Source organism: Blastococcus jejuensis, from assembly GCF_039534705.1.
In the GTDB taxonomy this organism is placed as follows: Bacteria; Actinomycetota; Actinomycetes; order Mycobacteriales; family Geodermatophilaceae; genus Blastococcus_B; species Blastococcus_B jejuensis.
In genome coordinates this window covers 54,685-96,226 of sequence record NZ_BAAAVV010000012.1, presented here as the reverse complement: position 1 = coordinate 96,226, position 41,542 = coordinate 54,685, and the positions used below count along the sequence as shown (strand labels likewise).

Below are 41,542 nucleotides of genomic sequence, written 5' to 3'. Positions count from 1 at the left end.
CCATCGCGCCGGTGCAAGACGACGACTTGGTCGCGGAACTCCTGGGGATAGATCCGACCCACGACGACACCCTCCCGCGGCGATCACGCCGCTGTGAACGATGTCCGCCCGATCGGGGCAAGTCCACCTCGCACCAGTGGGTGGGGGCTCCGCAGCCGGTGAAGATGCAGTGCCGGTCGCTGAGCTCGACGGCCCGGCGCAGGTGCGGCGGGGTGATCCGCACGTCGCGGCCCAGGTCGAGCACCCGCCCGTCGGGGCCCATGATCACCCGGCTGATGGTGCCGTCGCAGGCCAGCCAGCGGGCCCGGGCGGCGGAGATCAGCGCCCCGAAGCCCATCTGGGCGGCCGCCGGGCCGGTGCCGGGGGCGACCAGATCGTCGATGCCGATGAGCACCGACACGTGCGGCTTGACCGTGCGCAGCACCGGCGCCTGCCCGGCGGCCAGCGTGACGTCGGCCCACTGCACCAGCGCGTCACCCAACTGCTGGGCGCGGGTGCGCAGGTCACCGGCGGGCCGGTCCTTCTGCACGAAGGATTCCAGCACGGCCTGCACCTTCTCCCCGCCGACCGCGTCGAGGGCGAACCGGCCGGTGATCGACCCGTCGGCGTGTTTGGCGATGCTCAGCGAGCGGCCCTCGGTCGGGTCGGGCTCGGGCCCGTCGGGGTCCAGCCGGGCCAGGTAGTGCTGCACCACCTGGCGTAGCCGGTCGTGCCGGTGTGCCGTCGCGGTCTGGGCGAGCACGGTGTCGACCGCGCCGAGGTCGATGCCCTGGTCGGCGGCCTTGGCCAGATTCTCCGGCTGCGCGACCGGGGCGATCACAGCTACCTGATCGGCGTTCACCAAACCCTGGGCGAACGCCGCCGCCACCGACGGGAGCTGCTCACCCACGCGCCCGGCGCGCACGATCTGCGCGGCAGTGGTGCGGGCCAGCCGGCAGTGCCCGGCCAGCCACGAGGCCATCGACTTCAGGCCGTCGTGCTCGGGCGCCAGGGTGGTCTCGGCGACCCGGACGCTGCGCGCGATCTCGGCGTCGACCCGGTTGCGCAGCTGCACCAGGTCGGCGACCCGGTCCAGCTGCGCGCCGGCCGGCAGCGCGTGCAGGTCGTCGGCGGCCAGCGCGTCCAGCGCCGATGCCAGCTCGCCCACGAGACCTCCCACACCGTTCGATCAGGTGTTCGAAGTCTACCCCGCGGGGCGGCTCGCCGCAGCACGAATCCCCAGGTCAGAGCCCTGCCCACAGATCCGCGGCAGCCCTTGACAGGGGCCGTCTGCCCCCCTCGAGTCAGAGGTCGAAGGCCGTCGGATGGCGCGCCTCGTAGATGCCCAGGCGCCCGCCGCCGGGTAGCCGGATCGTCGCCAGCCGGCCCCACCCCTGGTCGGTCACCTCGCCCTCGAACTGCACCCCGCGGGCCCCGAGGTCCGCGACCGTGGCGTCGATGTCGTCGCAGACGAGATAGAGCTCGACGGCGCCGGATCGCTCCGCCGGGTGCACGGCCACCTCGGCGGGCGGCAGCTGGAAGATCAGCCAGCCGCCCCCGGAGTCGACGTGCGCCAGGCCCAGAACGTCACGCAGGAATGCGCGGTCGGCCTCGGCGTCGGCGGTGTAGAGGATGACGTGGGCACCGCGGATCATCGGCACACCGTACGACCGGAAGTCGACGACAGCGGCCCGTCAGCCGCCGCTGCCCAGCAGCGTGCGGGTCATCGCGTTGCGGGTGTCGAGCAGCTCCTCCAGCGCGGCGTCGAGGTCGTCGGCGCTCACCGCGATCGAGTCCGCCTCGGGCGTCCGGCCCGCGGCCACCAGCGCCGCCCGCCGGAGCAGCTCCTTGAGGAACGAGGCGGTCACCCCGTCGGTCCGGGCCAGGACGTCGTCCAGCCGCGAGGTGTCGACGTCGAGGGTCCCGCGGTAGAGCTCGAACAGGGCGCGTCGCGCGACGTGGTCGGGCAGCTCGAGGGCCACCGCCTGGTCGACCCGGCCCGGACGGGCCGCGAGCGCCGGCTCGAGCAGGTCGGCCCGGTTGGTGGTGAGCACGAAGACGACGTCGGCGTCCTCGGCGAGCCCGTCCATCTCGTTGAGCAGCTGGAACAGCAGCGGGTGCTGGCCGGGGTGCATGCCCCGGTCCTCGGCGATCAGGTCGACGTCCTCGACGATCAGCATGGCCGGCTGCAGCGCACGGGCGACGGAGCAGGCCTCGGCGATCAGGTGCAATGCGTGGCCGGTCAGCTGGAGCACCGTCGTGCCGGACAGGCTGCTGGTGAGGTAGCGGACGGTGTGCGTCTTGCCGACCCCGGGCGGCCCGTAGAGCAGCAGCCCGCGCTTGAGGTGCTGCCCCGCGGCGAGCAGCCGCTCCTTGTGCCGGGCGACGTCGACCACCTGCCGCTGCACCTCGGCCAGCGTGTGCGGCGCCAGGATCAGCTGGTCGGCGGTCATCGTGGGCCGGCGGTGGAACTGCAGCAGGGTGCGACCGTGGCCGAACACCTCCTGGCCGAACGAGAGCACCTGACCGCGGAACACGTTCTCCGCCAACGTCGCGGCGCGGATGTCGCGGGCCGCGGACCGCGCGGCCGCGGGATCGGTGCTCATGGCCTGCACGGAGACGTGGTCCTGACCGAACTCGGGGGCGGCGCCACGCAGGAGGACGGCGGTGCGCACGTCGCCCTCGGTCACCAGGTAGATGCCGCAGCGGATGCACGGGCGGACGGCGCCGTCGGGGCCGCACGCGAGGTTGACGCTGGCCGGGTTGCCCGGCCGCAGCCCGTGCATCTCCTCGTGCCGCCCGCCTGCGAGCAGGTCGGCCAGGCCGAACATCACGCCCTGGTGGTGCGTGACGCCCACCAGCTCGGCGGACCGGCCGGGCACGGCCAGCCAGGCGTCCAGCCCGGCCTGCACGTTCACGTGGTCGTAGCCGGGCCAGGTCTCCTCGACCACGTCGAGCGCGCCGACCTCGCCACCGAGGTGCCCGGCCAGGATGCGCGAGAGGCGCGGTTGCTCCTCGGCGCGCGCGGCCCCGACGACGGCGCGCACCCCGCGGCGCACGAGCCGGCCGACGTCGGCGAGCTCCGGGCGCATCTCGCCGTCGGGGAGAACGACCGTCTCGGGCAGCGGCGAGTACGAGGCGAAGCCGGCGGAACGGGGCACAGCGACCTCCGGAGTAGGCAGGTGCCGGACAGTAGCCAGCACCGGCCGGTTCCGATATGCCCTAGCCAGTCGGCGACCAGCTCACCCGTCGCCGCCGCGCGCGGTCCAGGCGCCGATCGCCCGCCCGGTCGGCGCGAACACCTCCGCCGCGCGGTCGGGTCGCAGCGCCACGAACAACCCGTCGGCCTCGGCGAGCACCCGGCCCGGATCGGCCTCGGCGGCCAGCCGGGCGCCGGCCGTCGTCCGTCGTCCGTCGGTGCCTGCCACCGCCGCCGTCACGACGAGGGGGACGCCGAGGGGCACCGGGCGCCGGTAGGTGACCGTCAGCGTGGCCGTGAGCCCGCCGCGGCCGGCGGCCCGGACCGCGCGCGCCAGCACGTGGTCGAGCAGCGTGGCGACGACGCCGCCGTGCACCAGACCGGGCGGCCCCTCGTGGGCCTTGCCGAGCGTGACCCGCCCGCGAGCGGTGCCGTCGGGCGAGTCCGTCGCCACCAGCGGCGGGGCCACCGGGTTGCCGGGGCCGTAGACGGGGCTGTACCAGCGCTCCCCGATCTCCGGGTCGTCGACCGAGGCCACGTCGTGCAGGTCGCGGGCGTCGGCGCGCAGCCGGGCGGCGAGCTCGCGCGCGGCGACCGCCACCCCGGCGAGGTCATCGAGCGGCACCTCGGTGCGCACGGCGGCGTCGACCAGCTCGCGCAGCGCCGTCCCCAACTGGCCGACGGCCTCGCGCCGGGCCTCCCGACCCGGCTCAGCCACGTCGCATGCCGGCCTCGCGCAGCAGCGCGCCACCAATGATCAGCCGCTGCACCTCGCTGGTGCCCTCGTAGAGCCGGAACAGCCGGGCGTCGCGGTAGAAGCGCTCGACCGGCGTCGTGCGCAGGTAGCCCAGCCCGCCGTGCACCTGCACCGCCCGGTCGACGGCGCGGCCGACCATCTCGGTGCAGAACAGCTTGGCCGACGAGGGCCCGACCGAGGTGTCCTCGCCGCTGTCGTAGCGGGCGGCGACGTCCCGGACCATGCTGCGGGCAGCCAGCAGCTCGGCGTGCATGTCGGCGAGCATCGCCTGGACGAGCTGGAACCGGCCGATCGGTGCGCCGCCCTGCTTGGCACTCGCGGCGTAGGCGACCGACTCGTCCAGCACCCGCTGGGCCATGCCGACGCAGAGCGCCGCGATGTGCAGCCGGCCGCGGGAGAGAACGGTCAGCGCCTTGGCGTAGCCCCGGCCCTCCTCGCCGATCAGCGCGGACGCCGGAACCCGCACGTCGTCGAAGTACACCTCCGCGGTCCAGGCCCCGGCCTGACCCATCTTCTTGTCCTTGGGACCCACGGTCACGCCCGGCGTCGTCGTCTCGACGACGAAGCTCGAGATGCCGCGCCCGCCCTTCTCGGCAGGGTCGGTGCGGGCGAACACCACGAAGAGGTCGGCGATCGGCGCGTTCGTGATGTAGCGCTTGCCGCCGTTGACGACCCACTCGTCGCCGTCGCGGCGGGCGGTGGTGCGCAGGCCCGCGGGATCGGACCCGGCCTCGGCCTCGGTGAGGGCGAAGGAGCCGATCAGCGACCCGTCGGCCAGGCGCGGCAGGTAGGTCCGCTTCTGCTCCTCGCTGCCGAACTTCGCGATGACCTGGCCGGCGATGCCGTTGTTGGTGCCGAACAGCGACCGGAACGCCGGCGTCGTGTAGCCGAACTCGAACGCCAGGTGCACGTCCTCACTCATCGTGACGCCGAGTCCGCCGTACTCCTCGGGCAGCGCATAGCCGAACAGCCCCATCTCGGCCGCCTGGGCGCGCAGCTCGTCGGGGATGCGGTCCTCGTCCTCGACCTGCTCCTCGCGCGGCACGACCGACTCGCGGACCAGCTGCCGGACGGCGTCCCTGACCTGGCGGAAGTCTTCGGCGTCCACGCTCGTCATGGTGGCCTCCCACCGCGGGGCGGGGCACCTCGGGTGGCCGAGCGGCGCACAGAAGGAAACTTAACGCATTCAAACGATTGCGCTCTGTTGTGATATAGCGCTCCGAAGCCGTACCGTCACAGGTGGTCGTTCGAGCAGCGGGCGGCCGGTACGTGCCGAGCCGCCGGAGGCGTAGTGCCCCTGCTCAACGTCGCTCTCGTGCCCGCCCCGGACCAGGTCGTCGTCCGGGTGACGGGCGAGGCCGATCTGTCCACGGCCCCGCTGCTGAGCGACGCGCTCGCGCAGGCCGGAGTGCTGGGTACCCGCCAGGTCGTGGTCGACGTGGCCGGTGTGCGCTTCTGGGATCTCTCGGGCCTCTACGCCCTCACCAGCTTCACGGCCGACCTCGCCGCGTTCCGGCGGTCCTGCCGCATCGTCGGCGCCCCCGCCGTGACGCGCCGGCTGATCGAGCTCGCCGCGCTGGGCGACGCCCTCAACCTCGACGGACCGCTGCGCGAGCTGCCGCCGTCGGCGGTCGCACGCCCCGCCGTCCCGCCCGTGCGTCGTCCGGTGCCGGAGCACTCGGCCCACCCGCGAGGAGCCGGCGAGCTCGTCCCGGTGGGCGGGCCCGCGATCCCGGAGCGCCGGATGTGGCGCCGCCGGGACCGCTGACCCGTCACGGTCAGAGCGTCAGGCCAGGGCGTCGAGCCGGGCCATGTCCTCCGCGGAGAGCGACAGCCGCGCGGCGCCCATGTTCTCGGTCAGGTGGTCGACGGACTTGGTGCCGGGGATCGGCAGCACGACCGGTGACTTCTGCAGCAGCCAGGCCAGCGCCACCTGGGCCGGCGTCGCGTCGAGCTCCCGGGCGATGTCGGTGACAGGGCTGTCCGGGGCGGCGAGGTCGCCGGTGGCGATCGGGAACCACGGGATGAAGGCGATGTTCTCGGCGGTCGCGTAGTCCAGGACGTCCTGGCTCTTGCGGGTCGTCAGGTTGTAGAGGTTCTGCACGCTGACGACGTCGACGATCTCCCGCGCGGCCTTCAGCTCCTCCACCGAAACCTCGGAAACGCCGATGTGCCGCACCTTGCCCTGCTCCTGCAGCTCCTTGAAGGCGCCGAGCTGGTCGGCCAGCGGCACCTGCGGATCGATGCGGTGCAGCTGGATCAGGTCGATCCGGTCGACCTTCAGGTTCCGCAGCGAGAGCTCGACCTGCTGGGTCAGGTACTCGGGGCGACCGCAGACCGGCCATACGCCGGGACCGGTGCGGGTGAGGCCGGCCTTCGTGGCGATGACGAGGCCGTCCGGGTAGGGGAACGCCGCCTCGGCGAGAATCTGCTCGCTCACCTGCGGGCCGTATGAGTCCGCGGTGTCGATGAAGTCGACGCCCTGCGCGATCGCCGCCTGCACGACCGCGATCGCGCCCGGCCTGTCGGCCGGCTCGCCCCAGACGCCGGGGCCGGTCAGCTGCATCGCGCCGTAGCCGAGCCGGTGGACGGGGAGGTCCCCACCGATGGTGAACGTGTCGGTCAGTTGTGCAGTCGTCATGCCAGGGGCAGCACGGGATCCCGCGCGGGTGTTCCCCGTTGCGTGTTCGATGGCCGGATGGGCGAGGTTCTCGGTGGGCGGGTCGGGGAGATCATCGTGCTCCGGCACGGGCAGACCGAGTGGAGCCGCAGCGGGCAGCACACCGGCGTCACGGACCTGCCGCTGCTGCCCGAGGGCGAGGAGCAGGCGCAGCGCCTGCGCGCCACGTTCGCGCAGCGCTCCTTCGCCGAGGTGTGGGTCAGCCCCCGGCAACGGGCGCGCCGCACCGCGCAGCTGGCCGGCCTGACGGCGACCGCCGTCGACGACGACCTGGTCGAGATCGACTACGGCGGCTACGAGGGCCGGACCACGGCCGAGATCAGCGCGGAGCTGGGCCGCGAGTGGTCGGTCTGGCGGGACGGCATCGTGCCCGGCACGACACCGGGCGAGACGCTGGCTGCCGTCGGCGCGCGGGTCGACCGCGTACTGGACCGGGCCCGCGGGCACCTGGCCGACGGCGACGTCGTCCTCGTCGCACACGGGCACGTCCTGCGGGTGCTCACCGCCCGCTGGCTCGGGCTGGAACCGCAGGCCGGCGCGCTGTTCGCGTTGCCGGCCGGGAGCTACGGGGTGCTCGGCCACGAGCACGCCCGGCCGGTGCTCACCGGCTGGGGGCTCCACTGACGGGCACCCGCTCGACCGGCTGCCAGCGCGTCTCGGGTTCCTCGACCGGCTGCTCCGGCCGCACCGGTCGGCCGAACAGCCACCCCTGCCCGAGGTCGATCCCCAGGGCGCTCACCTCGTCGGCGAGCCGCTCGGTCTCGATGCCCTCGGCGACGACGACCGCGCCCTGACGGTGCGCGAGATCGGTGACCGCGCGCAGGACCGTGCGGGCGCCGTCGTCGGGCAGTGCTTGCACGAGCGCCTTGTCGAGCTTCACGACGTCGGGCCGGACGGCGGCCAGCAGCGACCGGCTCGACCAGCCGGCGCCGACCTCGTCGAGGGCGACCCGCCAGCCGAGCGAGCGGTAGTGCTCGAGGATCGAGACCAGGTGGCCGCGGTCGGTGGCGGCGTGCGACTCGACCACCTCGACGACCAGTTGGCTCGCCGCGATGCCGGTGTCGTGCACGGCCGCCTCGGTGCTCGCGAGGCACACCTGCGGGCGGTAGATCGACGCCGGGTGGAAGTTGACGTACAGGTCGTCGTCCCCCAGCCAGGGCGCCGCGCCGGCGACCGCCGACTTGCGGGCGAGGCGGTCGAGCCGGTCGAGCCAGCCGGCCGACTCGGCCACGAAGAACAGGTCACCCCCGCCGACCTCCCGGCCGTCGACGGCGCCACGCAGCAGGGCCTCGTGGGCGACCACGGCGCGGTCGGCCAGCGAGACGATCGGCTGGTAGACCGACCAGAACTCGGCCTCGGCGAGAACGCCGACCTCGGCGGTCACGCCGCGCCGTGCCAGCTCGACGGCCAGGGACGGCGCGGTGAGCAGCCGGGCGGTGAGCGTCGTCCCGTCGTCCGGAGGGTCGGCCAGCACGCGCGTGGCCTCGAGCTCGGCGGGGGTCAGCTCCCGGGCCAGCCGCGAGAAGAGCCGGTCGAGGGCCCGACCGCCGAGGGTGTCGATGACGTCGAGCAGCTGCGGTGCGGTGTAGACGCGCAGGCCCGGGGCCGTCGCCATGCGGGTGATCGTCGGCAGCAGGTGTTCCACCGGGGTGGCGAACAACGCGCGGGTCGCCCGTCCGGGGACATCCCAGTGCCCGCCGACGGTCCCCACCGTCGCAGGATGACCGACCACGGCGTGTGAGCGAAACAGGCGCGCGGCGCACATCCGAGTGACGCGGTGACAACCGCGAGGGAAGTTGTGGGACCAACCGGACTTTAATGTCTTAAGGTCAGAGTCATGGCCGCACTGACCACCGACGTAGCCCGACCGAGCCGCGGGGGGCGGCCGCGGGACCCCAGCCGAGACGGCGTGATCCGAGCAGCGATCCTGCGGCTGCTCGCCGAGGTCGGTTACGGAGCGTTGACCATGGACGCCGTGGCCTCCGAGGCGGGCGTCGGCAAGGCGACGATCTACCGGCGCTGGCGCACCAAGCAGGACCTCGTCGTCGACACGATCGGCGACCTGGCCGCGGTCGGCGCGGTCCCGGCCGACACCGGCTCGCTCGAGGGCGACCTCCGGTCGCTCATGCACGGGTACGTGTCGGTGATCACCGGCCCCACCGGGGCGGCGATCCGCTCGCTGCTCTCCACGATCCCGCACCACCCGGCGCTGGCCGAGGCGTTCCGGACCGGGCCGGTCAGCGTCTGGCGGGACGGGGTCGACGAGGTGTGGGCGCGGGCCGAGCGGCGCGGTGAAGTGCCGGCCGGCGTGGGCCACCGGCTGATCGCGGAGTCGGTGAGCGCGCTGCTGGTGCAGCGATGGCTGATCACGGGCCGGCCGGTCGACGACGACGTCGCCGACGAGGTGCTCGAGACCGTGGTCCTGCCGGTGATCCGCAACGCCGTCGCCACGTCGCGCTGACGGGAGTCAGCAGCCCGACGTGCCGGGCTCGCCCTTGAATGGTCCGACGACGTCGTCGGTGATCCAGCCGCCGTAGAAGCTGCCCGGCTGCGGTCGCGCCTGCTCCCCGTCGACCAGCGCGCGGTCGACCCGGCCGGGATAGAACGCCACGGCGCCGCGCAGGTGCTCGTAGCCGGGGCTGGGGTCCTCGTAGGACCACGCCACGGCGGGCAGCCGACGGTTGTCGACGACGACGTCCCAGTAGGTCGCCGTCCCCTTCCACTCGCACCACGAGCCGCCACCGGCCCGCTCGAGGACGCCGGCGGCGACGTCGGCGCGCGGGACGTAGTAGACCGGCGGGTGGCTGGTCTCGCAGACGCGGACCGCCCGCCGCGTGTCGGCGAGCACCCGCCCGCCCCATTCGACGACGACGTGCCGGTCGGTCACGTCGGCCGACGGCGGGCGGGGGTAGTCCCAGACCGACTCCTGCCCCGGGCCGATCGGATCAGGGCGCACGGGATGCTCAGTCCTTGCGGTGCCGGATCTTCTGCACGATCACGAAGGTCACGAGCACGCCGACCGCGCCGACGGTCGCCTTGCCGGCGGGGGTCTGCAGCCAGCGCACGACCGCGTCCTTGCCCTGGGCCTTCAGCCGGGACGGGCTGGTGCGGTACGTCAGCTGGTCGAGGGTGGCGGCCAGCGACTCGCGGGCGGCGTCGATCTCGAGCTGGATCTGTCGTGGGTCGCGAGGCACGGCGACAGCCTGCCAGACGACGACCAGCTCAGCGCACCGACTCCGCCGCCGGGCACCCGGCCGGGGGACTCCTAGACTCCTGGTCCACGCGGGAGTGGTGTAACGGCAGCCACGCCAGACTTAGGATCTGGTGCCTTCGGGCGTGGGGGTTCGACTCCCCCCTCCCGCACGGCGGTCCGGCGCGAAGCAATTGTCCGGCCCCCTGGAGGGGCGTCGGAGCGGGTCAGCCGGCCTGCCCCGCGAGCCAGGCCGCTGCGGCGGCCGGGTCGCGGGAGATGTTCCATCCGTACTGGATGTTGGGCGCATCGGGATCGCTGTCGAAGTAGGTCACGAACTCCGGCCGAGGGTTCGAGGTGGCCAGGTAGCGCGACATCTCCGTCAGGAGGGCCTGGCGCGCGGCGGGGCTGAACTGGGAGGCGGCGACGCCGGTCTCGGCGATGGCCCAGGGCTTGCCCGCTTGCTCCGACACGCTCCGAGCGGCCCCGTACACCGCCTCCGGCGTCGCTCCGGAACCGTGCGCGTAGGCGTCCCAGGCGAGGACGTCGATCACCTCGGGGCCGGCGTAGTAGTCGGTCCAGGTGCGGTGCGAGGCGGGCTTGGCGGTCCAGGCCATCAGGATCAGGGTCGCGCGGAGCGGCTTCCCGGAGGCGTCGGCGATGGCGGCGATGTGCGCCCATGCGGCGCGGTAGTCGGCAGGGCTGAACGCGCCGCGCTCCCGGTCGTCCTCGGGCTCGTGCCAGTAGGTCCAGTACGTCGGCCGCGGCGTCGCGGCGAAGAAGGCGGCGAGCTGGGCGTCGTGCCGGCCGGCGATGACGTCGCGCGGCGGGAGCTTGAACGAGATGACCAGCGGAGCGTCTCCGGTCCTGCTCGGCCAGGACGGCCCACCGGGGTTGAAGAAGCGGATCACCTGGGGCCGTAGCTGCGCAGCGGTGCGTGCGAACGCCTGCGCGTAGGTCTCGCTGCCGTACGGCATCACCGACGAGCCCCATGCAGTGTCACCGGAGACCGGAGCCGGCGTCGCATTCGGCGCAGGCGCGGGAGCAGGGACGGCTGCGGCCGACGAGTCCGACGACGCGGGAGTCGGCGCTTCCGTCGCCGCCTCCTGGGAGACGACGGCCGTCGCCGGGGCCGCGGCAGAGGTGGCGACGCCGGGAGCGCAGAGCGGGTGTGCGGCGAAGTGTCGCGCGAGCATCATCCGCACGCGGTGGCCGAACAACGCGAGCAGGGGGCGCGGCAGGGTGACGGTGCAGGCAGGCGCGGGACGCTCCGCACGCTGGGCCCGACCGTCGTGGCCGACGACCGGCTGGAAGGCGGCTGCGTCGACGGTCTGGACCACCGAACCGCCGCCCCCCGTCGGGACGACGATCCCGGCGCCCGCCATGACGGCGAGGACCACGGCAGCGGTGAGCAGGAGTCCGCTGCGCGGCTGCAGCCGTCCCGAGAGGCGGGCGAGCAGCGTGCCCCGACGGGTGTGCAGCGGTGTGACGTCGCGATGGCGCATGCCGGGGGGCTCCTGAGACGGAAAGGTTCGTCAACTCGTTACAGGATCGTGACTGAACATGAGCAACGAGTAGTCGTCAACCGGCGCGCCACGCCCGTGAGGGGCTTCCGCAGGTCAGAGGCCTGTGTGACTTGCGCCACAGAAATACATGGATGTCATTTTCTCCCGTGAGCCTTTCGGACCGGGATGTTGTGACGTACGGTGTTCACCCCACCGCACAGGGTCCGCCCCCCACTCCCTGGCGGTCAGGCGTGGCCCCGCTCCAGGACGCCGGCCGTCAGGCCTCCGGGGGCGCGCAGCAGGCGTCGCGGCAGCCGTCCGCGCACCCGCAGGCCTCACCCCTGGCATCGGCGATCCGGCCGACCCCGGGGGCGCAGCATCCTTCTCCGCGCCAGGCTTCGATGCCTTCCCTGACCGCGACGCCGGCGATGACGAGCCCGGCCAGCGGATCCGCCCAGCCCCAGCCGAGGGTCGCATTGAGGACCAACCCGACGAGCAGGACGGCGGACAGATAGGTGCACAGGAGCGTCTGGGTGCTGTCGGCGACGACGGCGTGCGAGCCGAGCGCCCGTCCGGTCCGCCGCTGCGCCCACGAGAGGAACGGCATGACGATCAGCGACGCGATCGCCAGGCCGATGCCGACCGGCGACGGCTCCGGATCCCCACCGAAGAGCGCGCGGACGGATTCGACGGTCACGTAGGCGGCGAGCGCGAAGAACGAGAACGCCATCAGCCGCAGGGCCTGTCGCTCGCGCGACTCGGGCAGCCGATGGCGGAACTGCCACAGGATGATCAGACCGCTGGAGACCTCGACGACGGAATCCAGGCCGAATCCCACGAGCGCGACTGAGCCCGCCGCGATGCCCGCCGTCACCGCGATGACGGCCTCGAGCACGTTGTAGGTGACCGACGCACCCGCCAGGAGTTGCGCGCGCCGCCCCAGCGCGGCGCGCTCGGTCGGCGTCAGCGCCGGGTGCTCGGAAGCCCGGGTGGCGCTCATCGGGTCGCCGCTGGCCACCCGGCGATGGTAGCGACGCCGCGGACCGGGCGGCTCCTGGCGGTTGGCCTGGTCAGGTCCAGAGGACCGCGACCACCACGTTCACGATGGCCAGGGCGCCCGCGGTGTGGAACCACGGCAGCGCCGCCTTCGAGGCCGCGTCGGCCGCCCGCTTCCGCCCCGCCATCCACACCGCGACGAGCACGAGGACGGCGACGACGAGCTTGACCGCGATCTTGGTGTTGTCGACGGGCAGATCGGTCGCCTGGCGGACGCCGACCAGGGCGAGACCCGTGACGAGCTGTGTGATCGCACCGATCCACATCAGCCGCGTGTCCAGATCGACCTTCCGGCTGACCTGGAACAGGAACGGGCCGATGATCAGCGAGAGGCCGAGGACGTGCAGGACCACGAGCAGCAGGCGGACGGTCTCCATGCCCGCACGTTACCGACCGCTCACTGTCAGCTCGGCCACCCTGCCCCGCCGATCAGCGCCCCTCGAGTGACCCCGACACGCGACAGGTCAAGCAGGCTTGACACCGCACCCCTGCGTCAAGCAGGCTTTACCTGTCAAGCGAACTTGTCCTGGAGGGAGGCCCGGTGCGCAACGACGTCCGCGAGCTCCGACTGGCCGCCGGCCTGTCCCAGCGCGAGCTCGCCGGGGCGCTGGAGGTCTCCCGGCAGACGGTCAACTCGATCGAGACCGGTCGCTACGACCCGTCGCTCCCGCTCGCCATCGCCATCGCCCGTCACTTCCACCGCACCGTCGAGGAGATCTTCCATGTCGACTGATGGACGCACCCACAAGCCGACGCCCCCGATCGTGGGCGGCGCCCTCGCCGTGCTGGCCCTCGTGATCGCGACCGGGCTCCTGCTCCGCGAGCACGCCCCGGGCAACATGGGCTCGGGCTTCCTGGTGGGAGCGGCGGTCGCGATGCTCGGCGGCGCGGTCATGTGGTGGCGGGCGACCCGCAGCCCCGGCCGGGCGAGCACGTTCGAGCGCGCATGGACCCAGACCGGCGACGAGCGGGACGACGCGGTGCTCACCCGCGCGCTGGCCGTCCTCGGTCTGCTGGCGGTCCCGCTGACCGGTGTCGCGGCGATCGCGATCGGGCTCGGTGCGGCGGTGGAGATGGTGCTCGCCCTGCTGCTCGCGGCCGAGGTCGCCGTGGGTGCGATCGCGTTCGTCGTCGTCGCGCGTCGGAGCTAGGACTCCACCAACGCCTGGTGCAGGACGGCGATGAGCTCGGTGCGGGTGATGATCCCGGCCATCCGGCCGTCGGCGTCGACCACCGGGAGGTGCCGGAGGCCGAGGTCGGTCATCAGCCCGACGAGCTCGGAGACCGGGGTGTCGACGGTGACCGTGGTGACCGGGCTGGTCATGATCTTCGAGATCGGGTCGAGGTCGACGACGTCGAGGTTGAACAGGTCGTAGACGGTCACGATGCCGACCACGTGCCGATCGTCGTCGATCACCGGGACGACCTTCACGTGGTGGTTGTTCATGATCATGCGAGCCCGGTAGATCGTGTCGCCGGGCCGGGCGGTCTGGACGTCGCGGGCCATCAGCGTGCCGCAGGTGAGCTGGCCGAACCGACGGTCGAGCGCGTGCGCCTCGGCCTCCCGGACGAGGGTCATCACGTCGCCCGGCATGATGTCGAGCCCTCGGTCGAGCCGGGCCATGGCCTGCCGGATGTCCTCGGTCTGGACGCCGACCCGCTGGCTCGGCGCGGCATCGGTGCCCTGCGGCGGCGGCGGTGGTGGGGGCACGTGCGGGTAGGGCCGGCCGGTCAGGTTGTTGACCAGTGCGGCCACCACCAGCAGCACGACGGTGTTGACCCCGACCGGCCACAGCGCGAAGGCGAAGCCCTGCTCCGCCACCGCCGAGCTGCCGACCGCCGCGAACAGCGCGCACGCACCACCCGGAGGGTGGACGCAGCGCAACGCCATCATCAGCGGGATCGCCACGGCCACGGCCACCGCGGCGGCCAGGGTCACGCTGTCGAAGACCTGGGCGGCGCCGATGCCGACCGCCGTCGACACCACGTTGCCGACCAGCAGCGACCAGGGCTGGGCCAGCGGGCTCGCAGGGGCGGCGAAGAGCAGCACCGCGCTCGCGCCCATCGGCGCCACGATGAACGGGAGCATGGCCGGCCCACCGGGCACGGCCTGGGCGGCGAGGCTCGCCAGCGCGATGCCGACCAGGGCCCCGAACCCGCCACGGAGGAAGTCGGCCCGCCGGTACCCCATCGCCCCGGGTCGCAACGACGTGATCCAGGCGTTGCGGTCCGCGTACACCCAGGTCCTCCTCGCCAGACGCCGGCCGCCGACGACAGAGCCGTCGTCGGCGGGACCCTACGCGGCCGGGTCGCGCACTCGTGCGATCCCGCGGCCGGGTCGCGTCGTCTCACCCGGAGGGGTGGCGCCCCGCCCGACATCGCTGAGGTGAGCGCGCCGCACGACCGACTGAGCTTGCATGACCAGCACCGCGTCCTCGCGCCCCTGGCTGCAGGCGGCCATCGCCCGTCCCGTGCACGCCTCCGGAGCACCCGCGCCCGCCGGCGGCCGGCACCGCGCTCCCGAGGTGCCCGGAGCGGTCGAGTTCCTGACCAGCGAGCAGATCGCCGCCGGCGGCGGCAGGCACGCCGAGCCGGAGTGGAGCCGCGAGGCATTCGACCCCGCGCGCGACGAGGTCGACGCCTTCGACTGGCTCGGCTTCGAGTCCGCTCAGGACTGACGGGCGCCCAGCACGTCGGCGATCACCGGGACGAGGGCCACGAAGGCCTGCCCCCGGTGGCTGCGAGCGTCCTTCTCCTCGGGCGCGAGCTCCGCGGAGGTGACCTCGAGCCCCTCGGGCACGAACACCGGGTCGTAGCCGAAGCCGTTCGTGCCCCGCTTCTCGCGGATCACCCGACCTCGCCACTCCCGCTCCAGCACGTGCTCGCTGCCGTCGGGGGTGACCAGGGCGGCGGCGCACACGAACGCGGCGCCCCGGCGCTCGTCAGGGACGTCAGCGATCTGCCCGAGCAGCAGCGCGGTGTTCGCGTCGTCGTCACCGTGCCGCCCCGACCACCGCGCCGACAGCACGCCGGGCATGCCGTTCAGCGAGTCGACCGTCAGCCCGGAATCGTCGGCGACGGCCGGCAGCCCGGTGTACCGGGCCGCCTCGCGCGCCTTCAGCAACGCGTTCTCGGCGAACGTCGCGCCCGACTCGGGTGCCTCGGGGTAGTCCTCGACGTCGCCGAGCCCGACGACCTCCACGCCGGGGACGGCGGCCTCCAGCAGGCGTCGCAGCTCGGCGAGCTTGCCGCCGTTCCGGGTGGCCAGGAGCAGCCGCACGCTCATCGTGCGAGCGCGTCGGCCTGCAGCCGGGTCAGCTCGGCGCAGCCGGCGACCGCGAGGTCTAGCAGCTGGTCCAGGGTCTTGCGGTCGAAGACGGCGCCCTCCGCCGTCCCCTGCACCTCGACGAAGCCGCCGTCGCCGGTGCACACGACGTTCATGTCGGTGCCGGCGCTGACGTCCTCCTCGTAGGCGAGGTCGAGGCGCGGCTCCCCGTCGACGACGCCGACGCTCACCGCGGCGACCGACTGCACGATCGCGTTCGCCTTGGCGAGCTTCTTGCGCTCCCCGAGCCAGGTGACGGCGTCGGCGAGCGCGACATAGGCGCCGGTGATCGCCGCGGTACGGGTGCCTCCATCGGCCTGCAGGACGTCGCAGTCGATGGCGATGCTGTTCTCCCCCAGCGCGGCGAGGTCGATCGAGGCGCGCAGCGAGCGGCCGATCAGCCGGCTGATCTCGTGGGTGCGGCCACCGATGCGGCCCTTCACCGACTCGCGGTCGCTGCGGGTGTGAGTGGCGCGCGGCAGCATCGAGTACTCGGCCGTGACCCAGCCCAGGCCCGAGCCGCGCCGCCACCGGGGCACACCTTCGGTGACGCTCGCGGCACACAGCACGCGCGTACGGCCGAACTCGACGAGCACCGACCCCTCGGCGTGGTCGAGCCAGTTGCGCGTGATGGTCACCGGACGGAGTTGGTCGGCCGCACGGCCGTCGGGGCGCTGCACATCGCGACCCTACGGGCCGGGCCGCGGTCGGGCGCCGCCCCCTGCCGGGTGGTGCCCGACCGGGGAGGCCCCCTCCCCCGGCTCGCGGCCCCCGGCTCGCGGCTCGCGGCTCGACGGCGAACGGCTTAGATCTGCATCCATGCGTTCCGAACTGCGAGCCGTGCGGACCGGCGGCGTCCCGGTGGTGGTCGACCTGACCGACGACTGCGCCGACTTCGTGCGCGGGGAGGGCGACGGGCTGCTGCACGTCTTCGTCCCCCACGCGACCGCAGGCATCGCGATCATCGAGACCGGCTCGGGCAGCGACGAGGACCTGCTCGCCCAGATCGATGCGCTGCTCCCCCGCGACGACCGCTGGCGGCACCGGCACGGCTCCCCCGGCCACGGCCGCGACCACGTCCTGCCGGCGTTCGTCCCGCCGCACGCCAGCATCCCGGTGCTCGAGGGGTACCTGCAGCTGGGCACCTGGCAGCGGATCTGCCTGGTCGACACGAACACCGACAACCACCAGCGGCACGTGCGGTTCTCGTTCCTCGCCGGCTGAGTCTCCTGGCCGAGTCTGCTGGCCGAGTCACCTGGCCGAGGCTGCCGGCGGGGACCGCCGGGTGACGACGACGGGCCCGCACACGGCAGGATGTGGCCATGACCGCGACCGACGCCGCTCCCGTCCGCCTGGCGCCCGGTGACCCGGCTCCGGACTTCACGCTGCCCGACGCCGACGGCAACCTCGTGTCCCTCGCCGACCACCGGGGCCGGCGGGTCATCGTCTACTGCTACCCGGCGGCGCTGACCCCGGGCTGCACCACGCAGGCCGTCGACTTCACCGCCGCGGCCGGCGAGCTGGCCGAGGCAGGGCTGGACATCATCGGCATCTCCCCCGACGAGCCCGCGAAGCTCATGCGGTTCCGGGAGAAGGAGAACCTGGGCATCACGCTGGTCTCCGACCCCGACAAGGCCGTGCTCTCGGCCTACGGCGCGTACGGCCCCAAGAAGCTGTACGGCAAGGAGGTCATCGGGGTCATCCGGTCGACCTTCATCGTCGACGCCGAGGGCCGGATCGAGCAGGCCTCCTACAACGTGAAGGCCACCGGGCACGTCGCCAAGCTGCGCCGCGAACTCGGACTCGGCTGACCCCTGATCTCCCGCGACGCCGACCGGTCCGCGGGACACCGCGGTCCGGCACGATGCGCGCCATGAGCGAGCAGATCGGCGTCACCGGGCTGGCCACGATGGGCGCCAGCCTGGCCCGCAACTTCGCCCGGCACGGGCACCAGGTCGTCGCGCACAACCGCACCACGGCACGCACCGACGCGCTGCTGGCCGCGCACGGCGGAGAAGGCGACTTCGTGCGTGCGGAGACGATGGAGGAGTTCGTCGCCGCCCTACAGCGCCCCCGCCGCGTCATGATCATGGTCCAGGCCGGGCCGGCCACCGATGCGGTCATCGACGAACTGGTTCCGCTGCTCGACGAGGGCGACGTCGTGATCGACGGCGGGAACGCCCGCTACGACGACACGATCCGGCGCGCCGCGGCGCTGAGCACCACCGGGCTGCACTTCGTCGGGTGCGGGGTCAGCGGCGGCGAGGAGGGCGCCCTGCTCGGGCCGAGCATCATGCCCGGCTGCTCGGCCGAGGCGTACGCGCTGGTCGGCCCGATGCTGGAGAGCATCGCCGCGGTCGTCGACGGCACACCCTGCTGCACGCACGTCGGCAGCGACGGCGCGGGCCACTTCGTGAAGATGGTGCACAACGGCATCGAGTACGCCGACATGCAGCTGATCGCCGAGGCCTACGACCTGCTGAGGCTGCGGCTGGGCATGACCCCCGCGGAGATCGGCGAGGTCTTCGCCGGCTGGAACGCCGGCGACCTGGAGTCCTACCTGGTCGAGATCACCGCCGAGGTGCTCGGCCACGTCGACGCCGGCACCGGTCGGCCGTTCGTCGACGTCGTCATGGACGCCGCCGAGCAGAAGGGGACCGGGCGCTGGACCGTGCAGTCGGCGCTCGACCTCGGGGTGCCGGTGAGCGGCATCGCCGAGGCCGTCTTCGCCCGCGCCCTCTCGGGGCACGCCGAGCAGCGGGCCGCGGCGCAGAAGGTGCTGGCCGCACCGGCCGGGGGCGGCGCCGACATCGAGGACCGCGACGGTTTCGTGGAGGCGGTCCGGCAGGCGCTCTACGCCTCCAAGGTCGTCGCCTACGCGCAGGGGTTCGACCAGATCGCCGCCGGCGCCGTCGCGCACGGCTGGAGCATCGACCTGGGCGCGCTGGCCACGATCTGGCGCGGCGGCTGCATCATCCGCGCCCGCTTCCTCGACCGGATCCGGCAGGCGTTCGCCGACGAGCCCGACCTGACGACGCTGCTCACCCACTCCTACTTCCGCGACGCCGTCGCCGACGGGCAGGAGGGGTGGCGCCGTGTCGTCGTGGAGGCGGCCCGGAGCGGCATTCCCGCCCCGGGCTTCGCCAGCGCGCTGGCCTACTACGACGGGCTGCGCGCCGAGCGGTCGTCGGCTGCGCTGATCCAGGGGCTGCGGGACTTCTTCGGCTCGCACACCTACCACCGGGTCGACCGGGCCGGCTCCTTCCACACGCTCTGGTCGGAGGAGGGCCGCCGGGAGATCACCGCCCGCTGACCCCATCTCAGGCCCGCCACGTACCGGGCCGCGGCTGGCACTCCGGACCGCACGCGTAGCCGTCGTCCCACGGGAAGAGCCCGTCGGCGTGGTTCCAGGTGAGCTGGTAGGCCGGCACGGAGTACTCGGCGGGCCGCTCGTAGAAGCGGTTGGCGCCGAGCAGGACCTCGCCCGGGTTGGGCAGGTGCTCGACCACCAGCCGGCCGGCCCAGTCGGGCCACTGGAGCATCTCGCCGACGACCAGATCACGACCGTCGGCGACCATGCCCGCCACCCGGTTGAGCATGCCGTGCGTGTTGTCGCAGCCCGAGCCGACGACGACCAGTTCGGGATGCCCGAGCCCGAAGAGCCCGATCGTGTAGCCGAACGACGGCTCACCGGGCTCCTCGCCGGCGGCGACGTACTGCACCGCCCAGCGGTGCGCGCGGATCATCTGGGCCAGTCGCGCGTCCTCCTGGTCGAGCCAGGCGACGGTCTGCGGGTCCTGCGTCATGCGGAGAGCGTGCGCCGCGGCACCGACAGATCGGCCGCCGTCGACAGATCTGTGGATCGAGTGCCTCCCTGGGGACGGCGGTCAGCCGTCGTCGGCGGCCTCCCGCTCCCGCTTGCGCCGCTTCCCCTCGTGCATCGCGGCCACCCGCGCGATCGGGATGGTGTGCCCCTCCGCCACCAGGTCGTCGGGGAGGCTCTGCGGCTCGGGCAGCTCGGCGGCCCACTCGGACGGGAACCCCTGGGACCGCACGGTGAAGTCCTCCGGCCGAACGTCGTCCAGCGCAGCCCACCCGACCGGGGCGGACACCGGGAGCCCGGGCCGGATGCGGGGGCTGTAGGCGGCCACGATCGTCGACTGCCCCGACCGGGTGGAGTCGACGAAGACCCTCCCGCCGCGATCGGCCTTGATGTACGCGGTCGTCGCGAGCTCGGGATCGAGCCGCTCCGTGCGCGCGGCCAGCGCCCGCGTGGCCGCGGCGACGTCCTCGAACGGCGACCCCGCGACCGGGACGACGACGTGCACGCCCTTCGAGCCGCTGGTCTTCACCGCACCCGCGAGCCCGGAATCCTCGAGCGCCTGCCGGACCAGCCGGGCGGCGCGGACGACCATCGCGAAGTCGGCCCCCTCGGGCGGGTCCAGGTCGAGCACCAGGCCGGTCGGCTCGGCGTCCCCGGCGCGGAAGAAGGGGACGTGGAACTCGACGGCGCGCTGGTTGGCCAGCCACAGCAGCGTCCGCCGGTCGTCGCAGAGCACCTGGGCGATCTCGCGGTGCGACCCCTCCGACCACACCGGAACGGTCCGCACCCAGTCCGGCGCGCCCTTGGACACGTTGCGCTGCATGAACGGCGGCTGCCCCGGGCGCACCCGCTTGACCGAGAGGGGCCGGCCGGCCAGCAGCGGCACTATCCGGTCGGCGACCGCGTCCAGGTAGTCGACGAGATCGCCCTTGGTCACGTCGAGGCCGTCGCCGAGCGGCTGGTCGAGGCTGGTCAGCCGGACGCCGTCGCGCTCCTCCTCCACGAGGCTCACCGTGCCGCGTCCGCGCCCGCCCGGCAACCGGCCCTCCTGCGGGGCCCCGCCGCGAACGTGCGAGCGGTCCCTTCTCAGACCTCGTACGTCGCGCCGGGCCGGACGAGTTCGGTCTCGGGGAAGACCTGGCTCGCGGCGAACAGCTGCCCGATCTCGTCCACCCACGACGGCACGTGCGTCAGCAGGAGCCGGCCGACGCCGGCCGCCGCGGCGTGCTCGCCGGCCTCCCGGCCGGTCAGGTGCAGTCCGGGAGGCAGCCCCGGGCCCGGCGGGTGGGCCGCCTCGGCCAGCAGCAGGTCGGCCCCCCGGGCCAGCTCGACGACCCGCTCGCAGGGGCCGGTGTCGCCGGTGTAGACCAGGGACCGACCACCGGCGCTGAGCCGGATCGCGTAGCACTCGATCGGGTGCGCGGTGCGGGCGAGGGTCACCTCGAACGGGCCGAGGGGAAACGAGCCCGGGCCGACCGGCACGAAGTCGAACACATCGGTGAGCCCGTCCCCGTCGAGGTCGTAGGCCAGGGCCAGCCGCCGCTCGGCGCCGACCGGCGCATACAGCGGCACGAGCTTCTTCGTCGAGCGGCCGGAGTAGCGGTGCCAGACGACGAACGGCGCGGCGTCGAGGCAGTGGTCGGCGTGCAGGTGCGAGAGGAAGACCGCGTCGATGCCGGCCGGGTCCGCGTAGCTCTGCAGCGGCCCGAACGAACCGTTGCCGAGGTCCAGCACCAGCCGGAAGCCGTCGTGCTCCACCAGGTAGCACGACGCCGGGGAGGCCGGGCCCGGCGCGCTGCCGGCGCAGCCGACGATCGTGAGCTTCACGCGGCACCCACCGTCGCGGCGTGCAGCACCGCACCGATCTCCGGGCCGAGGAAGCGGCGGCCGAGGCGGGCGAACGGCTCCGGGTCGCCGGTCGCCAGGAAGGCGTGCTGCGGCGCCGGCGCCTCCGGGTCGCGCAGCAGGTCGGCCTGCGTGAGCACCCGGTAGACGTCCTTCGCCGTCTCCTCGGCGCTGGACACCAGCGTCACGTCGTCGCCGAGGACGAGGGAGAGCACACCGGTGAGCAGCGGGTAGTGCGTGCACCCGAGGACGACGGTGTCGACGCCGGCCACCAGCAGGGGGTCGAGGTAGGACTGCGCCAGCCCGAGGAGCTGCCGGCCGCTGGTGACCCCGCGCTCGACGAAGTCGACGAAGCTCGGGCAGGCCGCGCTGACCACCGACAGCTGCGGCGCGGCGGCGAAGGCGTCCTCGTAGGCCCCGCTGGTGATCGTCGCCGTCGTCCCGATGACCCCGACCTTCCCGTTGCGGGTGGCCGCCGTCGCGCGGCGGACGGCCGGGAGGATCACCTCGACCACGGGCACGTCGTAGCGCTCCCGGGCGTCGCGCAGGCTGGCCGCGCTGGCCGAGTTGCAGGCGACGACGAGCATCTTCACGCCGTCGGCGACCAGCCCGTCCATGACCGCCAGGGAGTGCCGCCGGACGTCGGCGATGGGCAGCGGGCCGTAGGGGCCGTGGGCGGTGTCGCCGACATAGCGGATCGCCTCGTTCGGCAGCTGGTCGAGCACCGCCCGGGCGACGGTCAGCCCGCCGACCCCCGAATCGAAGATGCCGATCGGTGCATCGGCTCTGCCCAGTCCGCTTCCCATGTCGCGGGCCAGGCTAGCCCGAGGACATCAGCGGCCGATCATCGGATTGGTGCACGCGACACGATGCGGCGCGCTCGACGGCCGTGCACAGATCCGATGATCGGCGACCCGGGCGGCCGCTCCAGGCCTCAGGCCCAGAGCTGGCCCTCCAGGGCGGCCGTGGCCTCGTCGAGGGTGCCGGCGTACGCGCCGGTGGAGAGGTACTTCCAGCCGCCGTCGCAGACGATGAAGGCGATGTCGGCCTTGCGGCCGGCCGCCACCTCCTTGTCGGCGATGCCCAGCGCGGCGTGCAGGATCGCACCGGTGGAGATGCCGGCGAAGATGCCCTCCCGCTCCACGAGCTCCCGCGTGCGGCGCACCGCGTCCTCGGGCCCCACGGAGAACCGCGAGTCCAGCAGGGTCGGGTCGTAGAGCTCGGGCACGAAGCCCTCGTCGATGTTGCGCAGCCCGTAGACGAGCTCGCCGTAGCGCGGCTCGGCGGCGATCACCTTCACGCCCGGCTTCTTCTCGTGCAGGTACCGGGAGACCCCCATCAGGGTGCCCGTCGTCCCGAGGCCCGCGACGAAGTGCGTGATCGAGGGCAGGTCGGCCAGGATCTCGGGCCCGGTGCCGGTGTAGTGCGCCTCGGCGTTGGCCGGGTTGCCGTACTGGTAGAGCATCACCCAGTCGGGGTGCTCGGCGGCGAGGCCCTTGGCGACGGCGACCGCCTGGTTGGACCCGCCGGCCGCCGGGGAGCTGATGATCTGCGCGCCGTACATCTCCAGCAGCTGGCGCCGCTCGATCGAGGTGTTCTCCGGCATGACGCAGATCAGCCGGTAGCCCCGCTGCCGGGCGACCATCGCCAGCGAGATCCCGGTGTTGCCGCTGGTCGGCTCCAGGATCGTGTCGCCCGCCTTGAGCTTCCCCTCCTTCTCCGCCGCCTCGACCATCGAGATGGCGGCCCGGTCCTTGATGGACCCGGTGGGGTTGTGGTCCTCGAGCTTGGCCCACAGCCGCACGTCAGGGGACGGCGACAGGTTCGGCAACCCCACGAGCGGGGTGTTGCCGAGCGAGTCGACGAGGGAGGTGAAGCGGGCCATCGATCGTCTTCCGTGTCGGGGAGCGGGACGCAGACGGCGGTCAGCCGCCCGCGACCGCCGGGAGGATCGTCACCGAGTCGCCGTCCTTGACCTGGGTGTCGAGGGCGCCGGTGAAGCGCACGTCCTCGTCGTTGACGTACACGTTGACGAACCGGTGGAGCTTGCCCTCCTCGGTGACCAGGCGGTTCTTCAGGCCCGGGTGCTTGCTGTCGAGGTCGTCGACGAGCGCGGCGAGCGTGTCCCCGCTGCCCTCGACGGTCTTGTTGCCACCGGTGTGGGTGCGCAGGATGGTCGGGATCCGGACCTCGATGGCCATGGCGTGCGGTTCTCCTCTGGAGGGGTGTCAGGGGGCGCTGCTGCGGGGAGCAGCGGTTCGTGCGTCTGATCGGGGCCAACGCCCGTCCGCGGCCCGGGATTCCGGACAGCGGGCAACGTCACCTCAGTCGTAGACGACGGTGGTCGGCGAATGGCCGAAGAGGTAGGACTCGACGACCTCGACCTCCTCCTCGCTGACCTCGCCGTCGACGATGCGGAAGCTGCGGAACTCGACCTCGTCGCCGGCCAGGCCGGTCTCCCGCTCGTGGTGGCGGGTGGAGACCAGCACGTAGTGGGCGTTCGGCTCCTGCGCCAACCCGATGTCGGTGCGCGACGGGTAGGCCTCGGTGGCGGTGTGCGAGTGGTAGATCACCACCGGCTCCTCGCCCCGGTCGTCCATCTCGCGGTAGAGCTTCAGGAGGTCGGCGGAGTCGAACTCGTAGAACGTCGGCGACCGGGCCGCGTTGAGCATGGGGATGAAGCGCTCGGGCCGGTCGCTGCCCTCGGGACCGGCGACGACGCCACAGGCCTCGTCCGGATGGTCCTCCCGGGCGTGGGCCACGATGGCGTCGTAGGTCGCGCGGTCGATGCGCAGCACACCCGCATCCTAGGCGGGGCGCCGGACCCGCCGTCCCGTGGTCCCGGCGGTCACCCTCCGGACGGGTTACCGATACGGTCCAGCCTCGTGCTGGTCACGTCGCTCGTCATCGCCGGTGTGGTGCTGCTCCCGCTGCCCGCACTGGTCCTCGGCGTACGCGGCCTGCTGCGGCGCCGCGGCTACAGCGCCGGGGAGTCGTCGGATCGCGCGTCGTTGGTCCTGCTGATCACCTTCCGCGCGGTGACCCTGCTGCTCGTGTTCGCCCTCTCGGCCCTGGTGCTGGTCTCCTGCATCGGCGCCCTGATCAAGGACGTCGAACTGCACAACGCCGTCTACGTCTTCGCCGTCCTCGACCTGCTGCTGGCCGCCCTGATCGTGCTCACCTTCGGCCGCCGCGAGCAGCGACGAGCGCGTCGACGAGCGAGCCCTGCAGGCCGGTGAGCCAGTAGTACACCGCCAGCTGCTGGTCCTCCTCGTCGGTGATGTCCTCGGGCGGCTCGGTGTCCTCGGTGACGTCGAGACGGGTGCCCAGCGCCAGCCGCAGGTCGTTGGACGTGCGCAGCCACGCGGCCGCCTGGTCGGCGTCGAGGCGCAGCTCTCCGCCGCCGTCGGGCAGGCTCGCCCGCACCATCGCGAGGTCGTCGGTCTTGCCGCTGCGCAGCGCCGACTCGGTCATCCCCCGGTAGTCGGCCGCGATCTCCGGATCGCCGCGGTGGCCGTCGGGCAGCAGCCGGACCAGCACCGGGTCGTCGCGGAGGTCGTCGGCCTCGAGGAGGTGCTCCAGCTGGTCGAGGAGCAGCCCGAGCACCCCGGCCTCGGCGGCGTCGACCCGGGCGAGGATCTCCCCGCCCCGGGCACGGAACGGCTTCATCGTCGCGTCACCGGTGCTCCGGCCTCGTCACGCGTCCTCATGCGTCCTTCTGGTAGCTGGCCCACAGGCCGTAGGCGTGCAGCCGGCTGGTGTCGTGCTCCATGCGTTCCCTCGGGCCGGAGCTCACGATCGCCTTCCCCTCGTGGTGCACCTGGAGCATGAGCTTGGTCGCCGTCGCCTCGTCGTAGCCGAAGAGCTCCTGCAGCACGAAGGTCACGTAGGTCATCAGGTTGACCGGGTCGTTCCACACCACGGTGACCCACGGCCGGTCGAGGTCGTACTCCTCGTCGACGGTGGTGTCCGGGGTGCGTTCCGGGGCGAGCGGTCCGGCCACGGGTCCACCATAGGACGCCGATCTGCTGCCGGGCGCAGCCGCGCCTAGGCTCCCTCCCCATGCCGACCTCGGAACTCCCCGCCGCGGCTCCCGCCCTGTTCACCGACCGGTACGAGCTCACGATGGTCGCCGCCGCGCTGGCCGACGGGACCGCCGAGCGCGACTGCGTGTTCGAGGTCTTCGCCCGCCGCCTCTCGCACGGGCGCCGCTACGGCGTGGTGGCGGGCACCGGGCGGGTGCTGGACCTGCTGCCGCACTTCCGGTTCGGCGACCGGGAGCTGGCCAGCCTGCGCGAGCAAGGGCTGACCGACGAGCGGCTGCTGGCCTGGCTGGCCGACTTCCGCTTCACCGGCGACATCGACGGCTACGCCGAGGGGGAGCTGTACTTCCCGGGGTCGCCGGTGTTCACCGTGCGGGCCCCCTTCGCCCAGGGGGTGCTGCTCGAGACCCTGGTCCTGTCCGTCCTCAACCACGACACCGCCATCGCCTCGGCCGCGGCCCGAATGGTGGGCACGGCGGGCGGGCGACCGTGCATCGAGATGGGCGCCCGCCGCACCCACGAGGAGGCCGCGGTCGCCGCGGCGCGGGCGGCCTACCTGGTCGGCTTCACCGCGAGCTCCGACCTGGAGGCCGGGCGCCGCTACGGCGTCCCGACGACGGGCACCAGCGCGCACGCCTTCACGCTGCTGCACGACGACGAGGAGTCCGCGTTCCGCTCCCAGGTGGCCACGCTGGGCGTCGGGACGACGCTGCTCGTCGACACCTACGACGTGGACCAGGGAATCCGGACGGCGGTGGAGGTGGCCGGGCCCCAGCTCGGCGCGATCCGGCTGGACTCCGGCGACCTGCCCACCCTGGCCGTCCGGGCACGGGCGCTGCTGGACGAGCTGGGCGCGACCTCCACCCGGATCATCGTCACCAGCGACCTCGACGAGTACGCGATCGCCGGGATGATGGCCGCGCCCGTCGACGGCTTCGGGGTCGGCACCCGGCTGGTCACCGGCTCCGGGGTGCCCACCGCGTCGATGGTCTACAAGCTCGTCGAGCGCGACGGCGTGCCGGTGGAGAAGGCCTCGGAGGGCAAGCATTCGATCGGCGGTCGCAAGCACGCCGTGCGCCGCCACGACGACGCCGGGACGGCGGTGTGCGAGGTGGTCAGCGCGGCTCCGGTCGAACCCCGCGACGGCGACCGCGACCTCGTCGTCCCCCTCGTGCGGGGCGGGGTGCCGTGCTCGGACCTCGACCCGCGCGCGGCGCTGGAGCAGGCCCGGGCCCACCACGCCGAGGTGCGCCAGGCCCTGCCGCCGGGAGCCTGGGCCCTCTCCGGCGGCGAGCCCGCGTTGGAGACACTGCGTACCTGAGCCGATCCCGACCGGAGGCCGACATGACCCGCGCACTGATCGTCGTGGACGTGCAGAACGACTTCTGCGAGGGCGGCAGCCTGGCCGTAGCCGGCGGCACCGCCGTCGCCCGGGCGATCACCGCGCACGTCCGCGCCGCCGGGAGCGACTACGAGCACGTCGTCGCGACCCGCGACCACCACATCGACCCGGGTTCCCACTTCGCCGACCACCCCGACTACCTCGAGACCTGGCCGGAGCACTGCGTGGTCGGCACCGGCGGCGTCGAGCTGCACGCGGCGCTCGACCGCGGCCCGCTCGAGGCGGTGTTCGACAAGGGCGAGTACGCCGCCGCCTACTCCGGCTTCGAGGCCAGCGCCGACGGCGTCCCGCTGGCCGACTGGCTGCGCGAGCGCGGCGTGGACTCCGTCGACGTCGTCGGCATCGCCACCGACCACTGTGTGCGGGCGACCGCGCTCGACGCCGTCGGCAACGGGTTCTCGACCCGCGTCCTGCTCGACCTCACCGCCGGCGTGGCCGAGGCGTCGACCGAGGCGGCCCTGGAGCAGTTGCGCTCCGCCGGCGTCGAACTGTGCGGAGAGGTCCACCGCCCCTAGCGAGGCGCCCTGCGAGGTGACGGGACGAGGGGGCCCGGAGGGTCCCCGAGGAGCGGAAGAAGCGGCTCAGCACGGCAAGGGGAGGGCTGTTGGCCGCGGTGTCGTCCGGAGGACGACAGATCATGTGGCGTCGAGGACCTCGTCGCGGGTGAAGCCGAGGACCTGCAGCACCGCGTCCAGGTAGGGCTGGTTGAGCGCGGTGTGCGCCTGCTCGCGGACGAACGGCTTGGCGTTGAACGCGATGCCCAGCCCGGCGGTGTTGAGCATGTCGAGGTCGTTGGCGCCGTCACCGACGGCCACGGTCTGCTCCAGCGGGATGCCGTACTCGGCGGCGAAGCGCTGCAGCGCGCGGGCCTTCCCGGGCCGGTCGACGATCTCGCCCACCAGGCCCCCGGTCAGCTTGCCGTCGCTCACCTCGAGGGTGTTGGCGGCGGCGAAGTCCAGGCCCAGGGTCTCGGCCAGCGGATCGGTGATCTGGGTGAAGCCGCCGCTGACGATCCCGCACCGGAAGCCCAGACGCTGCAGCGTGCGGATCAGGGTGCGGGCGCCGGGGGTGAGCTCCAGCGCTTCCCGCACCTCGTCGAGCACCTCGACCGGGAGGCCGGCCAGGGTGGCCACCCGGGCCCGCAGCGACTCGGCGAAGTCCAGCTCCCCGTTCATCGCCGCCGCGGTGATGTGGGCGACCTCGGCGGCCCGGCCGGCGCGGGCGGCGAGCTCGTCGATGACCTCGCCCCGCACGAGCGTGGAGTCGACGTCGAGCACGATCAGCCGCTTGCTGCGCCGGGCGAGCCCGACCTGTTCCACCGCGATGTCGGCGCCGGTGGTCGCCGCGACCGAGGCGAGGGCGGTGCGCAGGACGGTCGCCTCGGCGCCGGTGACGGTCAGCTCGAAGCTGGTGACCGGGTAGTCGGAGAGCCGGCGGATCGCGTCGATGTTGCCGCCGATGCCGGCGATGGCGCGGGCCGCCCCGGCCACCGCGTCGGGCGGGACCGGCCGGCCCAGCACGATCACGTGGTGCGGACGCCCGGCGGGGACGGGCACCGGCTCGGGGTCGGCGGCCGATTCGACCTGCACCCGGACGCCGGTCGCCGCGGCCACGTCGTTCCCGAGCCGGGACAGGCAGGCCAGCAACTCGGCCTCGGGCACCACCGCGCCGTCGCCCCCCGGGAGCGCGCCCACGACGACGCCGAGCACGAGCTGGCCGTGCACGACGACCTGCTCGATGTCGAGCACCTCGATCGCCGGCCCGCCCTCGGAGACCCCGGCGAGAGCCGAGAACAGCCGGGCCGTGACACCCGGACGGTCAGCCCCCGAGACCGTGAGGAGCGCTTTCGGCCCTCTCCCGGGCCCCGCCCCGAGCGTGCGAGGGGCGGGGAGGAGAGGGTCCTTCATCAGGTCGGGTCGGGGTCGTTCGGGCCCTGACGACGACCGGCCGTGGCGCCCAGCTCGGACACGTAGGGCTCGTGCCGCTTGCCCGCGTGGGCCTCGGCCTGCAGCCGCTCGAGCAGGTGCGGGTAGTGGGCCTCGAACGCCGGGCGCTCCGAGCGGATCTTGGGGATCTCGACGAAGTTGTGCCGCGGCGGCGGGGACGCCGTCGCCCACTCCAGCGAGTTGCCGTGGCCCCACGGGTCGTCGCGCAGCGCGAGCCGCCCGTACTTCCACGACTTCACGACGTTGAAGACGAACGGGACCATCGACGCCCCGAGGACGAACGAGAAGATCGTCGAGATCATGTTCAGGGTCGTGAACCCGTCGGACGGCAGGTAGTCGGCGTAGCGGCGGGCCATGCCCTCGTTGCCCAGCCAGTGCTGGATGAGGAACGTGCCGTGGAAGCCGATGAACGTCATCCAGAACTGCAGCTTGCCCAGCCGCTCGTCCATCAGCCGGCCGCACATCTTCGGGAACCAGAACGCGATGCCGGCGTTGGCCGCGAAGACCACGGTGCCGAACACGACGTAGTGGAAGTGCGCGACGACGAAGTACGAGTCGTGCACGTGCCAGTCCAGCGGCGGGCTGGCCAGCAGCACGCCGGTCAGGCCACCGAAGAGGAAGGTGACCATGAAGCCGATCGACCACAGCATCGGCGTCTCGAAGGTCAGCTGACCCCGCCACATGGTGCCGATCCAGTTGAAGAACTTGATGCCGGTCGGCACGGCGATCAGGTAGGTCAGGAACGCGAAGAAGGGCAGCAGCACCGCGCCGGTGGCGAACATGTGGTGCGCCCAGACGGCCAGCGACAGGAAGCCGATCGCCAGCGTCGCGAAGATCATGCCCTTGTAGCCGAACAGCGGCTTGCGGCTGAACACCGGGATGATCTCGGTGATGATGCCGAAGAACGGCAGCGCGATGATGTAGACCTCGGGGTGCCCGAAGAACCAGAACAGGTGCTGCCACAGCATCGGCCCGCCCATCTCGGCCGAGTAGACGAGAGCACCGAGGTTGCGGTCGGCCAGCAGCGCGAACAGCGCGGCGGTCAGGATCGGGAAGACCAGCAGGATGAGCATGCTGGTGACCAGCGCGTTCCAGGTGAAGATCGGCATCCGGAACATGGTCATGCCCGGCGCGCGCAGGCAGACGATCGTGGCGATGAAGTTGACGCCACCGAGGATCGTGCCCAGACCGCTGACGGCCAGGCCGGTGATCCAGAGGTTGCCTCCGGCGCCCGGCGAGTGGACCCCCGACGACAGCGGCGTGTAGGCCGTCCAGCCGAAGTCGGGCGCGCCACCGGGCGTGAGGATCCCGGACAGCACGATGAGGCTGCCGATGAGGAACAGCCAGTAGGAGAAGGCGTTCAGCCGCGGGAACGCGACGTCGGGCGCCCCGATCTGCAGCGGCATGATCAAGTTGGTGAACGCGAAGAACAGCGGCGTCGCGAACATCAGCAGCATCAGCGTGCCGTGCATCGTGAACAGCTGGTTGTACTGCTCCGGCGACAGGAACTGCATGCCCGGCCGCGCCAGCTCGCCACGGATCAGCATCGCCATCAGGCCGCCGATCATGAAGAACACGAACGACGTGGTCAGGTACATCAGACCGATGGTCTTGTGGTCGGTGGTGCGGAGCAGGTTCGACAGCCGCGAACCCTTCTCCACCACACGAGCCGGGCTGGGCCGGCTCACGATAGGCGCGGGAGCAATCGTCACGGCTCGCAGCTTAGACGGTCACTGATCGACACTTCGGGCCCCTGGACAGGCGCGTCGCCGCGCCGCTCCGGCAGCCGGTAGGAGGCGATCTCGACCGCGACGGTGACCCGGACGGGCCGGGGCAGCCCGGCGAGCCCGGATGCGAGCCGCTGCGGGGTCAGGTGCCGGGCGTGCGGGCCCATCCCGACCAGGGTGGCGACGGCGGGGTGGTCGAGCTCGAGCTGCTCGCGGTGGACCACCGCCGACACCGGCTCCAGGTGCGGTTCGAGGCTCGCCGCGAGCCGGGCGGCCTTGTCGGGATCCACGCGCAGCAGACCCAGCGGCCCGATCAGCTCGGCCAGGTGGTCGGCCGCGGGCGTGACGACGACCAGCCGCCCGTCCCGGGTCAGCACGCGGGCGGTCTCGGCGCCGTTGCGCGGCGCGAACACGACCAGTACCCGGTCGACGACGACGTCCCGCACCGGCCACCGCGCCCAGCTGTCGGCGACCACGGCCATCGCCCGCGGGTGCGCCCGCGCCGCCCGCCGGGCCGCGTAGCGCGACGAGTCGAGCACGACCCCGACCGCGCCGGGCAGCCGCTCGAGCACCCGGGCGAGGTGGTGCCCGGTGCCCCCGCCGACGTCGAGCAGCGTTCGGGTCTCCTCCCCCGCCGTCACCGCGTCGGCCAGCGCCGTGCTGATGCCGTCGTAGTGGCCACCGTCCAGGAACGTCACCCGGTCGGCGACCATCTCCGCCGAGTCGCCCGAGGGCGGACGGTGTCCCGGAGGCAGCAGGCTGACCTGCCCCTGCCGGGCGCGGTCGAACAGGTGCCCGCCCTCGCACCGCAGCGCGGCCTCGCCGTCGACCGCGGTCAACCCGGCCCCGCACACGGGGCAGGCCAGCAGCGCCACGGCGGGCGGCGGCAACGGCGGACGGGTCACGAGCGCGGCGGGACCGCGTGGAAGGTGAGGTCGTGCAGGGCACCGTCGGCGGCCGTCGCCGTCACGAAGGTTCCGTGGGGCTGGCGACGACGGTCCGTGGGCGAGCCGGGGTTCAGCAGCCGGAGGCCGTTGGCCGCCGTGGTGTCCCAGGGGATGTGGCTGTGGCCGAAGACGAGGACGTCGGTGTCGGGGAACCGGGCGGCGCAGCGGGCCTCCCGCCCCGCCCGGTCACCGGTCTCGTGGACGACGGCGAGGCGGATCCCCTCGATCTCGACGCGGGCCACCTCCGGCAGCCGCTCGCGCAGCGGGCCGTGGTCGTTGTTGCCGTGGACCGCGACGAGCCGCCGCGAGCGCCGCTCGAACTGGTCGAGCAGCGCGACGTCCACCCAGTCGCCGGCGTGCACGACGACGTCGGCGGCCTCGATGGCGGCCCACAGGGAATGAGGTACGTCACGTGACCGCTGAGGGACGTGCGTGTCGGAGGTCAACACCAGCGAAACAGGCACCACCCCATGGTCGCAGGCCGCTACGTTGCTCTGTCGGTGCCGACGACCGGCCCCATCCGCACGACCTGAGGACTTCCCGTGACCGACCCCGTCCCCACCCCCGGCGCCTCCGCTCCCGCGGAGCCCTACGAGAAGCGCTGGCTGGCGCTCGCGGTCATCGCCGTGACCGTGCTGCTGGTGATCCTCGACGCGACGATCGTGAACATCGCGCTGCCGGCGGTCTCGGTCGACCTCGGCATCGACGCGGCCACCCAGCAGTGGATCGTCACCGCCTACACCCTGACGTTCGGCGGGTTCCTGCTGCTCGGTGGCCGCATCGCCGACTTCTGGGGCCGCAAGCGCACCTACCTGGTCGGCGCCGGCGGGTTCGCCGTCGCCTCGGCCCTCGGCGGTCTCGCGCAGAACGAGGGGATGCTCTTCGCCGCCCGGGCGCTGCAGGGTGCGTTCGGGGCGCTGCTCGCCCCGGCCTCCCTCGCCCTGCTCACCGTGCTCTTCACCGACACCAAGGAGCGGGCGAAGGCGTTCGCCGTCTACGGCGCCATCGCCGGTGGCGGATCGGCCGTCGGCCTGCTGCTCGGCGGGGTCCTGACCGAGTACGCCGACTGGCGCTGGTGCTTCTGGGTGAACCTGCCCGTGGCGGTGGTCGCGATCCTCGCCGCGATCCCGATCGTCCCCGAGAGCCGGGCCCCGGGCGACACGAGCTACGACGTGCCGGGTGCCGTCCTGGTGACCCTCGGCCTGGCCTCGTTCGTCTACGGCTTCACCCTGGTGGCCGAGAACTCCCAGGAGAACGCGGCGGCCGGCCTGACCGACAACGCCTGGGCCGACCCCTGGGCGCTGCTGTTCATCGGCGGCGGAGCGCTGCTGGTGGCGGCCTTCGTCGTCCTGGAGCTCAAGACGCGCAACCCGCTGCTGCCGATGCGCATCGTCCTGGACCGCAACCGCGGCGGGGCCTACCTGACCTCGACGCTGGTCGGCGCCGGGCTGATCGGGGCCTTCTTCTTCCTGAGCCTCTACTTCCAGCAGGTGCTGGGCTACAAGCCGGTCGAGGCCGGCTTCGCGTCGCTGCCGACCACGCTGGGCGTCCTGCTCTCCGCCGGGGGCGCCAGCGCGCTCGTGCCCCGGGTCGGCCCGAAGCCGCTCATGGTCCTCGGCGGGCTGCTCGCCGCCGCCGGGCTCTTCGTGATGTCGTTCCTCGGGATCGACAGCGGCTTCTGGGAGCTCGCGTTCCCCGGTCAGCTGCTGCTCGGCCTGGGCCTGGGCTTCACGTTCGTGCCGCTGTCGAACCTGGCCCTGGTCGGTGCCGGCGAGCACGACGCGGGAGCGGCCAGCGCGATGCTCAACGCCACCCAGCAGGTCGGCGCCTCGATCGGGACGGCGCTACTGGCGACGCTCTCGGTCGGCGCGATCACCGACTACGTCACCGACGCCGTCACCTCCGGCCGCAACCCGGCCGATCCCGCCGTCGGGCTCCAGGCGCAGGTCGAGGGCTACACGACCGCGTTCACGTGGGCCGCTGTGCTGCTGGTGCTGGGCGCACTGGTCTCCGGCGTGCTGATCAAGGCCACCAAGGACGACCTGCCCGAGGAGATGGCCGTCCCGGTGTGATCCGTCGTGCGCACTGTTGATCAGGTGAGCTGATCAACAGGGGTCAGTGGTCCTGCTGGGCCATCGCGCGCAGCCGGGCGTTGTAGGCCACGCGCTCCGCGTCGTCGGTGCGGTCGGCGGCGCGGTCGATGGCCTTGCCGCGGCGCTCCTCGGAGCTCGCCCAGGAGAAGAAGACGACGAGCAGCACCAGGACGGTGGGCAGCTCGCCGAAGGCCCAGACGATGCCGCCGGCGACGCCCTGGTCACGGAGGACGTCGACACCCCAGTCGGCCGGCGGGTCGCCGAAGGAGTCGACCACCGCCGATCCGGCCATCATGATCGCGACGCCGAAGAAGGCGTGGAACGGGACCGGCAGGAACAGCTCGAGCATCCGGCCGGGGTGGGTGAGCGTCCGCGGCCACGGGTCCTGGGCCACGATCGGTCCGAAGAACAGCAGCCCGGTCACGACGAAGTGGGCGAGCATGAACTGGTGCCCGACGGGGTTGCTCATCAGGGCGTCGAACAGCGGCGTGAAGTAGACGCCGTACAGGCTCGCGATGAACAGCGGCACGGTGAACAGCGGGTGGGCCACGAACCGCCCGAGCCGGCTGTGCAGCGCGTTGAGCAGCAACGCCCGCGGGACGCCGGCGGCGCCCTTGCCCCGCGGCAGGGTGCGCAGGGCGAGGGTCACCGGGGCGGCCAGCAGGAGCAGCAGCGGCGTGATCAGCGACAGCACCATGTGCTGCGTCATGTGCACGCTGAACAGCACCATGCTGTAGCCGTTGGTCCAGGTACCCGTGACGGCGAACAGCGACGCGGTGCCGGCGACCCAGGCGAGCGTCCGCCACCAGGGCCAGCTCACGCCGGTGCGACGCAGCCGGACGACGGCGAGGACGTAGACCACCAGCCCGACGATGCTGGCGACGGCGAGCACCGACCACGGGTCGAGGTGCACCAGGAACATCCGGCCCCAGGTCGGCGGCTCGCTCGGCACCCACATGCCCGAGTGCTGCCCGTGGTCCACCGTGTCCTCCTCGCGCTCGCCTGCCGTGCGGCTCCACTGTCCCACTCGTTCAGTCGTGGACAGGCGCCTCGTGGCCGGCGTGCGCGACGCCCTCGAGCTGGAAGGTGCAGTGCTCGACGTCGAAGTGCTCGCCGAGGCACTCGCACAGGGCGTCGAGCACGCGCCCCCCGTGCCCGCCCGCGAGCGCGTCGTCGGTGACGACGACGTGCGCCGAGAGCACCGGCATCCCCGAGGTGATCGTCCAGGCGTGCAGGTCGTGCACGTCGAGGACGCCGTCGACCTCGAGGATGTGCGCCCGGACGTCGTCCAGGTCGACCCCGCGCGGGGCGGCCTCCAGGAGCACGTCGAGCGCCTCGCGGAGCAGGTGCCACGCCCGCGGGAGGACGAGGAAGCCGATGAGCACCGAGGCGAGCGCATCGGCCCAGGTCCAACCAGTCGTGAGGATGACGACCGCGGCGACGATGACGGCGACCGACCCGAGCGCGTCGGCGAGCACCTCGAGGTAGGCCCCCCGGATGTTGAGGGACTCCTGGCGACCGCGGTGCAGCACCGCGAGGGACACCAGGTTGACGACGAGCCCGACGACGGCGACGCCCAGCATCAGCCCCGACTCGAGGTCGGGCGGGTCGGCGATCCGCCGGACGGCCTCGACCAGGACGTAGCCGGCGACGCCGAGCAGCAGCAACCCGTTCGCGACGGCGGCCAGGATCTCCATCCGCTGCCAGCCGAACGTGCGCCGTCCCCGGGCGGGCCGCTGGGCCAGCGTGACCGCGCCGAGCGCCAGGGCGATCCCGACGGCGTCGGTGGCCATGTGCCCGGCATCGGCGAGGAGTGCCAGCGAGCCGGACAGGACCGATCCGACCAGCTCCGCGACGAGCACCGCGACCGTCAGACCCAGGACGAGGGCCAGCCGACCTCGCCGGCCGCCGGCAGCGGTGACGGGGCCATGGCTGTGGCCGTGTCCCATCGCCCTGCCTCCCGCGTCCCGGAATCCGACGTCGGAAGTCTGCCTCACACGCGCGACGCCCCCGCACCGGTGGGGACCGGCCGGGGGCGTCGGGACGTGGACCTGCTCAGATGTTGACGCCGCGCTCCCGCAGCCACGGGATCGGGTCGATCTTCGTCCCGTCGATCCCGCCGACGTGCACCTCGAAGTGCAGGTGCGGGCCGGTGGACTGACCGCGGTTGCCGAGCAGCGCGATCGTGTCGCCGGCCTTCACGACCTGCCCGGCGGACACGAGGATCTGCTCCATGTGCCCGTAGACGGTGACGTCGCCGTTCTCGTGCTGGATGTACACGGCGTTGCCGAACCCGCTGGCCGGTCCGGCCTCGAGGACGACGCCGTCCATGACCGCGTACTCGGGCGTCATCATCGGCGCGGCGAGGTCGATGCCGGCGTGCAGCGTGCCCCACCGGCTGCCGTAGCCGCTGGTCAGCCGAGCCCCCGCGACGGGCATGACCGCCTTGGGGCGGGCCGCCTCCGCGGCAGCCTCGGCGGCGGCCTGGTCGGCCGCAGCCTGCGCGTCGGCCGCGGCGGTCTGCTCGGCCAGGCGCTCGTTGCGGCTGATCGCGAGCTCCTCGAGGCGCGCGCTGGCCGCCTCGGGCGTGATCTCCTCGATCGGCTGGGCCTGCGCCTCGATGCCGAGCTGCTCGGCGACGCTGACCGAGTGGCTGACCGTCTGGGTCTGCGCCTGGGCCGGCGGGTCGGCCGGGGTGAGGCTCACGCCGAGCGCACCGGCCAGGGCGGCGGCCAGGTACAGGGCGGGCCGGCGACGGCGGGTCGGCAGGCGGCGCGGGAACAGGCGTCGCCGCCCCTGGGCGACCGCGGCCACGAGGGCCTCGGGCGACCTGACCTCGGGCGACGTGTGCTCGGGCGACGTCGCGACGACCGCCGGCGTGGCCTCGGTGACGACCTCGATGGCCTGCGCCTCGGCGGCGTCGGTGAGCTCGGCGGCGTCCGCTGCCGCGGCCAGCACCAGCAGGGCGGCGTCGTCGGCGCGCTTGTACGGCGTCGGCCGCGGCTTCGCGGCCACCTTCGCCGGGGCCGCCTGCGCCGCGGCAGCCTTGATCGCAGCGGACTTCGTCGCAGCGGACCTCGTGGCAGGGGCCTTGGCGGTGGCCGGCTTGGCAGCAGGCTTCGCCGTCGCAGCCTTCGCGGTGGCGGGCTTCGCCGCGGCCTTCGCGGTGGCGGGCTTCGCCGCGGCCTTGGCCGTGGCGGGCTTGGCCGCGGTCCTCGCGGTGGCCGGCTTGGCAGTGGCGGGCTTGGCCGGGGCCTTCGCGGTGGCGGGCTTCGCCGTCGCAGCGGACGTCGTCGTCACGGCGGTGGCGGTGGCCGGCTTCGCTGCGGTCTTCCGGGGCTTCGTCGGCCCGGCGTCGGTGCCGGTGGCCCGGCGAGCGGTGGAGGTGGTCTGGGTGGTCGTCGTCCGCGGCTTCCCCCGTCGCGGAGTCGGAACCTCGTTCGGGGCCTTCTCCTCAGCGGATCCGGCGATCCTGCGGGTCTTGCCGCGGGCCGGAGCGAGGGTCGGACGCGAGCCCGTGACGGGCTCCGATCCCTCGGCGAGGAGGTGGTCCTGGTGGAGCGAACTCATGCACCTGACTTCCGTTGGCGGGCATTGCAGAGGCGCTCCCGGGGAGAGGAGCGGTGCCCATGTAAACACGTCGTGATTGATTCGTGATCTGCGCGACGGGGTATTGACGTGCGCTTTTGTGGCCTGGGCCACAAAGCTCCATCAGTGTCATTCCGCTCAGCGTGCATGGCGGACTACACAAAGTCACTGGCACGCCGTGTCTGCCCGAAACCCGTGCGATCCACCTCACGGCGGGCAGAAAGGCCCTTGAGAAGAGCGATTCGCGGTCATATCGAGGGAGACGAACGCATGCGCGCAGTGACGTGGCACGGCCGAGCCGACGTGCGGGTGGACACCGTGCCCGATCCCGTCATCCAGGAGCCGACCGACGTCATCATCGAGGTCACCTCGACCGGCATCTGCGGGTCCGATCTGCACCTGATCGAGGTGATGGCGCCGTTCATGTCGGTGGGCGACGTCATGGGGCACGAGCCGATGGGTGTCGTGCGCGAGGTGGGCTCCGAGGTGACCGCCGTCAAGCCCGGCGACCGCGTCGTCGTGCCGTTCAACATCTCCTGCGGCACCTGCTGGATGTGCTCGCAGGGGCTGCAGTCCCAGTGCGAGACGACGCAGAACCGCGACCAGGGCTTCGGCGCCTCTCTCTTCGGCTACACGAAGCTCTACGGGCAGGTGCCCGGCGGGCAGGCCGAGTACCTGCGTGTCCCGTTCGGCAACACGCTCCCGATCAAGGTGCCCGACGGGCCGGCCGACGACCGCTTCGTCTACCTCTCCGACGTGCTCCCCACCGCCTGGCAGGCCGTGCAGTACGCCGGCATCCCGCAAGGCGGCAGCGTCTTGGTGCTCGGCCTCGGGCCGATCGGCGACATGGCCTCCCGCATCGCCCTGCACCTCGGCGCCGGGAAGGTGTTCGGCGCCGACTCCGTGCCCGAGCGGATCGAGCGGTCCCGCACCCGCGGCGTCGAGGTCATCTCCTCCACCGACCAGGAGGACGTCGTCTCCGCCGTCCGTGACGCGACCGACGGCCGCGGCCCCGACGCAGTGATCGACGCCGTCGGCATGGAGGCGCACGGCTCACCACTGGCGACCCTCGCGCAGAAGGCGACGGCGATCGTGCCGGACGCGATCATGGAGAAGGTCATGCAGGTGGCGGGCGTCGACCGCCTGGCCGCGGTCCACACCGCGATCGAGGCGGTGCGTCGCGGCGGCACCATCTCCCTGTCCGGCGTCTACGGCGGCGCGACCGACCCGCTGCCGCTCATGCGCATGTTCGACAAGCAGATCCAGTTCCGCATGGGCCAGGCCAACGTGCTCCGCTGGGTGCCCGACATCCTGCCGCTGCTCACCGACGAGGACCCGCTCGGCGTGGACAGCTTCGCCACGCACCACGTCCCGCTCGCGCAGGCGCCCCAGGCCTACGCCAACTTCCGCGACAAGAAGGAAGGCACGGTCAAGGTCCTGCTGAAGCCCTGACCAGCTGACCCGTACATCGGCCCGGGCGACCACCTGGTCGTCCGGGCCGGCGGTCAGACGCGCGTCGAACGGCGCCCCAGCGTGTCGATGTGCAGCGCGGCGTACACGGGGCAGAAGCCGAGCGCGGCGGTCACGAGCATGAGCGCTGCGACGATCCACAGGACGATGCCGAGCACCGTCGTGGCGCCGACCAGCACCGCGACGACGACGGCCGCGATCCCGACGACTCCTCGGACGACCCGGTCCACGGTTCCCATGTTCTTGGTCATGTCCCCTCCTCTTCGTCGTCCCCGTAGTTCAATCCTCAAGCATCCGGGTTCCGGAGGGGACCGCCCAACGTCCCGTTGTCGGAGGACCAGCGACACCACGGGCGCCGGGGTCACGCAGCCGACGCCCCGCAGCCGCTGAACCGTGGCGTGAGGGGTCAGCGAGGGCGGTGCGCGCCGACCGGGCCGAGGACCCGGTCGAGGTAGGCGTTGGACAGCACGCCGCCGGGGTCCAGCCGGTCCCGCACCGCCACGAACTCGTCGTAGCGGGGATACCGGTCGCGCAGCTGCCCGGCGTCCAGACCGTGCAGCTTCCCCCAGTGCGGACGCCCGCCCACCTCACCGGCGATCTGCTCCAGCGCGTCGAACCACGGGCCGGGCTCGTTGCCGGCCGGCACGTGCGCGGCGATGTAGGCGGTCGCCCGGCCCGAGGCCGTCGACAGAGGGATGTCGTCGGCCGCGGCCACGCGGACCTCGACCGGGAACGCCGACCGCCAGTCGCTCGCCTCGTGCACCCGCCGCAACTCGGCCAGCACGGCGGCGGCGTCGGCGCACGGGACCGCGTACTCCATCTCCAGGAAGCGCACCCGGCGCCGGCTGACGAACACCCGGTGCGAGTGGTCGGTCCAGGTTCGCGCCCCCAGCGCCTTCGCCGACATGCGCGCGAGCGGCGGCACCAGCGCGGGCACCCGGCGTCCGGCGGCGACGACACCGGCGAACGCGGCGTTGGCGAGGATCTCGTCGTCCCACACCGCCCGCCAGCGCGGCAGCGGGTGCAGGCCCTCCTCGAGGGGCACCCGGGTGTTGCACTTCAGCAGCGTCGCGTCGGTGTGCGGGAACCAGTAGAACTCGACGTGGTCGGTCGAGGTCATCAGGTCGGTGAAGTCGCCGAGCGCGGCGGTCAGGGTGCCCGGGCCCTCGACGGCGCGCAGCGCGAAGGCCGGCTCGGCCTGCAGGGTCACCTCCGTGACCACGCCGAGCGCCCCGAGCCCGACCCGGGCAGCGCGGAACACGTCGGGACTGCGGTCGGCGGAGCAGGCCAGCACCTCGCCGTCCGGCGTCACGAGCTCCAGCCCCCGCACCTGGGTGGCCAGCCCGCCGAAACGGGCGCCGGTGCCGTGCGTCCCGGTCGCGAGTGCCCCGGCGATCGTCTGCCGGTCGATGTCGCCCAGGTTGGTCATCGACCAGCCGCGGCGCAGGAGTTCGGCGTTGAGCCGGTGCAGCGTCGTGCCCGAACCGACGGTGACCAGCCCGTCGTCGGTCACCGACCGGACCCCGACCATGCCGTCGCAGACCAGCTGCACGTCCTCCGGGCTGCCGATGCCGGTGAAGGAGTGCCCGCTGCCGATCGGCCGCACCCGCCGGCCGGCCGCTGTCGCGGCGGTGAGGACGGCGGCGACCTCGTCGGCCGAACCGGGGCGCACGACGTCGGCCACGGCCCGCTGGTTGCCGGCCCAGTTGCGCCAGCGTGCGCGGTCCTCCGGCGGCGCCGGACTCTCCGTCACGCGGGCTCCTTCCGTCGGGTCGACCGCACTCTTCCCGGCGAGAACTGCGCAGGTCAACCAGTTGACCGGTCCGTCACCGGCCCGGCACGCTGCGCCGTGATGAGCGTTCCCGACCCCGCGGCCCAGCGTCGGCGGTTCGACCGCGCCACCGCTGACCTCGACCCGCCCCTGGCGTTGCTCGACCTCGACGCGCTGGACGCCAACGCCGACGACCTCGTCCGCCGCGCCGCAGGCAAGCCGATCCGGGTCGCCAGCAAGTCGGTGCGCTGCCGCGACGTGCTCCGGCGCGTGCTGGCCCGGCCGGGGTTCGCCGGTGTCCTGGCCTACTCCCTGCCCGAGGCGCTCTGGCTGAGCACCGGCGAGGACCCGGTCAGCGCGGACGTCGTCGTCGGCTACCCGACCGCCGACCGGCGGGCGCTGCGGCACCTGGCCGAGGACGACGAGGCTGCGGGCCGGGTGACCCTGATGGTCGACTCGACCGACCAGCTCGACCTGATCGACGACGTCGTCCCGGCCGGTCGGCGCCCGGACCTCCGCGTCTGTATCGACGTCGACGCGTCGCTGCGGGCGGCCGGCGGGCGGGTGCATGTCGGTGTCCGGCGCTCCCCGGTGCACTCCCCCGACCAGGCCGCGGAGCTGGCGCGGGCGGTCACGGCCCGGGCGGGGTTCCGGCTGGTCGGCGTCATGGCCTACGAGGCGCAGATCGCCGGTGTCCAGGACGCACCCGCCGGGCGCCGCCTGCGGGGCGTGGCCGTCCGGCGGATGCAGACGGTCTCGGCCCGGGAGCTCGCCGCCCGGCGCTTCGAGGTCGTCGCCGCGGTGACCGCCGTCGCGCCGCTGGAGTTCGTGAACGGCGGCGGTACCGGCAGCGTGGAGCGCACCGCGGGAGAACCCGCCGTCACCGAGGTGGCCGCCGGGTCGGGCCTCTACTCCCCCGCCCTGTTCGACGGGTACCGCGCCTTCGCCGCCCGGCCGGCCGCCTTCTTCGCCGTCCCGGTCACCCGGCTCCCCGCGCCCGGCACCGTGACCGTCGCCGGCGGCGGCTGGACCGCCTCCGGGCCGCACGGTGCCGACCGGCTGCCCGTGCCCACCTTCCCCGCGGGCCTGCGGTGGCTGGCCGCCGAGGGCACCGGCGAGGTGCAGACACCGCTGCGCGGACCGGGGACGGCGGGGCTGTCGGTCGGCGACCGGGTCTGGTTCCGGCACGCCAAGGC

47 protein-coding genes, 1 tRNA gene and 1 pseudogene (1 of these 49 cut by a window edge) are annotated in these 41,542 nt (G+C 73.1%); 16 read left to right on the top strand and 33 right to left on the bottom strand.

All coding sequences use genetic code 11. From position 1 onward, the window contains the following. The 5 genes from ABD644_RS19260 to ABD644_RS19240 form a co-directional block, all read right to left on the bottom strand. On the bottom strand, positions 1-1,147 hold a 1,147-nt coding region (locus tag ABD644_RS19260), incomplete at its 3' end, for a DUF222 domain-containing protein (protein ID WP_344690665.1). A gap of 136 nt (positions 1,148-1,283) precedes the next feature. Further along, positions 1,284-1,634, bottom strand: a complete 351-nt coding sequence (locus ABD644_RS19255) for a VOC family protein (protein WP_344690664.1) — start codon at positions 1,632-1,634, stop codon at positions 1,284-1,286. Between the two features lie 39 nt (positions 1,635-1,673). Next, positions 1,674-3,140: an AAA family ATPase gene (locus tag ABD644_RS19250; RefSeq protein ID WP_344690663.1), complete on the bottom strand. Its 1,467-nt coding sequence runs from the start codon at positions 3,138-3,140 to the stop codon at positions 1,674-1,676. An 81-nt stretch (positions 3,141-3,221) separates the two neighbouring features. After that, the gene (locus ABD644_RS19245; protein WP_344690662.1) at positions 3,222-3,896 is read right to left on the bottom strand and encodes a PaaI family thioesterase; all 675 of its coding nucleotides are present in this window, start codon (positions 3,894-3,896) and stop codon (positions 3,222-3,224) included. Beyond that, positions 3,889-5,052 carry an acyl-CoA dehydrogenase family protein gene (locus ABD644_RS19240; RefSeq protein WP_344690660.1) on the bottom strand — a complete coding sequence of 388 codons (1,164 nt, stop codon included), beginning with the start codon at positions 5,050-5,052 and terminating at the stop codon, positions 3,889-3,891. Before ABD644_RS19240 ends, ABD644_RS19245 begins: the two co-directional genes overlap by 8 nt. A gap of 198 nt (positions 5,053-5,250) precedes the next feature. Between ABD644_RS19240 and ABD644_RS19235 the strand changes: the two genes are divergently transcribed. Then, positions 5,251-5,703 carry an STAS domain-containing protein gene (locus tag ABD644_RS19235; protein ID WP_344690659.1) on the top strand — a complete coding sequence of 151 codons (453 nt, stop codon included), beginning with the start codon at positions 5,251-5,253 and terminating at the stop codon, positions 5,701-5,703. 18 nt (positions 5,704-5,721) lie between these two features. On the opposite strand, the gene ABD644_RS19230 is transcribed toward ABD644_RS19235, so the two are convergent. Continuing rightward, a complete protein-coding gene (locus ABD644_RS19230) occupies positions 5,722-6,576 on the bottom strand; it encodes an aldo/keto reductase (RefSeq protein ID WP_344690658.1) in 855 nt (284 codons plus the stop codon). A 57-nt stretch (positions 6,577-6,633) separates the two neighbouring features. Here ABD644_RS19230 and ABD644_RS19225 point away from each other — a divergent pair, with 57 nt between their 5' ends. Further along, a complete protein-coding gene (locus tag ABD644_RS19225; RefSeq protein WP_344690657.1) occupies positions 6,634-7,239 on the top strand; it encodes a histidine phosphatase family protein in 606 nt (201 codons plus the stop codon). On the opposite strand, the gene ABD644_RS19220 is transcribed toward ABD644_RS19225, so the two are convergent. After that, positions 7,217-8,326, bottom strand: coding sequence for an EAL domain-containing protein (locus ABD644_RS19220; RefSeq protein ID WP_344690656.1), 1,110 nt, complete (start codon positions 8,324-8,326; stop codon positions 7,217-7,219). The genes ABD644_RS19225 and ABD644_RS19220 overlap by 23 nt on opposite strands. 198 nt (positions 8,327-8,524) lie before the next feature. On the opposite strand from ABD644_RS19220, the gene ABD644_RS19215 reads away from it, so the two are divergent. Beyond that, entirely contained in the window at positions 8,525-9,076 is a 552-nt protein-coding gene (locus ABD644_RS19215; RefSeq protein WP_344690655.1) for a TetR/AcrR family transcriptional regulator, read from the top strand. Between the two features lie 6 nt (positions 9,077-9,082). On the opposite strand, the gene ABD644_RS19210 is transcribed toward ABD644_RS19215, so the two are convergent. Then, positions 9,083-9,571 carry a DUF427 domain-containing protein gene (locus ABD644_RS19210; protein WP_344690654.1) on the bottom strand — a complete coding sequence of 163 codons (489 nt, stop codon included), beginning with the start codon at positions 9,569-9,571 and terminating at the stop codon, positions 9,083-9,085. Between the two features lie 7 nt (positions 9,572-9,578). Continuing rightward, complete coding sequence (locus tag ABD644_RS19205) at positions 9,579-9,809, bottom strand: DUF3618 domain-containing protein (protein WP_344690653.1); 231 nt, start codon at positions 9,807-9,809, stop codon at positions 9,579-9,581. 88 nt (positions 9,810-9,897) lie between these two features. Here ABD644_RS19205 and ABD644_RS19200 point away from each other — a divergent pair. Further along, positions 9,898-9,978, top strand: a tRNA-Leu gene (locus tag ABD644_RS19200). 54 nt (positions 9,979-10,032) lie between these two features. Here the strand turns inward: ABD644_RS19200 and ABD644_RS19195 are convergent. The 3 genes from ABD644_RS19195 to ABD644_RS19185 all read right to left on the bottom strand — a co-directional run bounded on the left by ABD644_RS19195 (position 10,033) and on the right by ABD644_RS19185 (position 12,743). Continuing rightward, positions 10,033-11,310 carry a glycoside hydrolase family 26 protein gene (locus tag ABD644_RS19195; RefSeq protein WP_344690652.1) on the bottom strand — a complete coding sequence of 426 codons (1,278 nt, stop codon included), beginning with the start codon at positions 11,308-11,310 and terminating at the stop codon, positions 10,033-10,035. 277 nt (positions 11,311-11,587) lie between these two features. Beyond that, positions 11,588-12,328 carry a cation diffusion facilitator family transporter gene (locus ABD644_RS19190; RefSeq protein ID WP_344690651.1) on the bottom strand — a complete coding sequence of 247 codons (741 nt, stop codon included), beginning with the start codon at positions 12,326-12,328 and terminating at the stop codon, positions 11,588-11,590. Positions 12,329-12,380: 52 nt separating this feature from the next. Continuing rightward, positions 12,381-12,743 (bottom strand): hypothetical protein, encoded by a 363-nt coding sequence (locus tag ABD644_RS19185; protein ID WP_344690650.1) that lies wholly within the window; start codon positions 12,741-12,743, stop codon positions 12,381-12,383. Positions 12,744-12,907: 164 nt separating this feature from the next. Between ABD644_RS19185 and ABD644_RS19180 the strand changes: the two genes are divergently transcribed. Both ABD644_RS19180 and ABD644_RS19175 read left to right on the top strand, forming a co-directional pair. Further along, positions 12,908-13,099, top strand: coding sequence for a helix-turn-helix transcriptional regulator (locus ABD644_RS19180; protein ID WP_344690649.1), 192 nt, complete (start codon positions 12,908-12,910; stop codon positions 13,097-13,099). Beyond that, positions 13,089-13,517 (top strand): hypothetical protein, encoded by a 429-nt coding sequence (locus ABD644_RS19175; protein WP_344690648.1) that lies wholly within the window; start codon positions 13,089-13,091, stop codon positions 13,515-13,517. Before ABD644_RS19180 ends, ABD644_RS19175 begins: the two co-directional genes overlap by 11 nt. On the opposite strand, the gene ABD644_RS19170 is transcribed toward ABD644_RS19175, so the two are convergent. Then, entirely contained in the window at positions 13,514-14,605 is a 1,092-nt protein-coding gene (locus ABD644_RS19170) for an HPP family protein (protein ID WP_344690647.1), read from the bottom strand. The genes ABD644_RS19175 and ABD644_RS19170 overlap by 4 nt on opposite strands. Positions 14,606-14,783: 178 nt before the next feature. On the opposite strand from ABD644_RS19170, the gene ABD644_RS19165 reads away from it, so the two are divergent. Next, positions 14,784-15,044, top strand: coding sequence for a hypothetical protein (locus ABD644_RS19165; RefSeq protein WP_344690646.1), 261 nt, complete (start codon positions 14,784-14,786; stop codon positions 15,042-15,044). Here the strand turns inward: ABD644_RS19165 and rdgB are convergent. Together rdgB and rph are read right to left on the bottom strand one after the other, a co-directional pair. Beyond that, positions 15,035-15,652 (bottom strand): RdgB/HAM1 family non-canonical purine NTP pyrophosphatase, encoded by a 618-nt coding sequence (gene rdgB / locus ABD644_RS19160; RefSeq protein WP_344690645.1) that lies wholly within the window; start codon positions 15,650-15,652, stop codon positions 15,035-15,037. The genes ABD644_RS19165 and rdgB overlap by 10 nt on opposite strands. Further along, complete coding sequence (gene rph, locus ABD644_RS19155; RefSeq protein WP_344690643.1) at positions 15,649-16,371, bottom strand: ribonuclease PH; 723 nt, start codon at positions 16,369-16,371, stop codon at positions 15,649-15,651. Before rph ends, rdgB begins: the two co-directional genes overlap by 4 nt. A 139-nt stretch (positions 16,372-16,510) precedes the next feature. Between rph and ABD644_RS19150 the strand changes: the two genes are divergently transcribed. The 3 genes from ABD644_RS19150 to gndA all read left to right on the top strand — a co-directional run bounded on the left by ABD644_RS19150 (position 16,511) and on the right by gndA (position 19,004). After that, positions 16,511-16,915: a YjbQ family protein gene (locus tag ABD644_RS19150; protein ID WP_344690642.1), complete on the top strand. Its 405-nt coding sequence runs from the start codon at positions 16,511-16,513 to the stop codon at positions 16,913-16,915. 98 nt (positions 16,916-17,013) lie between these two features. Then, positions 17,014-17,502 carry a thioredoxin-dependent thiol peroxidase gene (bcp, locus tag ABD644_RS19145; RefSeq protein WP_344690641.1) on the top strand — a complete coding sequence of 163 codons (489 nt, stop codon included), beginning with the start codon at positions 17,014-17,016 and terminating at the stop codon, positions 17,500-17,502. A gap of 62 nt (positions 17,503-17,564) precedes the next feature. Next, a complete protein-coding gene (gene gndA / locus ABD644_RS19140) occupies positions 17,565-19,004 on the top strand; it encodes an NADP-dependent phosphogluconate dehydrogenase (protein WP_344690640.1) in 1,440 nt (479 codons plus the stop codon). Between the two features lie 7 nt (positions 19,005-19,011). Here gndA and ABD644_RS19135 read toward each other — a convergent pair whose 3' ends face one another. From ABD644_RS19135 to ABD644_RS19105, 7 genes are all read right to left on the bottom strand, one after another. Further along, positions 19,012-19,497: a DUF4262 domain-containing protein gene (locus ABD644_RS19135; RefSeq protein WP_344690638.1), complete on the bottom strand. Its 486-nt coding sequence runs from the start codon at positions 19,495-19,497 to the stop codon at positions 19,012-19,014. An 81-nt stretch (positions 19,498-19,578) separates the two neighbouring features. Continuing rightward, positions 19,579-20,526, bottom strand: coding sequence for a DNA polymerase domain-containing protein (locus tag ABD644_RS19130; RefSeq protein WP_344690637.1), 948 nt, complete (start codon positions 20,524-20,526; stop codon positions 19,579-19,581). A 74-nt stretch (positions 20,527-20,600) separates the two neighbouring features. Beyond that, positions 20,601-21,341, bottom strand: a complete 741-nt coding sequence (locus ABD644_RS19125) for an MBL fold metallo-hydrolase (protein ID WP_344690636.1) — start codon at positions 21,339-21,341, stop codon at positions 20,601-20,603. Beyond that, the gene (gene murI, locus ABD644_RS19120) at positions 21,338-22,165 is read right to left on the bottom strand and encodes a glutamate racemase (protein WP_344690634.1); all 828 of its coding nucleotides are present in this window, start codon (positions 22,163-22,165) and stop codon (positions 21,338-21,340) included. Before murI ends, ABD644_RS19125 begins: the two co-directional genes overlap by 4 nt. A 128-nt stretch (positions 22,166-22,293) precedes the next feature. Next, positions 22,294-23,244, bottom strand: a complete 951-nt coding sequence (locus tag ABD644_RS19115; protein ID WP_344690633.1) for a PLP-dependent cysteine synthase family protein — start codon at positions 23,242-23,244, stop codon at positions 22,294-22,296. A gap of 40 nt (positions 23,245-23,284) precedes the next feature. Then, positions 23,285-23,560: a ubiquitin-like small modifier protein 1 gene (locus ABD644_RS19110; RefSeq protein WP_344690632.1), complete on the bottom strand. Its 276-nt coding sequence runs from the start codon at positions 23,558-23,560 to the stop codon at positions 23,285-23,287. A gap of 123 nt (positions 23,561-23,683) precedes the next feature. Beyond that, a complete protein-coding gene (locus tag ABD644_RS19105; RefSeq protein ID WP_344690631.1) occupies positions 23,684-24,157 on the bottom strand; it encodes a M67 family metallopeptidase in 474 nt (157 codons plus the stop codon). Positions 24,158-24,244: 87 nt separating this feature from the next. Here ABD644_RS19105 and ABD644_RS19100 point away from each other — a divergent pair, with 87 nt between their 5' ends. After that, positions 24,245-24,598: a hypothetical protein gene (locus ABD644_RS19100; protein ID WP_344690630.1), complete on the top strand. Its 354-nt coding sequence runs from the start codon at positions 24,245-24,247 to the stop codon at positions 24,596-24,598. Here the strand turns inward: ABD644_RS19100 and ABD644_RS19095 are convergent. Then, entirely contained in the window at positions 24,537-25,028 is a 492-nt protein-coding gene (locus tag ABD644_RS19095) for a DUF2017 family protein (protein WP_344690628.1), read from the bottom strand. The genes ABD644_RS19100 and ABD644_RS19095 overlap by 62 nt on opposite strands. Before the next feature lie 37 nt (positions 25,029-25,065). Further along, positions 25,066-25,362: an ATP-dependent Clp protease adapter ClpS gene (clpS, locus tag ABD644_RS19090; RefSeq protein ID WP_344690627.1), complete on the bottom strand. Its 297-nt coding sequence runs from the start codon at positions 25,360-25,362 to the stop codon at positions 25,066-25,068. A 59-nt stretch (positions 25,363-25,421) separates the two neighbouring features. Between clpS and ABD644_RS19085 the strand changes: the two genes are divergently transcribed. After that, on the top strand, positions 25,422-26,723 hold the full coding sequence (locus ABD644_RS19085) for a nicotinate phosphoribosyltransferase (RefSeq protein ID WP_344690626.1): 1,302 nt from the start codon (positions 25,422-25,424) through the stop codon (positions 26,721-26,723). A 23-nt stretch (positions 26,724-26,746) separates the two neighbouring features. Next, a complete protein-coding gene (locus tag ABD644_RS19080; RefSeq protein WP_344690625.1) occupies positions 26,747-27,319 on the top strand; it encodes an isochorismatase family protein in 573 nt (190 codons plus the stop codon). A gap of 120 nt (positions 27,320-27,439) precedes the next feature. On the opposite strand, the gene serB is transcribed toward ABD644_RS19080, so the two are convergent. From serB to ABD644_RS19060, 4 genes and pseudogenes are all read right to left on the bottom strand, one after another. Further along, positions 27,440-28,711 (bottom strand): phosphoserine phosphatase SerB, encoded by a 1,272-nt coding sequence (gene serB / locus ABD644_RS19075; RefSeq protein ID WP_344690624.1) that lies wholly within the window; start codon positions 28,709-28,711, stop codon positions 27,440-27,442. Then, positions 28,711-30,438 carry an aa3-type cytochrome oxidase subunit I gene (gene ctaD, locus ABD644_RS19070; protein WP_486303489.1) on the bottom strand — a complete coding sequence of 576 codons (1,728 nt, stop codon included), beginning with the start codon at positions 30,436-30,438 and terminating at the stop codon, positions 28,711-28,713. The genes serB and ctaD overlap by 1 nt, the downstream gene beginning before the upstream one ends. Before the next feature lie 116 nt (positions 30,439-30,554). Continuing rightward, positions 30,555-31,367, bottom strand: a pseudogene (locus ABD644_RS19065) (putative RNA methyltransferase); the annotation flags it as partial. 11 nt (positions 31,368-31,378) lie between these two features. After that, a complete protein-coding gene (locus tag ABD644_RS19060) occupies positions 31,379-31,888 on the bottom strand; it encodes a metallophosphoesterase family protein (RefSeq protein ID WP_344690621.1) in 510 nt (169 codons plus the stop codon). Between the two features lie 78 nt (positions 31,889-31,966). On the opposite strand from ABD644_RS19060, the gene ABD644_RS19055 reads away from it, so the two are divergent. Then, the gene (locus ABD644_RS19055) at positions 31,967-33,496 is read left to right on the top strand and encodes an MFS transporter (RefSeq protein ID WP_344690620.1); all 1,530 of its coding nucleotides are present in this window, start codon (positions 31,967-31,969) and stop codon (positions 33,494-33,496) included. Positions 33,497-33,539: 43 nt separating this feature from the next. On the opposite strand, the gene ABD644_RS19050 is transcribed toward ABD644_RS19055, so the two are convergent. From ABD644_RS19050 to ABD644_RS19040, 3 genes are all read right to left on the bottom strand, one after another. Beyond that, complete coding sequence (locus ABD644_RS19050) at positions 33,540-34,499, bottom strand: cytochrome c oxidase assembly protein (protein ID WP_344690618.1); 960 nt, start codon at positions 34,497-34,499, stop codon at positions 33,540-33,542. A 49-nt stretch (positions 34,500-34,548) separates the two neighbouring features. Then, entirely contained in the window at positions 34,549-35,466 is a 918-nt protein-coding gene (locus ABD644_RS19045; RefSeq protein ID WP_344690617.1) for a cation diffusion facilitator family transporter, read from the bottom strand. Positions 35,467-35,572: 106 nt separating this feature from the next. After that, positions 35,573-37,087, bottom strand: a complete 1,515-nt coding sequence (locus ABD644_RS19040; protein ID WP_344690616.1) for a M23 family metallopeptidase — start codon at positions 37,085-37,087, stop codon at positions 35,573-35,575. A 288-nt stretch (positions 37,088-37,375) separates the two neighbouring features. Between ABD644_RS19040 and ABD644_RS19035 the strand changes: the two genes are divergently transcribed. Further along, positions 37,376-38,557 (top strand): zinc-dependent alcohol dehydrogenase, encoded by a 1,182-nt coding sequence (locus ABD644_RS19035; protein WP_344690614.1) that lies wholly within the window; start codon positions 37,376-37,378, stop codon positions 38,555-38,557. Positions 38,558-38,610: 53 nt separating this feature from the next. Here ABD644_RS19035 and ABD644_RS19030 read toward each other — a convergent pair whose 3' ends face one another. Both ABD644_RS19030 and ABD644_RS19025 read right to left on the bottom strand, forming a co-directional pair. Continuing rightward, positions 38,611-38,826 (bottom strand): YgaP family membrane protein, encoded by a 216-nt coding sequence (locus ABD644_RS19030; protein WP_344690612.1) that lies wholly within the window; start codon positions 38,824-38,826, stop codon positions 38,611-38,613. A gap of 155 nt (positions 38,827-38,981) precedes the next feature. Then, positions 38,982-40,328, bottom strand: coding sequence for a D-arabinono-1,4-lactone oxidase (locus ABD644_RS19025; RefSeq protein ID WP_344690611.1), 1,347 nt, complete (start codon positions 40,326-40,328; stop codon positions 38,982-38,984). 99 nt (positions 40,329-40,427) lie between these two features. Between ABD644_RS19025 and ABD644_RS19020 the strand changes: the two genes are divergently transcribed. After that, positions 40,428-41,542 carry the 5' portion of an alanine racemase gene (locus tag ABD644_RS19020; RefSeq protein ID WP_344690610.1) on the top strand. It continues 103 nt past the right edge of the window, so 1,115 of the gene's 1,218 nt are visible here — the first part of the coding sequence; it begins with the start codon at positions 40,428-40,430; its stop codon lies off the right edge, out of view.

Bases quoted from the DNA above. Each gene is read 5' to 3' on its own strand.
- ABD644_RS19035 (WP_344690614.1), top strand. From the start codon at position 37,376: ATGCGCGCAGTGACGTGGCACGGCCGAGCCGACGTGCGGGTGGACACC.
- gndA (WP_344690640.1), top strand. From the start codon at position 17,565: ATGAGCGAGCAGATCGGCGTCACCGGGCTGGCCACGATGGGCGCCAGC.
- ABD644_RS19095 (WP_344690628.1), bottom strand. From the start codon at position 25,028: ATGAAGCCGTTCCGTGCCCGGGGCGGGGAGATCCTCGCCCGGGTCGAC.
- ABD644_RS19085 (WP_344690626.1), top strand. From the start codon at position 25,422: ATGCCGACCTCGGAACTCCCCGCCGCGGCTCCCGCCCTGTTCACCGAC.
- ABD644_RS19195 (WP_344690652.1), bottom strand. From the start codon at position 11,310: ATGCGCCATCGCGACGTCACACCGCTGCACACCCGTCGGGGCACGCTG.
- ABD644_RS19230 (WP_344690658.1), bottom strand. From the start codon at position 6,576: ATGACGACTGCACAACTGACCGACACGTTCACCATCGGTGGGGACCTC.
- rdgB (WP_344690645.1), bottom strand. From the start codon at position 15,652: ATGAGCGTGCGGCTGCTCCTGGCCACCCGGAACGGCGGCAAGCTCGCC.
- ABD644_RS19045 (WP_344690617.1), bottom strand. From the start codon at position 35,466: ATGGGACACGGCCACAGCCATGGCCCCGTCACCGCTGCCGGCGGCCGG.
- serB (WP_344690624.1), bottom strand. From the start codon at position 28,711: ATGAAGGACCCTCTCCTCCCCGCCCCTCGCACGCTCGGGGCGGGGCCC.
- ABD644_RS19255 (WP_344690664.1), bottom strand. From the start codon at position 1,634: ATGATCCGCGGTGCCCACGTCATCCTCTACACCGCCGACGCCGAGGCC.
- murI (WP_344690634.1), bottom strand. From the start codon at position 22,165: ATGGGAAGCGGACTGGGCAGAGCCGATGCACCGATCGGCATCTTCGAT.
- ABD644_RS19240 (WP_344690660.1), bottom strand. From the start codon at position 5,052: ATGACGAGCGTGGACGCCGAAGACTTCCGCCAGGTCAGGGACGCCGTC.
- ABD644_RS19040 (WP_344690616.1), bottom strand. From the start codon at position 37,087: ATGAGTTCGCTCCACCAGGACCACCTCCTCGCCGAGGGATCGGAGCCC.
- ABD644_RS19150 (WP_344690642.1), top strand. From the start codon at position 16,511: ATGCGTTCCGAACTGCGAGCCGTGCGGACCGGCGGCGTCCCGGTGGTG.
- ABD644_RS19185 (WP_344690650.1), bottom strand. From the start codon at position 12,743: ATGGAGACCGTCCGCCTGCTGCTCGTGGTCCTGCACGTCCTCGGCCTC.
- ABD644_RS19225 (WP_344690657.1), top strand. From the start codon at position 6,634: ATGGGCGAGGTTCTCGGTGGGCGGGTCGGGGAGATCATCGTGCTCCGG.
- ABD644_RS19175 (WP_344690648.1), top strand. From the start codon at position 13,089: ATGTCGACTGATGGACGCACCCACAAGCCGACGCCCCCGATCGTGGGC.
- ABD644_RS19110 (WP_344690632.1), bottom strand. From the start codon at position 23,560: ATGGCCATCGAGGTCCGGATCCCGACCATCCTGCGCACCCACACCGGT.
- ABD644_RS19135 (WP_344690638.1), bottom strand. From the start codon at position 19,497: ATGACGCAGGACCCGCAGACCGTCGCCTGGCTCGACCAGGAGGACGCG.
- ABD644_RS19030 (WP_344690612.1), bottom strand. From the start codon at position 38,826: ATGACCAAGAACATGGGAACCGTGGACCGGGTCGTCCGAGGAGTCGTC.
- bcp (WP_344690641.1), top strand. From the start codon at position 17,014: ATGACCGCGACCGACGCCGCTCCCGTCCGCCTGGCGCCCGGTGACCCG.
- ABD644_RS19080 (WP_344690625.1), top strand. From the start codon at position 26,747: ATGACCCGCGCACTGATCGTCGTGGACGTGCAGAACGACTTCTGCGAG.
- ABD644_RS19165 (WP_344690646.1), top strand. From the start codon at position 14,784: ATGACCAGCACCGCGTCCTCGCGCCCCTGGCTGCAGGCGGCCATCGCC.
- ABD644_RS19115 (WP_344690633.1), bottom strand. From the start codon at position 23,244: ATGGCCCGCTTCACCTCCCTCGTCGACTCGCTCGGCAACACCCCGCTC.